Annotated in this window: 28 protein-coding genes, 10 pseudogenes and 1 riboswitch; of the genes and pseudogenes, 24 read left to right on the forward strand and 14 right to left on the reverse strand. The window is 59.6% G+C overall.

The window, feature by feature from the left end:
• Both NKI58_RS30050 and NKI58_RS35650 read right to left on the reverse strand, forming a co-directional pair.
• Window positions 1–3618: Ulp1 family isopeptidase (locus tag NKI58_RS30050; RefSeq protein WP_352854154.1), on the reverse strand; the 3618-nt coding region annotated here is incomplete at its 3' end.
• Window positions 3619–3901: 283 nt separating this feature from the next.
• Window positions 3902–4437, reverse strand: a pseudogene (locus NKI58_RS35650) (aldehyde dehydrogenase family protein); the annotation flags it as partial.
• Window positions 4438–4944: 507 nt separating this feature from the next.
• Here NKI58_RS35650 and NKI58_RS30060 point away from each other — a divergent pair.
• The 3 genes and pseudogenes from NKI58_RS30060 to NKI58_RS30070 all read left to right on the forward strand — a co-directional run.
• Window positions 4945–5303 (forward strand): annotated as a pseudogene (locus NKI58_RS30060) (DDE-type integrase/transposase/recombinase); the annotation flags it as partial.
• 267 nt (window positions 5304–5570) lie between these two features.
• A pseudogene (locus NKI58_RS30065) lies at window positions 5571–5945 on the forward strand (type IV secretory system conjugative DNA transfer family protein); the annotation flags it as partial.
• A gap of 641 nt (window positions 5946–6586) precedes the next feature.
• Entirely contained in the window at window positions 6587–9121 is a 2535-nt protein-coding gene (locus tag NKI58_RS30070) for a two-component system VirA-like sensor kinase (RefSeq protein WP_031212674.1), read from the forward strand.
• A 214-nt stretch (window positions 9122–9335) separates the two neighbouring features.
• Here the strand turns inward: NKI58_RS30070 and NKI58_RS30075 are convergent.
• Both NKI58_RS30075 and NKI58_RS30080 read right to left on the reverse strand, forming a co-directional pair.
• Window positions 9336–9941 (reverse strand): annotated as a pseudogene (locus NKI58_RS30075) (oxygen-independent coproporphyrinogen III oxidase); the annotation flags it as partial.
• 879 nt (window positions 9942–10820) lie between these two features.
• Window positions 10821–10979 carry a hypothetical protein gene (locus NKI58_RS30080; RefSeq protein WP_023679701.1) on the reverse strand — a complete coding sequence of 53 codons (159 nt, stop codon included), beginning with the start codon at window positions 10977–10979 and terminating at the stop codon, window positions 10821–10823.
• A 149-nt stretch (window positions 10980–11128) separates the two neighbouring features.
• On the opposite strand from NKI58_RS30080, the gene NKI58_RS30085 reads away from it, so the two are divergent.
• From NKI58_RS30085 to NKI58_RS30100, 4 genes and pseudogenes are all read left to right on the forward strand, one after another.
• Window positions 11129–12316, forward strand: coding sequence for a Fic family protein (locus NKI58_RS30085; protein ID WP_023679700.1), 1188 nt, complete (start codon window positions 11129–11131; stop codon window positions 12314–12316).
• A 512-nt stretch (window positions 12317–12828) separates the two neighbouring features.
• Window positions 12829–13020, forward strand: coding sequence for a hypothetical protein (locus NKI58_RS30090; RefSeq protein ID WP_023679698.1), 192 nt, complete (start codon window positions 12829–12831; stop codon window positions 13018–13020).
• Window positions 13021–13209: 189 nt separating this feature from the next.
• A pseudogene (locus NKI58_RS30095) lies at window positions 13210–13592 on the forward strand (PfkB family carbohydrate kinase); the annotation flags it as partial.
• A 234-nt stretch (window positions 13593–13826) separates the two neighbouring features.
• Window positions 13827–14368, forward strand: a pseudogene (locus NKI58_RS30100) (transposase); the annotation flags it as partial.
• 6 nt (window positions 14369–14374) lie between these two features.
• Here NKI58_RS30100 and NKI58_RS30105 read toward each other — a convergent pair.
• Together NKI58_RS30105 and hemN are read right to left on the reverse strand one after the other, a co-directional pair.
• Window positions 14375–14758 carry an isopentenyl transferase family protein gene (locus tag NKI58_RS30105; RefSeq protein WP_084641664.1) on the reverse strand — a complete coding sequence of 128 codons (384 nt, stop codon included), beginning with the start codon at window positions 14756–14758 and terminating at the stop codon, window positions 14375–14377.
• A 152-nt stretch (window positions 14759–14910) separates the two neighbouring features.
• Window positions 14911–16353, reverse strand: coding sequence for an oxygen-independent coproporphyrinogen III oxidase (hemN, locus tag NKI58_RS30110; RefSeq protein WP_352644016.1), 1443 nt, complete (start codon window positions 16351–16353; stop codon window positions 14911–14913).
• 1017 nt (window positions 16354–17370) lie between these two features.
• Between hemN and NKI58_RS30115 the strand changes: the two genes are divergently transcribed.
• From NKI58_RS30115 to NKI58_RS30155, 8 genes and pseudogenes are all read left to right on the forward strand, one after another.
• Window positions 17371–18516, forward strand: coding sequence for a porin (locus NKI58_RS30115; protein ID WP_023679692.1), 1146 nt, complete (start codon window positions 17371–17373; stop codon window positions 18514–18516).
• A gap of 14 nt (window positions 18517–18530) precedes the next feature.
• A pseudogene (locus tag NKI58_RS30120) lies at window positions 18531–18740 on the forward strand (bifunctional hydroxymethylpyrimidine kinase/phosphomethylpyrimidine kinase); the annotation flags it as partial.
• Between the two features lie 402 nt (window positions 18741–19142).
• Entirely contained in the window at window positions 19143–20675 is a 1533-nt protein-coding gene (locus NKI58_RS30125; RefSeq protein ID WP_352854155.1) for a Fic family protein, read from the forward strand.
• Window positions 20676–20690: 15 nt separating this feature from the next.
• On the forward strand, window positions 20691–21590 hold the full coding sequence (locus NKI58_RS30130) for a hypothetical protein (RefSeq protein WP_352854158.1): 900 nt from the start codon (window positions 20691–20693) through the stop codon (window positions 21588–21590).
• Window positions 21591–21821: 231 nt separating this feature from the next.
• On the forward strand, window positions 21822–22646 hold the full coding sequence (locus NKI58_RS30135) for a hypothetical protein (protein WP_352572134.1): 825 nt from the start codon (window positions 21822–21824) through the stop codon (window positions 22644–22646).
• Window positions 22647–23562: 916 nt separating this feature from the next.
• Window positions 23563–24859 (forward strand): annotated as a pseudogene (gene glyA / locus NKI58_RS30145) (serine hydroxymethyltransferase).
• A 54-nt stretch (window positions 24860–24913) separates the two neighbouring features.
• Window positions 24914–26087 (forward strand): annotated as a pseudogene (metK, locus tag NKI58_RS30150) (methionine adenosyltransferase).
• 100 nt (window positions 26088–26187) lie between these two features.
• The gene (locus NKI58_RS30155) at window positions 26188–27180 is read left to right on the forward strand and encodes an adenosine kinase (protein WP_352572131.1); all 993 of its coding nucleotides are present in this window, start codon (window positions 26188–26190) and stop codon (window positions 27178–27180) included.
• A gap of 32 nt (window positions 27181–27212) precedes the next feature.
• Here the strand turns inward: NKI58_RS30155 and NKI58_RS30160 are convergent, their stop codons facing one another.
• Window positions 27213–27890, reverse strand: coding sequence for a transposase (locus NKI58_RS30160; protein ID WP_352572130.1), 678 nt, complete (start codon window positions 27888–27890; stop codon window positions 27213–27215).
• A gap of 290 nt (window positions 27891–28180) precedes the next feature.
• Between NKI58_RS30160 and NKI58_RS30165 the strand changes: the two are divergent.
• Window positions 28181–29808: pseudogene (locus NKI58_RS30165) on the forward strand (MFS transporter).
• 492 nt (window positions 29809–30300) lie between these two features.
• A riboswitch (cobalamin riboswitch) is annotated at window positions 30301–30500 on the forward strand.
• Between the two features lie 95 nt (window positions 30501–30595).
• On the forward strand, window positions 30596–32941 hold the full coding sequence (gene metE, locus NKI58_RS30170) for a 5-methyltetrahydropteroyltriglutamate--homocysteine S-methyltransferase (protein ID WP_352854159.1): 2346 nt from the start codon (window positions 30596–30598) through the stop codon (window positions 32939–32941).
• A gap of 98 nt (window positions 32942–33039) precedes the next feature.
• Here metE and NKI58_RS30175 read toward each other — a convergent pair whose 3' ends face one another.
• From NKI58_RS30175 to NKI58_RS30185, 3 genes are read right to left on the reverse strand one after another with little or no spacing between them, the layout of a single operon-like run.
• Window positions 33040–33258, reverse strand: a complete 219-nt coding sequence (locus NKI58_RS30175) for an FMN-binding negative transcriptional regulator (RefSeq protein WP_352642371.1) — start codon at window positions 33256–33258, stop codon at window positions 33040–33042.
• A 34-nt stretch (window positions 33259–33292) separates the two neighbouring features.
• Window positions 33293–34195, reverse strand: coding sequence for a dihydrodipicolinate synthase family protein (locus NKI58_RS30180; protein ID WP_352854162.1), 903 nt, complete (start codon window positions 34193–34195; stop codon window positions 33293–33295).
• 52 nt (window positions 34196–34247) lie between these two features.
• Window positions 34248–35480, reverse strand: a complete 1233-nt coding sequence (locus NKI58_RS30185; RefSeq protein WP_352642375.1) for a trans-sulfuration enzyme family protein — start codon at window positions 35478–35480, stop codon at window positions 34248–34250.
• An 82-nt stretch (window positions 35481–35562) separates the two neighbouring features.
• Between NKI58_RS30185 and pdxR the strand changes: the two genes are divergently transcribed.
• Window positions 35563–37059 (forward strand): MocR-like pyridoxine biosynthesis transcription factor PdxR, encoded by a 1497-nt coding sequence (gene pdxR, locus NKI58_RS30190; protein WP_502898848.1) that lies wholly within the window; start codon window positions 35563–35565, stop codon window positions 37057–37059.
• A 67-nt stretch (window positions 37060–37126) separates the two neighbouring features.
• Here the strand turns inward: pdxR and NKI58_RS30195 are convergent, their stop codons facing one another.
• Window positions 37127–37447 (reverse strand): hypothetical protein, encoded by a 321-nt coding sequence (locus NKI58_RS30195; protein WP_352854165.1) that lies wholly within the window; start codon window positions 37445–37447, stop codon window positions 37127–37129.
• A 68-nt stretch (window positions 37448–37515) separates the two neighbouring features.
• Here NKI58_RS30195 and NKI58_RS30200 point away from each other — a divergent pair, with 68 nt between their 5' ends.
• Both NKI58_RS30200 and NKI58_RS30205 read left to right on the forward strand, forming a co-directional pair.
• Complete coding sequence (locus tag NKI58_RS30200; protein ID WP_352854168.1) at window positions 37516–38223, forward strand: B3/B4 domain-containing protein; 708 nt, start codon at window positions 37516–37518, stop codon at window positions 38221–38223.
• Window positions 38224–38662: 439 nt separating this feature from the next.
• Entirely contained in the window at window positions 38663–38992 is a 330-nt protein-coding gene (locus NKI58_RS30205; protein ID WP_023679674.1) for a helix-turn-helix domain-containing protein, read from the forward strand.
• A 277-nt stretch (window positions 38993–39269) separates the two neighbouring features.
• Here NKI58_RS30205 and NKI58_RS30210 read toward each other — a convergent pair whose 3' ends face one another.
• Window positions 39270–40325, reverse strand: a complete 1056-nt coding sequence (locus NKI58_RS30210) for a cytochrome-c peroxidase (protein ID WP_023679673.1) — start codon at window positions 40323–40325, stop codon at window positions 39270–39272.
• Window positions 40326–41099: 774 nt separating this feature from the next.
• A complete protein-coding gene (locus NKI58_RS30215) occupies window positions 41100–41402 on the reverse strand; it encodes a DUF982 domain-containing protein (protein WP_352452612.1) in 303 nt (100 codons plus the stop codon).
• A 560-nt stretch (window positions 41403–41962) separates the two neighbouring features.
• Between NKI58_RS30215 and NKI58_RS30220 the strand changes: the two genes are divergently transcribed.
• The gene (locus tag NKI58_RS30220) at window positions 41963–42433 is read left to right on the forward strand and encodes a Ros/MucR family transcriptional regulator (RefSeq protein ID WP_352452644.1); all 471 of its coding nucleotides are present in this window, start codon (window positions 41963–41965) and stop codon (window positions 42431–42433) included.
• Between the two features lie 227 nt (window positions 42434–42660).
• Here NKI58_RS30220 and NKI58_RS30225 read toward each other — a convergent pair whose 3' ends face one another.
• A complete protein-coding gene (locus tag NKI58_RS30225) occupies window positions 42661–42873 on the reverse strand; it encodes a cold-shock protein (protein WP_023679670.1) in 213 nt (70 codons plus the stop codon).
• Window positions 42874–43246: 373 nt separating this feature from the next.
• Here NKI58_RS30225 and NKI58_RS30230 point away from each other — a divergent pair, with 373 nt between their 5' ends.
• The 3 genes from NKI58_RS30230 (at window position 43247) to NKI58_RS30240 (ending at window position 47821) form a co-directional block, all read left to right on the forward strand.
• On the forward strand, window positions 43247–43474 hold the full coding sequence (locus tag NKI58_RS30230) for a hypothetical protein (protein ID WP_352473851.1): 228 nt from the start codon (window positions 43247–43249) through the stop codon (window positions 43472–43474).
• Window positions 43475–44432: 958 nt separating this feature from the next.
• Complete coding sequence (locus NKI58_RS30235; RefSeq protein ID WP_352854169.1) at window positions 44433–45854, forward strand: M16 family metallopeptidase; 1422 nt, start codon at window positions 44433–44435, stop codon at window positions 45852–45854.
• A gap of 509 nt (window positions 45855–46363) precedes the next feature.
• Window positions 46364–47821, forward strand: a complete 1458-nt coding sequence (locus NKI58_RS30240; RefSeq protein WP_502898849.1) for an NAD-dependent succinate-semialdehyde dehydrogenase — start codon at window positions 46364–46366, stop codon at window positions 47819–47821.
• Window positions 47822–48382 lie beyond the last annotated feature (561 nt).

Here is a 48382-nt window from a genome sequence, read left to right on the forward strand (position 1 = left end):
CGCCTCCCATGGCGATCGTAGAAGGTCCGCGTGCGGAATCGAGTCGAAATATCCCGACAAATCAGCGTCGACCGTCTGCTTTTGCAACCGAGCCAGCCTTTCGGCCACCGCGGCCTCGCCAACCGCGGAGGGCGTCTCGTCAGCCCTGGCGAACGCTGGCCCGGCAGGCGCCGCCGGCACAGAACGAGCAGGGTCACGCAACTCGGACGGTGAGGGGGGATTCAGATCAACCACTGACGAATCCGGCGCATGATGATGGCGCGCCGTTGAGTGATCCGGCTGCAGCACCGAGGCACCCAGCATCGACCCACTGCCTCCGGCGTACGGCGCCGCGGCGTGTTCTTGTCCGCTCCTGAGTTGCGCCTCCCATGGCGATGTATCCACATGATGGGTGGGGGCCTGCATCAGCACGCGAGCGCCTGAATTGCCGATCTCGCTCAGCTGCTTAGCTTTCCCAGGGAGATACTCTGGCCGACCCAATGCCTTCTGCGGCCCGCTGTGCTGCGCAGCGGCGTCCCCAATGGCACGAGCCTCCATGCCGACTGCGTCTTCCGGACGAGCAGCAAGGGCAATTTCGCGCCCGAGTGCGGCGTACGGCGGGAACTTCCGGAGATGAGCTAGTGCACTGATCCACCGGTTGCCACTGGAGTCCAAATAACGCCTGGCATCTTCATCCAGCGACCCCTCGTAAAGCCGAGCCGCAATCCCCGGCCTGTTGTTTTCATGCAGGTATTGACTGAAACGTCTAAGAGTAGCCGCATAGTCCTGAGTGGTTTTGGGATTCGGCCCGGTCGCAGGCTCTGCCTCGTACTTTTTGATGAGAGCCGCTTTGTAATCTCTGATGAGCTCGGCGTCGACAGGGTCGGGATTCAGGGCAGCGCGGCCCACCATTGGCGCTCCGCCCGCCGACTCTTTGAGACGACCCAGTGCTCTAGCCACGTTCGAGGAGCCACTCTCGCGCTGGTACTCCTTGAGATCCTGATCCAGCAACGGATCGTCAAGCCGAGCAGCAAATCCCGGCTTGTTATTATCAAAGAGCCAACGACCAAAGCCGAGAAGAGAATTTACATGGTCCGTGACCGTGCGCTCCCCGACCTTACCGGCATAGAGTGCTGACCGCAGCCCTTCGACAACGGTCGCATCGTTGGAATAAAGAGGACGCTTGTCGCGACCGGAGACCACTACTGGAGGATCTGGCTGCACCGCCGCCGGCATAGAACGAGCATGGTCACGCAACTCGAACGGTGCGGGGGGATTCAGATCAACCACTGACGAATCCGGCGCATGATGATGGCGTGTTTCCCCGGGAATAACGTCCCGTACGAACACCGAGTCTGGGTTGCCTTGGTCCGGCGCGACTGGAGCCAGGGCTCTGTCGTGCAACGCTCGCGCTGACTGGCCGAGCCGCTTGATCCGCTGGTGAAACGTCCCAACGGGGCTTTCCTTAACCGCGTCTCGCGCCTGTCGGTCCATGAGTTCAAAGTTCGTGAGATAATTTGCCGTTCCAGATGTATCGTCACCCATGAGTCGGGTTTGTAGTGCCTGCCGATTGACGACGAGGTTGTTGAGGTTCAGGTCTGGCAGGTCTGGCAGGTCTGGCTGCCATCTTTGCAATCGCCCAACCAGCGCCCGCGTGCCGTCCACCACGTAGACTCCGCAATCCCACTCGTTGCTCTGCTGGGCGATGCGGGGTAAGTCCACGCGGGTCTCCAGGCTGGCGCCCAGCCTTTCTGCGAGGTGTTTTGCAAGCTTGTCATGCCATCCGCTGACGGAGTCATAATGATAGGCAACCGGCCGTTCCCGGTCGCTGCGATCAACGAACAGCAGCGACCAATGTTTGCCGCGCTCCGCAAGAGTCTTACCGCCATCGCTCACTGGCACGAACAGGAAGTCGGCTGTGTCGTTACCGTTCTGATTATGGACGATGCGCTGGAATGCGCTTAGCTTGTCGCTCTCGGAGCCCAAGCGCAGATGATAATTGGCTACGAGGGGATCCACGAACCGCGTCCGGGCGGCGAGATCTGGATTGTTCCCCTGCAACTCCTGCTCCAGGAGCTGGTAATCCCTGTGGATATGTTCGTCGCCTAGCAATTGCAATGCGCCGAGCACCCGCCCGCTGGGGTCGCCGAAAACACCAAAAAACCCTTCGACCGCGGGGGACATCCCCTCAGGAAAGAGCTCTGGCGAGGCGGAATTCCCCGCCCGCAAGCTGGGCGGAGCGAATTCCGGTGGCCTCAGTGGCACCTCCTCGCTTGGTAGCAGGTTGCTCCTGTCCTGTGCAGCGATCCGCTCGTCCGGCGCGCGCTGGTCGCCGTCGCGCCAGATCAGGGGACGAAAGGACTCTGCGGGATCCGAGGCTTGGTGATGGTGCCCAGTTGGTACGAAAGACGATGGCAGAACAGCGGCGTCTTCATTAGCTTCCCCAGGGAGCTTCTCTGGCCGACCCAATGCCTTCTGCGGCCCGCTGTGCTGCGCAGCGGCGTCCCCAATGGCACGAGCCTCCATGCCGACTGCGTCTTCCGGACGAGCAGCAAGGGCAATTTCGCGCCCGAGTGCGGCGGACGGCAGGAACTTCCGGAGTTGAGCTAGTGCAATGATCCTCCGGTCACCACTGGAGTCCTTATAGCGCTTGGCATCTTCATCCAGCGACTCCTCGTGAAGCCGAGCCGCAATCCCCGGCTTTTTGTTTTTATGCAGGTATTCACTGAAACGTCTAAGAGTAGCTCCATAGTCGTGAATGGTTTGGCGATTCGGCCCGGTCGCAGGCGCTCCCTTGTACTCTTTGATGAGAGCCGCTTTGTAATCTCTGATGAGCGCGGCGTCGGCAGGGTCGGGATTCAGGACAGCGCGGCCCACCATTGGCACTCCGCCCGCCGACTCTCTGAGACGACGCAGTGCCACAGCCACAGTCGAGGAGCCACCACTGCTCTCGTACTCCTTGAGATCTTCATCCAGCGACTTCTCGTGAAGCCGAGCAGCAAATCCCGGCTTGTTATTTTTAAAGAGCCAACGACCAAAGCCGTAAAGAGAATTTACATGGCGCTTGACCGTTTCCTCCTTGGCCTTACCCGCGTAGAGTGACCTCAGCCCTTCGACAACGGTCGCATCGTTGGAATAAAGAGGACGCTTGCAGCCGCGACCGTCGGAGACCACTACTGGAGGATCTGGCTGCACCGCCGCCGGCACGGGGGAACGAGCATGGTCACGCAACTCGAACGGTGCGGAAGGATTCAGATCACCCACTGACGAATCCGGCGCATGATGATGGCGCGCCGTTGAGTGACCCGGCTGCAGCACCGAGGCACCTAGCATCGACCCACTGCCTCCGGCGTACGGCGCCGCGGCGTGTTCTTGTCCGCTCCCTTGCATCATGGGCTGCGCTTCCCATGGGGCCGCGCCTTCGATGAGGCTCAGGTCTCCCTGAGACGGATGAGGATGGAACGGGTCTGGCAGAGCCGGAACGGCGGGGGCGGGAATTTGGGCAGCGGCTTGGCGCGCCTCGCCCGAGCGCTGCTCAAAGCCCTCTTGCCCGGCCTGTGCCGCTTGCTCTTGAGATGCCGGGGGCTGCACCTGCCGCCAACCTGTTACATTGGATAGGTCAAATTTGTGCCGGTTCACGCTAGCCTCACGTCCACAGATCAGCTGAGCAACCTACTCGGGCATACTTACGAGAAGCTGACGAGGTCCGCGGTCCCGGAGCGGGTAGGCCTAATTTTCTGCGCGCCGATTGCGCTGGCGCGACGTAGCCCAGCCTTTTGCCAGCTCGGCAGCTACGGCTCGCAAAGAGCGTCGTAAGGCTTGCGGAGCCGCCCCTCAGCTCCCGTCGAGGAGCAATCCACAATTCACATATTTGGAGATGGCTCGCTGGTTTACCGGTCTGCGAGCCCTGCAAGCCCATGCTTCAGATGCCGCCCGTGCAGAGGTATTTCATTTCGAGGTAGTCCTCGAGGCAATGGCGGGAACCCTCCCGCCCGATGCCGGACTGCTTCACTCGGCCGAAAGGCGCGGCTTCCGACGACATGCGTCCCGTGTTCATACCACTATGCCATATTCCAAGGCCTCGGCGACACGCCAAACACGCTTCCGTTTGAGGCACAAATGTGGGGGAAGGCCGTAGATCGTGTCGTTGGCCTCATGCACGACCTATCCGCATCGTCGAAGCAATCACAGGCGCCAGCCGCCCGAATGTCTCTTTCTTGCGCGATGGTCATCTCGCTGGAGACAGGACCGATAGTTCGACGTGCCATTCGCGCGATGCGTTTGCCCCCGCATCGAATTCTGCGGCCTTTCGCGACGGCATGGGATTCGATTTTGGCCAGAGCCTGCCTGTCGATCAGCGCACCGATCGCCACTCCGGAGCAAAGCCCTCGCCAACGATAAGTGGCGGACTTTCTCCACGAACTCTCGACAAACACCTTCGTGAACGCCTGACTGGACGGGGGTAGCCATGCCGAACAGGTCGCATAACCACGCCATCGTTCGGCGACTGCAGCCGCGAAGCGTCTCGAACACATCGGCTCGATGCGGTTGCGTCCAGAATGCATCAGCGAGCGGCGGGAGTCTTCGCTATATTCGCCCCCGACATCCCGAAGTCCACCAGCTTGCCTGCCAAAAAGGGGTGTTGCATGAATAAACCCGCTTTCGTCGCCGTCAGCCGCGTGCCCAGGAAGGACGACAGTCTCCATAGCAAGAATGCGAGATGATCATCGTATTCAGCGGCAGCGTGCCGGCGAAATTGGGTTTTCGGCAAGCCAAATAGCGCGATGCAGAAGGATGGTGAGGATTTCGCGTCCGCCACTGCGATGCATAGAGCCACCCTTCGCAACCGACCAGCGCAACAAAGCTCGTTATGCGGCGCGTAGGTTCGTAGACGCTTATCCAGTATCGAGATAACAAGGCCGCTGCGCAGGAACGAACTCTGAGAGCGCACCCTGCGAGAGGTTGCGCTTGCTGACGCGGCTGTGGAAGAAGCAGGGGCTCGCGCCGAAGCGCATGATCACCGACTAGCTTCGCTCGTATGGAGCGGCAAAGCGACAGATGATGCCGGACGTCGAGCACCGGTCGCACAAGGGGTTGAACAACAGAGCGGAGAATTCCCATGTGCCGCCGCGAAAACGGGAGCGGATGATGCAGGGGTCCGATCGCCGGGAGGCCTGCAACGCTTCGTCTCGACCTTGTCAGCCCTCCGCAACCTCTTCGTCCCCCGCCCCAAACGTTCTGCTCTCGCCATACATGTTCATCGCTTGCAAGCCATCGCCGAATGGAAGGCCGTGACTGGAACGCCCGCAACGATGGATTGCTAACGGCGAACTCATGCTGGTCGGCAAGGCGATACTGGCTGGAGCATCAACTCGGCCGACGAGAGTGGCCACACCATCCTAGACAGGATCGGCCGATATGCCCGGCATCGCCGCTCTGCAAAAAGCACAGCGGGCATCCAGACGTTGCCGGGTTGACTATGGGTGTCCGAACCGCGAAAAGAGGCCGCTCTTTATGAGTGGCGTGCGCTGGCAGTCTAACCCCAAGCCCCCCGCCCGGGCTGCCGGCGCGCTTCTAGGAACATCGAGGTAGATGACGAGACTCCGAACTACATTTCCAAAGCTATCGGTGGATTCACATTTCAAGCCCAATCGATTTCCTACAGCCAGGCGCGAACGTTCGATTGGAACGTTCAGAATTCACATCAAGGTGCACCGCTGTTGCGTCCCGAACAGGTGCGGCTGCTCAATGACGAGTACGAAATCGTTCTCATCAAGGTCTGCCACCATTAAAATTGAGGAAGGTGCGATATTTTTCGGATCGCATTCTGAAACGCATCTTTGAAAGCCAGACAGGCGCCCTCCCGGAGCCGACGCCCTTGACGAAAGCAGACGGGGGGCTCTCCACAGAATCAACTCGATGAGCCGCTGCGTGGATTGGCGCAGGACTTTGACGATACAGTTTGATGTGAGGCTAGTATGAACCCGCGAAATAGTAATCCATCCCGTGTAACAGCTTTGTCGCAGGTGCAGGACGCCGGCTTGGAAGACGGGCAAGCGGTCCAGGCCCGGCGAGTGGGCTTTGAGCAACACGTGTCCGAGGCGCTCCGGCCGCTGTTCGATGGTCGAGCTGACGAGCCGCCTACCGGTCCAGAGGAGCTTCTGCGACTGGAACAGGGGTTTCGCGAGGTGCTTCAGCGAGGGCAGGATCATCAAGCCGCCTCGTCTTTTTTCAGCGATCCAAGGATGCCCGCTGGACGGGATGACCCCAAGGGAAGCGTGTCGGACGCTTTCGCAGCAGCCGGCTCTAGGCACGCCGGAGTTGAGGCCGCCGCCTCGCCAGTGTTAGCTGCCAGCCAACAGCAGATCCGGCCCTCGCCAGTTGCGTTTGACCGACCGGTATCATCCTCGGCTGCTGCAGGCGTGCGCTTGTATGCCCCTTCGATGATCTCTCGGAAGACCAGTTCCGAAAACTGCGATCAGTTGCCCGCCTTGTGCTGCCGCCTCGCCGTCGAGGTCGAAACGCCCGCGAATCAATGGAAGGTCAGCGGGCCATGGGGGCAGAGTGCAACGGTGTCTACACCGCCTATTTGAGGGGAGAGGTACACTTGGCTTTCCTGTTCCAGCAGCATCCGGCCGCACACCGACGCGATGGGGAGCTAGAATTCAAATCGGACCTTCGCAAGGCACGCACCGCGGATCAAACGCCGTTCGTTTGGGAAAAATGGCTCAGTACCGACAAAGCTTCTGTAATGGCCCTAGTGGCCTCGGTTGCGCTCTTGGTCGCGATACAGTGGCAAGACCCCCAGATCAACGAGGCGGTCCTAAGCGAACTGCGGACGATTCAGATCAACTACGCATTGCTCCAGCGAGACGTCGCCCGCGCCGACATGGTATTGGACTTCCGTTCCGTTGCTTCTACCGGGCAAGCATTAAAAAGGAACCTTCAAAACTACCAACGCCTTGTTGAGATTTCGCCCAATGAGAGCTCCGGGGTGCACTCCAGGTTGCTTGCACAGCTCAAAAAGTCCCTCGAAAACACAGAAGCTGCCATCTCGGCCTCGGCCGCGCAAAATGAGCTTCTGCAAAGCTCTCTCGTACGCTTTGCTCGCTCGGCTAATCGCCTTCGGGGGGGAGTGTCGAACAGGCCTGAATTTTCCAATCTGATCCTTCAATTTTCGGCCAGACCGGGATTCAGCCTCGCATTACAAATCGATCAGTCTCTCGGCCGACTTCCTCCTAGCCAGGACCAAGTCACGGAGGATGTGGCCCGCGAGGGCCGCGCTATCCTGTCCTCAATGTTGAGGTTGGACCGCGCTGTCAATCGGATCCCATCCTTCGACACGTTCGCCAAGGCTGCCGAATTGGAGCGAGAACATCTGAAAGCCTACAGCTTCGCCAGCGCGCAAGCGCAGCGTACACGACTTTTCTTTGGCTTGGTGTCCATATGCCTCTGCTTGTTTGCGACCATTCGAGCCTCCACGCTGCATGTGCGGACGAACCGGTTGGAAAGGCGGTTAGAGCTTGAAGCGGCAATGAGTGAGATCGAAGCTTGCTTCATCGACAGTCAAGCAACGAAGGCTTCGCGGCGCTTCTCCACCGAAGCAGCGCTTAGACTCATTCAATGCGTTTTCGATGCGGATCAATGCGCGCTTGCTCTGGTGGATCCGAGTATCAGCAGGAATACCGAGTACTTTGTCGCGAACAAGCGCATGCGCGTCTGGAACGCCACGCTAATCCATGAAGTCGTCTCACTTGTACACCCGGAACAGCCAGTGTTTCGCGTCGTTCCGGCGTCGGAAGTGGTTCGGACTGCCGTAGGCACTACCGGTGTTTGTCAAATTGTTGGGTGCAGGGCCTCCGATCAGCAGGCTGCGGTTTGTATCCTTGTTTTTGAAGGAGATCGCTCACCACCCTCCACAGACGACCTCCTGGTTCTGGCGAGCGCTACTGTGCGTTTAGGCAACCATCTTGAAATGCAACGTGTACACACGGAACGTAACCTTTTTGAGAGTCGATGGGAGCATGCGGAAAGGCTGACGGCTGTCGGCACAATCGCAAGCGGCGTTACACATGAATTCAATAATGTTCTAGGAGCAATAGTCGGCTACGCAGAGATGGCTAAAGGTCTTGTGCGCCGCCCCTCGAGAATTCGGGGCCACATCGGCCAAATTATCTTGGCCAGCAACCGAGCCAAGCTGATTATTGATCAAATTTTGTCACTAAGCCGAAATCGGAAGCGCGTGACGATGCCTTTCGACGTCTCGGAGAGTGTAATGGATCTCGCGCCATTGCTGCGGGTTACACTTCGTGCGGATGTTCAGTTGAACTTCAAGATCAACGAGTGGCAAACGGTGATCGAGGGCAGCCCGACCGAGATACAGCAGATCCTTATGAATCTATGCAAGAACGCGTCGGAGGCTCTCTTGAATGAGGGCCGTGTCGAGATTAGCGTTTCTCGCGCTCACGTCTGTCAAACGAAGCCCGTGGCTAAGGGCACCTTGAAACCGGGAGATTACGTTCTCCTCTCCATCAGCGACGATGGCCAAGGAATCGCAAGTTCGGTGCTTCCGCACATCTTTGAGCCCTTTTTTACCACGCGCTCTCGCGTCGGCGGGACCGGACTGGGTCTTGCTGCAGTGGACCGCCATGTGAGCGCGCTCGCAGGATGCCTTGACGTCACCTCGGCTGTTGGCCGAGGTACACGCTTCGATCTCTACTTACCGGCCTGCGCTGAGGAGCAGGTCAGAGCTGATAGCGCTTCCGGTCCATACGATGGATCACTTGGCAATGGAGAAATCATTGCAGTCGTGGAGCCCGATCCAGCAGCGTTGGAGATCTACAACGATAAGATCGCCGCGCTTGGTTATAAGCCTGTCGGCTTCGCGACCTTCGAAAGTCTTTGCGACTGGATCGAGAGCGGGAAGGCAGCCGACCTCCTAATTTTCGATCAAGCGACTTTCCTCGGGCCAGGACAGCCCGAAGCCGTACGTACCACCCTGATGACGGTGCCCATCATCGTCGTTGGTGGAAGCGACCCCATGCCGATCACATCTGGTAATCAGACCTTCGTCCTTTGGCTAGCCAAACCGGTCTCGTCCAGGACGATGGAGCATGCAATTCGTAGGATGATAATGGCATGATGCCGCCGACGCGCTCAGGCTACCGAGCTACCGAGGCAATCGGAGGCGGAGCCGGCTGGGAACCAGCAAATACAAGAGCGTCGGACGATCTCTGGGCACCCGGCTCATGGCGAGTTCCCCTCGAACACTGTCGTCGGCTTCCGCCCAAGGAAGGGCTCCCCGACCACGGCAAACCTGCCGCCGTGCCGCCAGCTACACCACGCCGCGGGACACGATCCACTATTCCGTCCTTGGCCAGCATCGCCAAACGCTCATCTGAACCGCGAAGACGGATCGGATCAGATCCGTGGGCGACACAGATTGCCGGCACGTCAGCCTCGAAATCGCACATTAATCGCTCGATGATTGCGGCTCGCACGCGGTCGTCGTCTGTGAGGCGATGGCCCTTCGATGTCGCCAGTCGGCCAGCTGCGATGTGCCGGATGTAGAAATCCCGTGTAACTTCGTTTTGAACGTACCCCTGGCCGATGCGGCCGATAGCCGACGCGCCGAAACCGATCAGGGTTCTGCAGGTATCGGCAGAGCCCAACGAGTTACGTCGCAGGCGACCTGTTTCCTGTGCCAGCGCGAGCTCGTCGTGCGGCAAGGCGAAATGGTCGAGCCCGATCTCTCGGTAGCCGGCGGCAACCAGCGTCACGGCGGCAGCCGCATGCTGTTCAGCGCGGGCAGCGATGTGGGGAAGAAATTTCGCCTCGATGAGGCGCTGGTTCTTTATTTGGGATGGGATATGCGAGTAGCCGAACAAGGCAAGCCGGTCGGGGCGCATGGCGACCGCTGCCCTCGCCGTCTCGACCCACTACTCCACCGTTTGACGCGGCAGGCGTCCCATGGTGATAACAAACCACCTTGCCGCTGAGCTCGCCTGTGTCTTTGCGTTATGCCAGTCCGTTCCGCTTAGATGTCTTGGCTGTTCCCGCCGAGACCTCACGCGCACCGTTTTATTCCCACCATCCCTCCCCGTCAGCTCCGCCTGGGAAATTCTGCCAGCTTGCCGGATCCGACGAGATAATGCAGCACTGGGACGGACTTTGCTCGCCAGCTAGCGACCGTGGTGATCTCTGCCAAAAGGACGAGGCCATGAACGCGATCGGCGCTAACGGTGGCGGTTTGTATAAGCCTTGGGGTGGGAACTGGGCCTTCTATGCTGGCGCCACATACAAGCTCAACGAGACAACTTCGTTCTACCTTCGGCTCTCCCGGTGACCAGCTCTCAGTAGCGTCGCGGCAAACGTTGCCCATGGGCTTCTTTTCGATTTCACAGCTACGGCGACTCCAAACTCAGCAGTCGGCAAGATGGAAGCTTCCAACGGGAACTGCCCAATGCGAACAAGAAGAGCAGTGTCGGCAGTAATCCTGCGCCTCGAACGCTCATCCTAACGCCGTGAAGCGTTGAGCTCCGAGGTTGAGCAGACCAAGCCCGCAACACGCTCCAAGAGAACGGCGCATAGAAGCCATACGAGATTGCAGCCTAGCCTCGGGGCCGGGACGTTGTGTCATATCAGACCGGTGGGGATGAAGCCTGCCATCCAGCACCCAGTCAGTTTCAGGTCAAACTTGAACTCCCAGTCGGGTCAGAACGCGATCAACTGGCAGTCCGACGCACTTAAAAATGACAAATGGACCGGGCGCGAGAGAACAAGCTCACACAGCATAAGCGAAGCTCCAGGCGAATCTTGCGCTGGCCGAGGCAGAACCATGTTTAAAGCTGCCTGTTTTCCACCTCGAACCTGTCTGAGTCCGGCCGATCGTCATAGATCGGCCAAAGCATCGGCCAGATGGCTCCCCCAATTACGGTTTGTGCATAGTTGTCAGTGCGATAGGCCTGCCGAACATCGGCCATGATCATCATCGGCAGCATCGATTTGTGTCCAAGCTTGGCAGCGGTGGCAGTGCCGAGGCCCGCAAGTCCGCATGCCGACGATCGGCCAGAAGATCGGCCAAACAATCTGGTCAACTGAAAATTTATGTTTATAATCACGCATTTGGCGGAACCCAAGATCGGCCGATATGGAAGAGAGCGTACAGCGCATCGAACCGGCACGCCTACCCGATGTATCCGAAACTATCTCGGATGCGCTGGTAGAGCTGTCGGCGACGTCGGCTGTTTTGGGCAAAAGCCTGCACTCGCGTACCGCAGCCAACCTAGCCGATCTCGTGCGCATCATGAACACCTACTACAGCAACCTGATCGAAGGCCACGATACGCGCCCGCGCGACATCGAACGGGCGCTGGTCGGAAACTTCGATCGAGACGAGAACCGCCGCAATCTGCAGCTCGAGGCGGCCGCGCACGTTCGCCTGCAAGCCGAGATCGACCGCCTGGCTGCCGATGGGCAGTTGCCGGAACCAGCATCGGTAGGTTTTCTTCGATGGCTGCACGCGGAATTCTATCGCGATGCCGAAGCGCCCATGCTGACCATCAAGGGTGCCGGCCGTGAGTTCGTCATGGCGCCAGGTGAGTGGCGATCGAAGCCAGAGCATGACGTCGCCATCGGCCGGCATGAACCGCCTTCGAGCGATCGCGTCAACGATTTCATGCAATACTTTGCCATGCGTTATCGCTTCGATAAGCTGGGCAAGGCCGGACGCATCCTGACCATTCCTGCCGCGCATCACCGCTTCAACTACATTCACCCGTTTCCGGACGGCAACGGACGCGTCAGCCGATTGATGAGCCACGCCATGGCCCATCAGGCCGGGATCGCCGCGCACGGGCTGTGGTCGATCTCACGAGGCTTGGCACGTGGCGTGAAAAGCCGAATGGATTACAAGAGCATGATGGATCATGCCGATATGCCCCGCCAGGGTGATCTCGACGGACGTGGCAACCTCTCCGAACGCGCGCTCGGCGATTTTACCTTATGGTTCCTGCAGGCGTGTATCGATCAGGTGAGCTTCATGACCGGACTGTTCGATCTCGACACGTTGGCCAAGCGGCTGTATCGCCATGTGGAGCGCAGTGGTCTGAAGCCCGAAGCCGGCCGCCTCGTGGAGGAAGCGCTCACGCGCGGTGAGTTTGACCGCGGCGAGGCATCCCGTATTAGCGGACTACCCGAACGTACGGCGCGTCGACTGTTCAATGACGTAATCGCGCTCGGACTATTGGCGTCGGAAACGCCAAAGGGCCCAGTGTCCCTACGCTTTCCGGCGGACGCTCTGGACGCGCTGTTTCCGAAGCTTTTTCCGGAAACCTAAAAGCATAGGGCGCTCACGATCTTAAGCCACTTCTCCTCGGAACCGGAAAGATTGTCGCCGGATCGCCCGAAGCCGCAGACCACCTCGTCGACAGCATGAGGATGTCGTGTTTGCGCAGCACCGCCTGAACCTTTGGAAAATAATCCTCCTGTGGCACCAGCATGCCGCCGGCGCCCATGATCGGCTCGGCGAGCGGATCAGGGCGTCGAGTTCCTGGGCCAGGCGCGTTGTCCGCCGGCCGGCAGACCATCCAGATAGTGAAATGGCCGCGCCGCGAATATGACGGGAAGCGGCGGCAGGTTGAAGGACTTGTGCATGTGCGGCAGGCCACTCAGCGCCGCGCCCGTGAGCGCCAGCGAGTGGTCGTCGGCGGGCTCGATGGCGCTATCAGGTCGGGGACTCGACCTCTATGATCATCACCGATTTAATTCAAATTTGTCTGTATATATTGACGATTGCACTACCTTCACCTCGTAAACGGCAATGCGGGCGGATAGAGAGGGTCCTATGATATGACAAGCGATTTTTCCGCCGCCCGAGGGCATTTAGATCGAGCGTATGACTACCTTTGTGGGGATGACCCGATGAGTCAAAGGGGCCGCGAAGCCTTGGATCTGCTAATTGAGGCGGTTGCCGTCGAAGAGTTCAAGCAGCCACGCCAAAGCGCGGAGGTGCTAAGGTTTCCGATCGGGCGCCGCTGCTGAGGTCATCTCCACGGCTGCCATGTAGCCTCAGGTGGCAGGGACTCGCCGCCCCGTGAGGGCCGGGAGAACGCATTGGCAAAAGGAAAGCCCACTTGCCAGACCCGCGCCGGCCGGCGTGGTAAGAAGGCCGGCGGATTCCCAAGCGGAGACATTGACGCCGGACTATGACGTTCTTTGCATCGGCAATGCAGCGCCGGCAACACCGCCGCCGGCGTAGGCAGCTTCGGCGGGCGCGCCGCCTTCTTCGGCAGGTGTGGAACGACCTCTCGGCGAGATCTACGCCCACGACATCCACGCCCAGGGCGTCGCCTTCGACACCGAACCGCTAGTGGGACAACCACCGACGGCATGCTCGATGATCTTCGTCACGCCCGATGGCGAGCGCTTATCTCGGCGCCTGCTTCGAACTCGGCCCCGACGATGTCGAACGGGACAAGGCTTCGGGCACCAAGGTCACTTATTTCGAGGGCTATCTGGGGGACCCGCCGCGCGCCAAGCAAGCGATCCGGCAGACCGCGCGGCTGGCGCATGCCGCTGGGCGCGAAGTGTCGATGACGCTGTCGTATTCGTTTTGAGTCGACCCCTACCGCGACGAGTTCGTCGAGCTGATCCGCTCAGGCACGGCAGCAGCAGGTCGTCTGGATCGCCGGGACTATCCGGGTGAGTACGTCGGGGTAGTGTGCTGAGAGTTCTGCAAATTCGCTGAGAGGGGGCGGTCATGGCAGGCTGGTGATTGTTCACGTCACCTGATTCCCGCGAAGGAACGCCACCATGACCAAGACTGAAGTTAAGACCGCCAGCGCTGCCGTCAAAGCAAGGGCATCGGGTTGGACGTGTCCGACGATCATGCCGGCCTGGTGGCAGCGATCGGCGAGGTGATCCCCGAAGCCGCCTGGCAACGCTGCTACGTGCACTTCCTCAGGAACGCGCTCGATCATCTGCCGAGGAAGCACGGCGACGACTGCCTGCAGGAATTGCGCTGGCTCTACGACCGGCGCGATCTCGCAGAGGCCAGGGCTGATCTTGCCGCATGGCTTGCCAAATGGTCGGCCCGCTATCCGGTCTGACAGGCTGGGCCGAGGATGCCATCGAACAAACCCTGACCTTCTTCAGGCTGCCGAGACAGCACCACAAGCATCTCAAATCCACCAACACGCTGGAGCGGCTCAACGAGGAAATCCGCCGGCGCACCTATGTCGTGCGCATCTTCCCCAATACCGAAAGCTGCCTGCGCCTGGTCAGGGCCTTGGCCGTCGAGACCAATGAAAACTGGATGGAGGCCAACCGATACATCAACATGGACGACCTGCGCGAGCACAAGAAGCTCGCTCTGCGCCAAGCCGCATGACCAGCATCATGGCCGCCCCATTTTGCAGAACTTGACGCACACAACCCGCTTTGCTCTCTCTACAAAGGCATCGGAGTTGCCGAGCCGCCACCGCCTTACATGCCACTGAAAGCGCCAGCCCGATGCTGACTCGCGCCATGTGAATTGAGAAGGGAGATCGAGCCGGCTGCGAGTGAGCCCAGGCTGAGATCTAAGCTCATCCACGTGCATGATCAGCTTACGACGGGTAGTCACGGCGTGGATGTGCCCGCGGTTAGGGGGCGTATCCAAGTAAACCCGCTGGGTAGATTGCAGTTCGGAATCCGAGGCACGCTCGCTGCCCGTAGCGATTTGAGGACAGCATTGTACACGATCCAACGCAATGACCGGCCGTCCGGTCTCTCGTGCAATTTAAATTGAAACGTCTGTCTTGCCGCTGCAGGTCGGCCCGTAAATCAAATGGATTAGCATGTGTTTACCGCTTAGAAGCCCTTGTTTTTCGAACTAACTGCCGACAAGAAACTGGATAGGCTGTTCTCGTCGTTCGGTCCAGTTCACCTCGCCTATGTCGACATTTTACGGCGCTTCACTAACCGGGCACCGCACGATGGCAACTCGTTCTCTCCGGCAAAAGATACTCCCTGTGTTAGCTTCCGTGTTGTGTGCTTGCCCTCACCTGCGGGATACGTAAGGCCATCCCTAAAAGCATCGAATGCGGCAGCGACAGCGCGAACCCCAAAGCGATGCTCCCGCCGTACGCGGACAAAACCGTTTTCGAAGTCCACTATTCCGTCCTTGGCCAGCATCGCCAAACGCTCATCTGAACCGCGAAGACGGATCGGATCAGATCCGTGGGCGACACAGATTGCCGGCACGTCAGCCTCGAAATCGCACATTAATCGCTCGATGATTGCGGCTCGCAGGCGGTCGTCGTCTGTGAGGCGATGGCCCTTCGATGTCGCCAGTCGGCCAGCTGCGATGTGCCGGATGTAGAAATCCCGTGTAACTTCGTTTTGAACGTACCCCTGGCCGATGCGGCCGATAGCCGACGCGCCGAAACCGATCAGGGTTCTGCAGGTATCGGCAGAGTAGCCCAACGAGTTACGTCGCAAGCGACCTGTTTCCTGTGCCAGCGCGAGCTCGTCGTGCGGCAAGGCGAAATGGTCGAGCCCGATCTCTCGGTAGCCGGCGGCAACCAGCGTCACGGCGACAGCCGCATGCTGTTCAGCGCGGGCAGCGCTGTGGGGAAGAAATTCCGCCTCGATGAGGCGCTGGTTCTTTATTTGGGATGGGATATGCGAGTAGCCGAACAAGGCAAGCCGGTCGGGGCGCATGGCGACCGCTGCCCTCGCCGTCTCGACGCACGACTCCACCGTTTGACGCGGCAGGCCGTAGATGAGGTCGAAGTTGATCCGGTTTACTCCATGCCGGCGCAGCATTTCCACGGCAGCCGACGTCTGGGCCTCGCTCTGGATTCGGTTGATCGCTTTTTGAACAATGGGATCGAAGCTCTGTACGCCCAGGCTCGCGCGGTTCACGCCGGCCGCTCCCAAGCCTTCCGCCATCTCGGGCGTGAGCGTGCGTGGATCGATCTCGATGGCGACCGTAGCTGTTTTCGAGATGGCGAAGCGGCATCGCAGGAACTCCATCAGAGCGAGGAACTCGGCTGGTCCGATGAGAGACGGCGTTCCGCCGCCGAAATGTATGTCGCTCACGGGCAGCGTCTTCGGCACTCGCTCGCAAACCAGACGGATCTCGTCACGCAGCGCCGCCAGATAGTTGAGGATGGGCGCATCATGGCGGGTGATGGTGGTTGGGAAGCCGCAATACCAGCAGGCTGATCGGCAGAACGGAACGTGCAGATAGAGTGACACCGGATCCTCAGCCGGCAGGTTCCTGAGCCATGCCTCATAAGCCTCGGCGCCGACCGCCCCGGAGAACTCCGACACAGCCGGATAGATAGTGTACCAAGGCAGCCGGGCCTCTCGAAATTTCGTGGTCTGCAAAGGCACAATCCCATACTGATAACAACCAACCCTACCCACCGCGCCCCCCTGGGTCCTTGCGCTATGTCAGTCCGTTCCGTTTGGGCTCGAATCTAGATCTTTTTAGCAATGGGCGCCGTTCAGTCTTAGGCTGGACAGCGATGGTCTGAGCACCTGGTCACCGACTGATGATGGTGATCCGTCAGAACCCTCACGCGCCCCTTTTGTTCGACTATCCCATCCCTTCCCTTCACCTGCGCCTCGGAGATTCTACTGAGCGCAGCTGCCGCAATGGGCGAGACATACGGGCTTGGGACCAGATTTTGCTCGCCAGATAGTGCCGGCCCCCTTAGTGAACTCTGCCATGTCGATGAGCTCGTTGTTTGAATTGCTGGCAAGATGCATTAGCTGTGGCGCGCCGCTTTCAGGACGAGAACCTGCTCGGCGCGACAGTCCTGTCCGCCGCAATGCCAAGGCAGGCGCCCTACTGGCTTTGATGCAAGGCTGCAGCGCGTAGTTGTCGACCATCAGCTCGCCAAAATGACGGCGTCGTGCCGAGCGGTCCCGCCGCATGATGCCTCAACGTCGGGCTCACCACAAACAATGCTCTCCCCATGAACGAAACTGTCGCGAAGCGAACAGTCGAACCGTAGCCGAAACGTTTTCCGTTCGTGCTTGGGTGGATCCGCAAGGCAAAAACAAGGAAGTGCGAACCAAGGTCCGCCCGCACAATTGAGCTTCAAGCCGCAGCTGGTCGTCAGGCTGGCACGTCATTTGCGGTCGAATGCAGGACCGTTTGTGACGCCTACCTCTACCAGCTGAGTTGACTGTGATGATTGTACAAAACTTTGCACACCTCCATTTCGGCGATAATTACGTTATCGGCAGCTAAAACCAAATATTTTACAACAATGACCAGAGTACATTCTGGTCCTTCCTTCAGGGCTTAGCTGACGGCCCAGCACAACTGCGCGCGTTTCAAAGTTGTTCTCAGAATCACTCGTGTCCATCACTTTATTATTAAAGCGGAGATCGACAATGACCATTAGGAGCCTCCTCCTCGGCTCAACTGCGGCACTGATTGCCGTTTCCAACGCTCGCGCCGTCACCACCGCCGCCGAGCCTGACCCGACTGAGTACGTCAAGATCTGCAACGTCTACGGCTCGGGCTACGTCTACATTTCAGGCACCGAGACCTGCCTGCGAATCGGCGGCTCTGTCCGTTACAACGTCGGATTGTTTGATCACGCAAGAACCTCGGATGTGAGGACTGGTGAGCATCAGGGCACATGGCAAAACAACACGCGCTTCACATTGAAAACTTGGACCGGCCAGGAGACCGAACTCGGCACGTTGAAGACCTACACCGAAACCCGCATGAACTTCGGCAACCGCCACACTTCGGTTTCGGACAGTTCTCGGTCCTATGCCTTCAACGGAGACAGCACCTTGACTTTCGCCTGGATTCAGCTTGGTGGCCTCCGAGTTGGTAAGGACTGGTCGGCCTTCGACATGTTTATTGGCGGCGCGGGTGACGTACTCAACCAGACGCCGGTTCCGTACGGCTCTTTCGATACCAATGTGGTTCAGTACTACTTCGACGCCGGGAACGGCTTTTCGGCCGTGGTTTCGCTCGAAGAAGGCTCGGGCGTGGTCGGCACAATCGACAGCTACGCACCGCACGTAGTCGGCGGCTTGAAATACACACATGGCTGGGGCGCGATCACCGGCGTTGCCGCTTATGATAGCAACTACGAATCGGTGGCCGCCAAGGTCCGTGTCGACATCAATGTCACCAACGAACTGTTGCTGTTCGGAATGCTCGGCTACGGTTCCAACGGCAAGCTCAACGACGACTCCACGAACGCCATCGACGCTCATGGTCGCGGCTTCTATAAGAGTTGGGGCGGGAACTGGGCTTTCTGGGCTGGCGCCACTTACAAACTCAACGAGACAACTTCGTTCAACCTTCAGCTCTCCGGTAATCAGCTCAAGAACCATGGTGTCGCTGCAAACGTCGCGTATGCGTTTCTTCCAGATTTCACAGTTACGGCGGAACTCGACTATGGCCGATACGGTAACTTCGCCGTCGGCAAGGTGGACGGCGCTTCCAACATGAATTGGACCAACGCCAACAAGAAGAGCAGTGTCGGCGGAATGCTGCGTTTCGAACGCTCATTCTAACGGATGAAAGGGCGCTGAGGCAGGCATCGCATGTACTTGTCGTCGGCGGATCGGACTCCAGTGGGGGTGCCGGAATCGCGCGCGATATCGAGACGCTCTCCTCCATGGGCGTGCGCAGCTGCCTTGCCGTCACTGCGGTGACGGTGCAAACACACGACAGCGTCACGGACATCCTTCATCTGCAACCCGGTCTGGTGGCCGATCAGATGCGTGCAGCGATCTCGCGGGCGTCGCGGCGTAGTGAGCGCGGGCGCGGCCGTGATGATCGTGGCGGGAGGGAGAGGTAAGGAGCGTCTTTCCTTTGAGAATTCGCGTTTACGGGTACCCACGATGCACAACGGGCGAGTTTTTCAAAGAGGCGCGTCCTCCTTCGAAGCGCTTCGGAGGGCCAGGCTCTAGGCTCGCCCCGAGCCCCTGCGTAGCCTGCGGGGGAGCTGGGTCTCGGCCCATCCGGGTAACGATCCTTCGCGCGGCTATGGAAACGATCGCATTTGCCGATTGTCGCATAAAAAACTTGTTATCGCCCGACTAAAAAAACTTGCAACTCCACAGCATCATTGACTTGTCGCCTATCAGCACTATATACTTGGAGTCGCACAGCTCTAAAAACTTGCAAAGGCACGGCCATGGCCAAGCCCCATGAAAAACTCGCTGTATCACTGGCCGTCCTCAAAGAGCTGCAGGAGGGTGGGCGGCGCATATTCAAATCAGATGAGCTGACCCGCGTCCACCGGGAGCGGCTGCTGCAGAACGGGTTCCTGCGCGATGTTATCAAAGGCTGGCTCATGTCGACCGGCCCGCAGGCACGGCAGCAAGACACCACCCCTTGGTACGCGAGCTTCTGGGAGTTCTGCTCCCTTTACTGCAATGACCGGTTCGGCAAGGACTGGTTCCTCTCACCGGAGCAGTCGCTGCTTCTGCACGCGGAAGCGCCCACTATTCCGCCTCAGGTGGTGGTGAACACCCCCAAAGGCACGAATAACAAAATCGACCTGCTGTTCGGCACTTCGCTCTATGACCTCAAGGTCAAGGAGATGCCGGCCGAACTGACAGAGAAAAACGGCCAGCGCGTGTTCACTGTCGAGGCCGCCCTTACCCGGGTGCCGGAAGCGTTCTTCCAGCGCGCCCCTATCGAGATGCAGATCGCCATGGCGTCGGTGCGCGACGTATCAACCGTTCTGGCCCTGCTGCTTGATGGCGGCCATTCCGCCGTGGCGGGACGGCTTGCGGGGGCCTTCCGTCGCGTAGGACGCGACTCCTTTGCCGATGAAATCGTGCCCGCCTTCAAAGCCGCCGGCTATGACGTGCGCGAATCCGATCCGTTCGCGGGACAAATTGGAGTGACAACCATTGCGGCGGGCGTACCGCCGTTGGTCGCCCGCCTGCGCGCGATCTGGCAATCGCAGCGCGAAGCCATCATCGAGATATTCCCGAAGGCACCCGGACTGCCGTCCGACAAAGACGCCTATATGAAGTTCGTCGAGGATATCTACGAAAGCGACGCCTACCATTCGCTGTCGATAGAAGGGTACAGCGTCACCCCGGAACTCATCGACCGGGTGCGCGAGGGGAGCTGGAATCCGGAGATTGATGAAGAGGACCGCAAGAACCGGGATGCGCTTGCCGCGCGTGGCTACTACCTCGCATTCCAGAAGGTCAAAGACTCTGTTGCCGCGATCATCAACGGCAAGCCAGCCGGCGCGTTGACGCGGGACACTCACCGGGAGTGGTACCGGGAGCTGTTCGCGCCGTCAGTGACCGCCGGCATCCTCAAAGCCAGCGCGCTTGCGGGATATCGCAATCACCCTGTGTACCTGCGCGGCTCGCAGCACGTGCCGCCGCGTACCGAAGCGGTGGCCGATGGTATGAATGAGCTGTTCGACCTGCTGGAGTCGGAGAAGGAGGCCTCCGTGCGTGCCGTGCTGGGGCATTGGCTTGTGGGCTATGTGCACCCCTATCCGGACGGCAACGGACGAATGGCGCGGTTCCTCATGAACGCGATGCTGGCTTCAGGCGGTTACCCCTGGACAGTCGTCAGAGTCGATGACCGGAAGGCCTACCTCGCAGGGCTGGAGGAGGCGAGCGGCAATATGAATGTGAAAACGTTCGCCGCCTTTCTCGCCGAACGGGTGAAGTGGTCTATGGAGAAGGCGGCGTGAGGTCGGTGCTGTGCCATGTTTAACTTGCTTGTCTCGGGCCACGGCGAGTGGTGGGAAACACCGCCGTTCACGTCAACTATTGACCGGTTCAAGGAATATAGCGGCGCCGAGGCCGAGGCTATCGACCTCGCGCGCCCTGAAACATTGCGCCGGCTGGAGGAAATCCCGGCGCTGTTGATGTACGAAGTCGGGGCGGGAGGCCCGCACGCGCGCGTGGTCCGGCACAGCCGCATACGCAATATCGTTCGGCGCGGACACGAACTGGCCTTCACCTTCGAGCCCGATCCGAAACATGCCTTTCTCGACCGGTCAGCGGTGTTGAGAATTGCGGACCGGCTGGGCATTCAACAGTTCGAACAGCACCGTACGCACTGGGCGATCAAGGATGGTGACATTCCGGCCGAGCTGATTGCCACCAGCACCGCTGAACGGGCGCAGCGCACCGTTGCCGTGGTTGCGGCAGAATATGCAGAAGCGCGCCGCGAGGGACGAAGGAGAGAAGCTGCCGAACTGGCCGAAGAACTGGAGGATTTTCCTCCCTCGCTGGAGAAAGCACTGTCGCTCGTGCCGGCGCGTATCCTTCAGCAGCCGACACCCAAATTATACCCGATCCTTGGGATAGAGCCCCGCACGCCCGAAGGCCGCAACGCCGTCGTGGCCGTCGTCGCAAGGGATCACAATGGGCAGGACTTGCCTGCCGACTGGTCTTATTCGCTGGCGTGGTTCCTGGACCTTTACGGCAGCGCGACGGAAGCGGGGCGCCTTGACGGCGCGCTGGCCGAATGCGCAACGCATGTGATCGCGCTCGGCACTGGCGAGGGAGAAGCCGCCGCCCCGGTTGAAGATATCGGCTACGCACTCTGGCGCTGTTCGCGAAGCCCGAAACTTATCGGCGATCTGGCCGGGAATCGCTGAGATAGCGCAGGAGGTTTTTTCGCTTACCAAAATCAACTGGAACTCGACCCAGATCAACCAGAAGCTTCCCATTCCCATTCTAGCAGCCAGAAGAGTGGGTGAGCTCTTTAGATATCTATCCGAGGAATCGACAACTCAGACTATCGCAAGTATACATAGTTTTTTTGTTATAGAGTCTGCTCGGCTGCAGGCAAAGAGCCCGGATAAACTTCAGCACGAAAGCAGAATTGAATGAAGGTGGGCTACATGGAGTTCTCATTTGGGTATGCCTTCACCGAAAACCTTATCCGGTCATCGTCAGCCGCACCTGTAGGCGCGCCGGTCTTTCCAAACCTCATACAGGAGGGGCATTCTGGCTTTGACATCCGCATCAATTTCCCAGGGGTTCCGCTGTTTTTCCAGTACAAGCTTCCGGAGCTGATGAAGCGAGGAACTGCCTTTGAGATTGCGAGCGGACATTGTCCCGGTTTGTCGATACCATTTTTTCGGATTGCCATGATGCGCAGGGATGTGTCGCGTCAGCATGAACTGCTTCTTCGGCTTGAGGCGCGCTATCCGTCAAACGTCTTCTATGCGGCTCCTTGTATTGCAAACATCAGCGATTTCGACCGCTCTTATAATGGAGCAACCGTAGCACGGCAGTCCATTTTCGTCTCACCAGGGGATATTGGGCCCTTGCCAGACGACAAAGCGCACAGCCTTGCCTATAAACCTGGACTGGCAACTGGATATTTTTGCTCGAAACCCAAGCCCACCAAAGTTCAAACATTTGATGATCTCGCTGCGCTCTTTAAGGAGCAGTTCGCCGAGAAGCGTTTTGCGGAAGTCGGCGAGGCGGCGCGTGAGATGCGCGAAAACGTACTTGAGCTTGCTTCGCCGTCAATGCGGCAAGCCGAACAGCTCATTGCTGAACGGGTCGGCGCGAGACGCATTCAGATTCTAGACGGCGCAGCCAGACCGCCCGAGGGAGAGCGCGCAGTCACTGACATTCTCGTAGGGCGGGAAATTGCGCGTGTCGATCTTGGCGTCGACCTGCTGGTGGCCCAACCACGCTAACGACATCATACCTCGGTGATTAGCCTAGCTTTTGTCTAGGCCACAGTTATGAGACTACGAACTACTTGGCCAGGAAGAAGATCGGATTGAAAGCGAACCTTCCTTGTCATCTTTGCATCACGGTCAGTCTGCACGAGATTGACCGGTGCAAGCCGGGAGCAAGACCGGGCTGCGCAAACGTTGCAACAGATCCTTCAAGGAAATTCATAGACTCTTACCAACTCCGGTTCGCTGTGAATGGTAGGCTTATTGCAACGTTTGAGTCAGTGGGGTCCGAACCGTGGCTTATTTTCCGACCCGCCGAACTGCGTGCAATTTCGGCTAAAGGCAATGGCAAGAAGAGCGCCCATCTTGTTTGTTCGACACAGCCATATCGGCTCAAAACAGTATCTTCACGGCCACCGAGATTGTCCGGACGGTGGACAAGCAACCATATTATTTGGTTCGAAAGCTGCAACATCTGTGGAGAACGCGAAATGACAAATTCAGTAGGACGAGTGCCCAGGCTTTCCAAGTGGCTTGGTCGTGACCAATGCTGACACTGGTCAGTCGCCTACGGACGGCAGCGCATTTAGATCGCCTTCGAATTCTAGGCCTTTGCGCGCACGCGGACCTAACTGTCTGCCAGCTAGCGGAGATTCTGGGTCTGCGTCGTGAGCACGTTGTACGACACATTCGGCTGCTGGCCAGAGCCGACTTTCTTTACTGCAACGAACAACGTCCGTGGTGCTCGTACAATCTCAAAACAGGAGGTAAGGACGGCGGGCTGGTTCAATTGTTGGTTGATCTCCTGCCCCACGGCGATGGCTATCACAAACGAGACCTTCAACGGCTCGAAGCGATACGAGACACGCGGCCGAAGGGGACCGCATGCTTGACCGTGAAATAGGTCATCCAATTGGAGCGCGAAGCTACCATGGACAACTCCGCCGACGGCGCGATCGCACAGCCCGACACCTACGGGCAGTCTTCCTTGGCCGCGGTTGATTGCCGCGTTCACGAACTGCTTCTAAGACAGGAGCGGCAGGAGCGGACGACCCTTAAGCTCATCGCCTCAGAGAACTTTGCGTCCTCGGCCGTGCTGGAAGCGAACGGCTCGATTTTCACGAACAAGTACGCCGAGGGGTACCCCGGTGCGCGCTACTACGCTGGAAATGAGATCGTTGATGAGCTTGAGAATCTAGCCATTGAGCGCTTGAAAACACTATTTGGCAGCGAGCATGCCAACGTCCAGCCTTATTCCGGCTCGCCGGCCAACCAGGCTGTCTATCGTGCGCTTTTGAGCCCCGGTGACAAAGTCATGGGCTTGCCCCTTCCGGAAGGGGGCCATCTGACTCATGGTTGGGCCATCAACTTTTCCGGAACTGACTATCAACGCGTCCCCTATGAACTAGATGAAAAGACACAGCAGATTGACTATGACCGCTTGCACGAGACAGCCAAGCGGGATGTCTTTGACTACGCGGCAATGGCAGAAATCGCCCTGGATGCGAACTCCTATCTCGTAGCCGACATTGCGCACATCAGCGGCCTGATTGCCGCGGGAGCGCACCCGAATCCCGTGCGCCATTGCGACGTGGTCAGCAGCACCTCCCACAAATCGATCCGCGGTCCCCGCGGTGGTTTCATTTTGTCCAGGAACGAAGATCGCTATCAGGCCCTGTATCATACAAAGAGCAAATACAATCTCGCCAGACGAATAGACCGGGCGGTCTTTCCTCACCTGCAAGGCGGGCCCCACATGAATGCCATCGCTGCGCTAGCAGTTGCCTTGCACGAAGCCGCGAACCCGTCCTTCCGAAGCTACGGCCAACAGACCGTCAAGAATGCCAAGGCTCTTGCACAGGCACTGATCGAGCGAGGTTATGACCTGGTTACCGGGGGGACGGACAATCACATGCTGATCCTTGATCTGCGCGATCGACCACTATCCGGCAAGGCCTATGCCGAGCGGCTAGCAAAGGCAGGCATCATCACAAACTTTAACATGGTGCCTGGCGACCCGCGGGATCCGGCGGTCACAAGCGGAATTCGCCTGGGGGCGCCAGCAGTGACGTCAATGGGCATGCGCGATGTGGAAACCGTGCAAATTGCTCGCTTCATTGACTCCGTCCTCTGGCGAGCCAGACGACGAAGATCTCCATGCCTCCCTGCGAAGAGACGTTGCCGACTCGTGCGCTGCGTTCGAGGTCCCGGGCATCCCCGACAGGTAAGGTGGGCTAAGCAAAATGCCCCATACAACTCCAACACCCGAAGTGAGGCATTTCATGGCTAGGCAGTTCGTGTTCTCTTCCGAATCGGTTGGCGCGGGACACCCGGATAAGTTGGCCGACAACATCTCGGATGCCATCCTCGATGCCATCCTCCGCACCGATCCCAAGGCGCGCGTCGCCTGTGAAGCGTTGGTAAAATCAGGGATAGTCGTTCTGGCTGGCGAGATTACCAGCGATGCGCGGGTGGATTATAGCCAAGTTGCGCGCGATACAATTCTCGATATTGGATACGACGATGAGGCCGTCGGCTTTGACGGCCGGCGTTGCTCCGTCGTTCATGCACTCACCGAGCAATCGCCCGACATTAGCCAGGGCGTTGACGAGGGACGAGGGCAGGACCTCCAGCAGGGAGCGGGAGATCAGGGCCTCATGTTCGGCTACGCATGCCGCGAAACCGATACCTTGATGCCTTTGCCGATCCAGCTCGCGCATCGCTTGACGAAACGACAGGCAGATGTCCGGAAAGCACGACAGCTTGGCTGGTTGCGTCCTGATATGAAATCCCAAGTCTCAGTGCGCTATGAGGGGTTGCGCCCGGTCGCCCTTGATACCATCGTCGTATCGACCCAACATGACGAGCAAGTCTCGCAAGAGACGGTCCGCGAGGGCGTCATTGAGGAAATCATAAAGCCTGTCCTGCCGACCCACCTGGAGACGGAAGGCGTCAGAATTCTGGTCAACCCGACGGGGAGGTTCGTAGTCGGCGGGCCGCGCGGCGACTGTGGTCTCACTGGACGCAAGATCATCGTTGATTCCTATGGTGGGATGGGTCGTCACGGCGGCGGCGCCTTTTCGGGCAAGGACCCGTCCAAGGTTGACCGCTCAGCTGCCTATGCGGCCCGGTATGTTGCAAAGAATATCGTCGCTAGCGGACTTGCGGACGTCTGCGAGGCAGCTTGCTTACGCAATCGGCGTGGCCAGTCCGGTTTCTGCCATGGTCAACACGTTCGGGACAGCGAGGGTTGAGGAAAGAAGGATCGAGCGCCTCATTCTTGAGTTGTTCGATCTCAGACCGAAAGGCATTATCAAGATGCTTGATCTCCTACGCCCTATATACCGCAAGACCGCGACCTATGGCCATTTCGGCCGTGAAGAGCCTGATTTCACCTGGGAGAAGACAGACAGGGCCGACGAATTGCGTCGCGAGGCAGGACTCGCCGCCCCGTGAGGGCCGACGCCGAATGGATTGGCATCCGGAAAGCCAACTCGCCAGACCCGCCGGCCGGCCGGCGTGGCAAGAAGCCGTCGGGATTTTCGCGGAGACATTGATGCCGGACTATGACGTGCTTTGTATAGGAAATGCCATCGTCGACATCATCGCCCAGTGCGACGAGGCGTTCCTGGAGACCAACGGCATCATCAAGGGCGCAATGAATTTGATCGACACGAGGCGCGCCGAACTGCTCTACAGCCGCATGGGCCCGGCCATTGAAGCCTCGGGCGGCAGCGCCGGCAACACGGCGGCGGGCGTCGCCTCCTTCGGCGGTCGCGCCGCTTTCTTCGGCAAGGTATCCAACGACGCGCTCGGCAAAATCTACGCGCATGACATGCATGCCCAGGGCGTCGCCTTCGACACCAGGCCGCTTAACGGCGAACCGCCGACGGCGCGCTCGATGATCTTCGTCACGCCGGACGGCGAGCGCTCGATGAACACCTATCTCGGCGCCTGCGTCGAGCTCGGCCCGGAGGATGTTGAGGCCGACAAGGCGTCGGGCGCCGCCGTCACCTATTTCGAGGGCTATCTGTGGGACCCGCCGCGCGCCAAGGAGGCGATCAGGCAGACGGCTAAGCTCGCCCACGCCGCCGGGCGCGAAGTGTCGATGACATTGTCGGACTCGTTCTGCGTCGATCGCTACCGCGACGAATTCCTCGGTCTGATGCGCTCCGGCACCGTCGATATCGTCTTTGCCAACAGCCACGAGATCAAGTCGCTCTACCAGACCGCGTCATTCGACGAGGCGCTGGCCCAGATCCGCAGGGACTGCAAGATCGCCGCCGTCACCCGCTCGGAAAAGGGCTCGGTCATCGTGCGCGGCGACGAGACCGTGACCATCAATGCGACCAGGATCCGCGAGCTGGTCGACACCACCGGCGCCGGCGACCTCTACGCCGCCGGCTTCCTCTACGGCTACACGCAAGGCCGCAGCCTCAAGGATTGCGGCGATCTCGGCTCGCTGGCAGCCGGGCTGGTCATCCAGCAAATCGGCCCAAGGCCACGCCAGAATTTGCGCAGAGAGGCGGAGCAGGCGGGATTGCTGTAGGTGGCGAGCCAAGAACCAGCTGCCCACCCTCCTTAATCCAGCCCGAGCCTTTTCTTCAGTTCCGCATTCTCCTTGCGGAGACGATCGGCAAGCAGGCTCTTTAGCCGCTTGTTTTCTTCCTCGAGCGCGACGAGATCCTTCAGCCCGTCACTGTCCGCCGCCGGCGCCGCCGCCTTCTTCCAAAGATAATATGTCTGTTCCGAGATGCCGGCTTGCTTCACCGCGCTCTTGAGAGTAGCGCCGCCGCCGATCGAGGTCTCGATCTGCGCCAGCTTCTGGGCACGATCCTTCGCGGAGTAGCTCTTTCGGCCTGTTCGCGCTGACGGCGGTGCTTCAGTGGTCGCGGATATCGGCTTGGCGCCCTCCTTGCGGGCAGGCGCGCTCGCCTCAGCTTCTGGCTTCCTCGACCGCCGCGCTCTCGTCTTCGGTTTTGGCGTTTCCGCTTTGTCTGCCGGTTCGCTATGAACTACTGCTGACTCGGTTTCCAGGGGATTGGCCATGAAATGCTCCACTCGAGGTTTGTGCAAAAGTTCAGCATCAAGGGCCACGACAGTAGAGTCAACAAGCTGACGATTTAACGGCTCGACTTCGTTTGTTGTTTCGGCCATCGCCGCGGCGATGTCGAAATTGCCCCAGATGGAACGTGCGGATTTTTCATAATTGCGCTTTTGTTTGACTTCCACGGTGAATGGTCGCGTCTGCCGCCTCATAGTTCCTTCCTGAATAGGAGAATGAAGTCGCCGCTCGAATTTTTGGCGCTTCCTGGTTAGCGCGGAGCATTATCGTATAGCCGCTCAACGGGCAAGTGATGCCGGTCTTCGATGGCTGACCCATCTGGGGAGATTTGAGCGGCTTCGCGCGTCCTGCGCATGCCTGTAAGGCCGCCAAGTTTTCTGGGTTAGCAGGCGCGCCACTGTGGCAGCTTGGCTTGTACGGCGAGGCCATGGTTGAGTGAGGCGAACCAAATCCAGCCCCGCGGTCGATCCCGAAGCTTCCCACAATGGCGAAGAGAACATCTTCACTCGTTCCTTTTCAGCACAAGACCTTCCGTTCGCTATGGTCGGCTGCACTCGTTTCGAACCTTGGCACCCTGGTGGAAGGTGTGGCGGCGGCTTGGCTGATGACCAGCATCGCCACCTCCCATGGAATGGTGGCGCTCGTCCAGTCATCGACCACCCTCCCCTACATGATCTTCTCCCTCGCGGCGGGAGCGCTCGCGGACAACTTTGACCGTCGCCGGATCATGTTGACTGCGCAACTGCTGATGGTCTGCGTATCCGCCTTCCTGGCGTTCCTGACCTATGCGGGGGAAATGACACCCTGGATCCTTCTGGGTCTCACCTTCCTGATCGGCTGTGGTTGGGCATTGCACGATCCCTCTTGGCAAGCCTCGATGGGGGATATCCTGCCTCGCGAACACCTGCCTAGCGCGGTTGCGCTCAACGGCATGAGCTACAATCTCATGCGCAGCATCGGGCCGGCGATTGGCGGCCTAATCGTGGCCACAGCCGGTGCGGCCTTCGCGTTCCTCTTTAACGTCTTTTGCTACTTCGCTCTGATCGCTGCGCTGTTGCGGTGGAAAGCGGTACGGGCACGACAAGCGCTGCCGCGGGAGGCTTTCGGCAGTGCGATGGCGGCGGGCTTCCGTTACGTGCTCTTGTCGCCGAACCTTCTCAAGGTGATGTGCCGGAGTTTCATTTTCGGCCTCACCGCCGTTGTGATTTTGGCTCTCCTGCGTTGGTCGCTCGCGAACAGATCAAAGGGACCGCAGTCACCTACGGCGTGATGCTCGGCTTCTTCGGCCTGGGAGCGATTTGCGGCGCGCTCCTCATTGGGCGGGTCCGAGAAGTTCTCTCCAACGAATGGGTCATTCGCGGTGCGTTCTTTATACTGGCGATCAGCTGCTTCTTTCTGGCATGGAGTGAGGACGTTTGGCTGAGCTGTCTCCTCCTCATGCCGGCCGGTGCGGCCTGGATTCAATCATTCTCGCTGTTTAACGTCACAGTGCAGCTTTCGGCGCCGCGGTGGGTGGTTGGACGCGCCCTGTCTCTCTATCAGACGGCCACATACGGCGGCATGGCGGCGGGAAGCTGGCTTTGGGGCGAACTGGCGGATGTCCAAGGTGTTTCGGGAGCCTTCCTCGTCGCCAGCGTGGTTCTTGTGATTGGTGGACTGATGGGCATCGTTCTGCGTCAGCCGGATTTCGAAACGCTCAATCTGGATCCGACCAACAAGTTCAGCGAACCGACGCTGCAACTTGATCTGCGGCCACGAAGCGGTCCGATCATGGTGATGGTCGATTATCGTATCGATCAGAGAGATGTCCCAGAATTTCTCAGTGTGATGACATCGTGGCGAAAAGCCCGGCTGCGAGATGGCGCCAGACAATGGGCGTTGCTGCGTGACCTGGAAAAGCCCGAACTATGGACCGAGTGCTATCATGTGCCAACCTGGGTCGAGTATGTTCGCCACAACAACAGGCAGACCCAGGATGACGCCGAAATCGTTGCGCGCCTGGAAGCGCTGCACCGTGGCGATTGCCCGCCCAAGACGCATCACAAGATCGAACGCCAAACCGTGCGCGTGCACGACGATTTGCCGCTCAGGCCTCATTTGGACAGGACTTGAGCTGGCCCGTTGGTTTGAGCCGGTTACCTTGAGCCGGTGGGCTGCGAACAAGCAGGTCGAGACATTGGCCTCGATCACTTCGCAACACGCGCTGCGCCGGCCTCGGGTGCTCCCCTCGAAATCATTGTGTCGTATCACCGAGGGCATCACGGCCAACAGCTTCCTAGGCAACAGCCTCGCCATTGAGCCGAATATGGTCGCGAGCAGATCACCGACGAAGCGGTCGGAACCTCGGAGCCGAAGTTCGATGCCGAGGTGGCGTTCGCATGATGCGCGAAGCAGCACCACGGCGCTTGCCGGTATGTTTGCGCCCGGCAGCCGACGAACTCCTATCCTCCCGGACCGCTGTGCGTCATCGCTTTGATTTACCGGCCGCTCAAGGCTTCCACAGTTTTCGCTTTCGAGGCGACCTTTGGCAACATGCCAACCGAAATTTAACATAACGACATAAACATTTCTTTATGCGGCATTGACAAAGAAGCGAGCTGCTGTAATTGTCTCCCGTGTCGTGGTTCTCCGTACGGCGGTGCCGCAGCGGAGCTAAGAGGGAAGCCGGTGCGATGCCGGCGCTGCCCCCGCAACTGTTAGCGGCAAGCTAACCCCACTCATGTCACTGAGGCGAATAGCCTTGGGAAGACGGGTAGAGGCTATGACCCGCGAGCCAGGAGACCTGCCACGGCGAATTACGTCCATGGGCGGGGTGTCTCGGTGGCCGCTGCAGCCTGGCGTTCGTGCCGGCCTGCTAGCGCCTTCCTTGTCACCGACGCCCCAACCATCGGGGTATGGCATGACTGTCTCTCAGCAAATTCCTGTAGCAACGCTCGGCGTGCCGCGCTTCGGTCGTCGGCGAGAACTGAAGTTCGCGCTTGAAAGTTACTGGTCCGGAAAATCTTCCGCCGCCGACCTTCTCACGACGGCGAAGGCGCTCCGTGCCGCTAGTTGGGAAGAGCAGCACGATCGCGGCGTGTCGAAAATCCCGTCGAACGACTTCTCGCTTTACGACCATGTGCTCGACACCGCAGCCATGGTCGGCGCCCTTCCGTCTCGTTACGCCTGGAATGGCGGCGAGGTCCCACTCGACATCTACTTCGCTATGGCGCGCGGCAACCAAGGTCAGACGGAGGATTGTGGGCACGGTGGTCACCAGCATGCGGCTCATCGGCCTGGTGTAACCGCGATGGAAATGACCAAGTGGTTTGACACCAACTATCACTACATTGTGCCGGAACTAAACGATGATCAAACGTTCGCTCTTTCGTCGACGAAGCCGGTTGATTACTTCCTCGAGGCTAAAGCCCTCGGCATTCACACACGCCCAGTCATCCTTGGACCGGTCACCTTCCTCAAGCTGGCGAAATCGCCTGCCGAAGGATTCGATCCCATCGCGCTCCTGCCGCGGCTGCTGCCCGTCTACGAGCAACTCGTGCAGAGGCTGAAGCTGTCGGGAGCCGACTGGGTGCAGATCGATGAGCCAGCGCTTGTCCTCGATCTGAACCCGAACGAACGAGCTGCGTTCGAATTCGCCTATGGCCAGCTGTCGAAAGCCGCGCCCGAGCTGAAGATCATGCTGGCTACCTATTTCGGGCCGCTGGGAGACAATCTCGAAACCGCGGTTTCTCTGCCCCTGGCCGGGCTGCATATTGATCTCGTGCGCGCTCCCGAGCAGCTGGAAACGGTGGGTCGGCTCGCACCGAAGGATCTGGTGCTCTCGCTTGGCTTGATCGATGGCCGCAACGTCTGGCGTGCGAACCTGCCCGCCATTCTCGACCGCATCAAACCGATCGTCGCCGGCTGGCCCTTGGACCGCGTCGAGATCGCGCCTTCTTGCTCGATGCTGCATGTGCCGATCGACCTGCGCATGGAGACGGAACTCGACGCGGACATCAGGTCGTGGCTCGCCTTCGCGGCCCAGAAGACCGACGAGTTGGTGTTGCTTGCCCGGGCCCTGTCCCAAGGCAGGGATGCGGTGGCAGGCGCGTTGAAAGCGTCTGCCGAGGCTGCCGCCACTCGCGTGACATCCACGAAGATCCATGACCCGCTGGTTGAGGGGCGGATCGCCAGCATTGACGACAGCATGAAGCGACGAGAGAGCGCTTTTGCCGAGCGCTCCAGAGTCCAGGCCGGCACGCTCGGGCTGCCGCCGTTCCCGACGACGACCATCGGGTCCTTCCCGCAGACGCCGCAGGTACGCAGAGCGCGGGCCGCTCATGCGAAGGGCCAGCTGAGCTATGTCGACTACGAGACCTTCCTGAAGAAGGAGATCGAGGCTGCAATTCGCTGGCAGGAAGAGATCGGGCTGGACGTGCTGGTGCACGGTGAGTTCGAACGAAACGACATGGTACAGCATTTCGGCGAGCAGCTGTCCGGCTTCGCCTTCACCCAGCATGCCTGGGTGCAGAGCTATGGGTCGCGTTACGTGCGTCCCCCCATCATCTTCGGCGACGTATCGAGGCCCAATCCGATGACGCTGCGCTGGTGGCAGTTCGCCCAGTCGCTTACGGAAAACCCTGTGAAGGGAATGCTCACAGGCCCAGTGACCATTCTCAACTGGTCATTTGTTCGCGACGACGTACCCCGCTCCGAAGCATGCCGCCAGATCGCGCTCGCCATCCGCGACGAAGTGACGGATCTCGAATGGTCCGGCGCAAGGATGATCCAGATCGATGAGGCCGCGTTTCGCGAAGGATTGCCACTGCGCCAGTCTGATTGGAACGACTATCTCGACTGGGCTGTCGAATGCTTCCGGATCGCTTCAACGGGTGTAAAGGACGCGACTCAAATCCATACCCACATGTGCTATTCGGAGTTCAACGAGATCATCGACGCGATCGCTGAAATGGATGCGGATGTCATTTCGATTGAGACGTCGCGCTCGAAAATGGAACTGCTGGACGCCTTCACGAGCTCCAAATATCCGAATGAAATCGGGCCCGGAGTCTACGACATTCACTCACCACGGGTCCCGGAAGTCGGCGAGATTTCGGATCTCGTCATGCTTGCCCGCGAGCGACTGTCCGATGCCCAACTGTGGGTAAACCCGGACTGTGGCCTCAAAACCCGCAAGTGGGAGGAGGTCCGCCCTGCCCTCATGAACATGGTTGCTGCAGCACGCGCGCTCCGGGAGAAAGTGTAGGCCGGAAGGTTTCCTGGTTGCTCACCATGTGGTGAGTTAGCGGCTGCCGCATGTGGGCCGTGAATGTGCCAAAACGCGATCACATCCTTTGAAATAAGTCACTCGAGCGAGAAAGTGCACTTTCCTTCGGCACGTGTACTAATCGCGCAGGAATAAAGGGAACCGTTTTCTCCCTGTGACGTGTCGAGGTCGAAGGGGATTTGATTGGCGTCGAGACCGCTCCGGCCATGGGTTATCAGCATGCCAAGTGCGCTGTTCTCGATCAGTTCGTAAAGGACTTCTCGGCTCGGTTCATCGAAATGCGCGGGTACATACATGACAGGTTCCTTCACTGGCCGCCGGGTTCGCTGTTCACCGGCTGGCATCCGATGGCAAGCGTTCCAACGCGGCGGCGATCTGGCGCTTCGCTGCTGAGGGCAGAGGCAGGATGGGACGCGGGGGGTCGGCACGGCAAATGTCGAGCAATTCGGCAAGTGCATAGACGACGCGAAGGCTCGAGAACTCCTTGAAGAGGCTCCAGAGCGGCGCAAGCGTGGCATCGATCCGTCGCGCTTCGGCCGCATCGCCCTGTTGCGCCGCCGTGACGATCTTCACGCAGACCTCGGGCAGGATGCCGGCGAGGACGCTGTACCATGTGTCGGCGCCGGCGATTATGGCCTCTGCAGCGTTCCAGTCGCCGCTGTAGCCGATCGAGAACCCTTCCGGCACAGTGCGCCTCTGGTCGGCCAGATGGCTCTTGATCGCATCGCCCTTGTCTGTCGGATTCTTGATAGCGACAATCCCACCCACCTTTGTCAGGCGGCTGACGAGTGCTGGGGTGAAATGGAAATGCGTCGTTCCTGGATTGTCGTAGACGACGATCGGCAGGCCGCTCTCGCACGCCACCGTCGAGAAATGTTCGAACACCTCGTCCTCAGTGAGCGGGGTGTAGGAGGCGGCCGCAAGCAGCCCCGCGGCAACTCCAAGGGCCTTGGCGTCCTGCGCGAACCTCACTGCTTCATCGGTGCGCAACGCGCCCACACCCACCACGACCGGCGTTCGCCCGGCGATTTCGTCCAAGGTCTCGGCGAGCGTCCGTCGCCGTTCCTCGCGCGACAGATACATGTAGGTGCCGGTGCTGCCGAGAAGACCGATGGAGTCGACCTGAGCGGCGCCAAGCCGAGCAATCAGCCTGCGCAGAGCAACGGTATCGACGCGGCCGTCACGATCGGCGGGCGTGATGGGAAACGCGGAAAGACCACTCAGGAATGCCATGGCAAGGCTCCAGGTTTGTGCGTGAGCGCAGGACTGGCCGGACGACAGGTCATCACAAGGCGTCCAGAGCCCGCCGCAGGTCGGCGATTAGGTCATCGGCGTCTTCAAGACCCACCGAGAGACGCATGAGGTCCTCGCCGACTCCATCGGCCAGATGGGCATCCTTGCGGATCGGCTGACGAGCACGGGTCAGGCTTGCCGGATGATAGATGAGGCTGTCGGCATCGCCGAGGCTGACAGCCCGGGTGATCAAGTTGAGCCGGTCCATCATCCGGCGCGCGCCCTCGAACCCAGCGTGGAGGCCAAAGGCCAACATGCCCGAGCCTTGGGACATCTGCTTTCGCGCCGTCACCTGATCAGGGTGCGAGTCGAGGAAGGGATAACTCACCCATGCCACCGCCGGGTGCGCCTCGAGCGCCTGAGCCACCGCAAGGGCAGTGGCGCTGTGCCGTTCCATGCGCAGCGTGAGCGTCTTCAGACCGCGCAGGATCAGGAAGGCTGACATGGGCGAGAGCGCTGCGCCGGTGATGTAGCGCAGGCCCGTTTCGTGCAGCGTGCGGAGCGTTTGCGCGTCGCCGAGAATCGCCCCGCCAAGGGCGTCACCATGCCCATTGATGTATTTGGTCAGCGAGTGGAGCACGAGGTCGGCCCCATGTTCGAGCGGCCGCTGGAGCGCGGGGGAGGCGAAGGTGCTGTCGACTGCAACCTTTACACCGCGCGCGTGGGCGCGCTCGGCAATGGCAGCGATGTCTAGGATGCGGCTCAGCGGATTCACCGGCGTCTCGAAGAAAACAAGCCGGGTCCGCTCGGTAATCGCGGCATCGAGATTTTGAGGATCGGACAGGTCCACCGCGACGACCTTGATGCCGAAGCGGGGGACCGCCTGTTCGACCATGGCAAGCGTGTTCGCATAAAGTGTCCTGTGGACGATGAGTTCATCCCCTTGGGACAGGAGCGACAGGATCAGCGTCCCGAAAGCCGCCATCCCCGAGGCAACGACCAGACCTGCCTCGGCTCCTTCCAGATTGGCAAGCCGTTGTTCTAGGATCTCCGTCGTCGGATTGTATTCGCGCGCATAGAGCCTTCCGCCAAGCGCGGCGGCGGCCTCGTTCGCTGCCACGCTTTCGAATCCATAGGTCGAGGTCAAGAAGACTGGCGGCTGAACGGCATTGGAAAAGCCGGCCGGATCGTAGCCATGATGGATCGCCCGAGTGGCGAATCCGGGACCGGTGTCGTGGAGCGACCGCGTGAGAGCATCGGTTTCGGATTGATAGGAACGGGTCATTCGGCCTCTAGATCTTTCTTGGGCTTCCGAAAGATTGACGGCAAACTGGCCAATGTGAAATATCCAGTGAGCAATGAATGAAATGGTCCAGTCTTCAAGTGCCGGTTCTGCAGGTCGCTCGCACGCGATGGGTGCACGCCAGATCTACGAGGCTCTTCGCGAGCAAATCCTCGGCGGCGTCTATGAAACCGGTAGTCAGCTGCCGTCCTCCCGCGGCCTGGCAAATGACCTTGGGGTTTCGCGAACGACGGTGACGGTCGCCTATGACCAACTGACCGCGGAAGGTTTTATCGAAGTCCGTCAAGGCGCACGACCTCGCGTTGCATCCTCGCTGATCGCTCCTGAGACGAGCCGCACTGTCGCGAAACGAGTCGGCCCGGTTCATCTGTCCGCCTATGGCGAACGACTGCGCGTTACGCCGCCCTGGCCGGATTATCTGCCGACTGGACTGAAGGTCGATTTCCGCTATGGCGACCTGGCGCCGTCAGACTTCCCCGCATTGGTCTGGAAACGTGCGATGAACGAGGCGATGGGGCAGCGCCCGTTGCGTCTTGCCTATGACGATCCTCGCGGCTGGCGTGGGCTGCGCCAGACGCTCCAGGGCTATCTCTGGCGCGCCCGAACTCTGAGCTGCGACCTCGAGCAGATCATCATCGTCAACGGTTCGCAGCAGGGCCTAGATCTGTGCGCTCGCCTACTTCTCGATCCCGCCGACCGCTTCGTCATCGAGGACCCGTGCTATAGGATGGCGCGTCAGGTCTTTGCCAGTACGGGTGCCTCGCCCGTCCCGGTCACCGTCGACGAGGACGGGATGAAGACGGAGTTGCTGGCGGGGATCGGGGCACGACTGGCCTATGTCACGCCATCGCATCAGTTTCCGCTGGGCGGCGTCATGCCGATCGCGCGCCGCCATCAGCTTCTGGAATGGGCGCGGCACAACAACGCCTATGTGATCGAGGACGACTACGACAGCGAATATCGCTACGACATCAATCCGGTCCCTCCGCTGCACAGTCTTGAGGACCACGGGGCTGTCATCTACCTCGGCACGATCTCCAAAACGCTCTCGCCGATGCTGCGTATCGGCTACCTCGTCGTCCCGACGGAATTGCAGGAGGTCTTCGCTACCGCCAAACAATTCGCGGACCGACATTCGCCGGTCGCTGAACAGGAGGCTCTGGCCTCTTTGATCGAGAGTGGCGGCTACGAAAGCCATGTGCGGCGTGTGCGCAGGCTGAACGGCGAGCGTCGGGAGGCGTTGTTGGGCGCCTTGCGGCGCAGCTTCGGAGATCGCATCGCTGTCCACGGAGCAGAGGCCGGTCTGCACGTCGTCGTTTGGTTCGACGAACTGCCGCGATCGCGGGAAACGACCCTGGTCGAAGCCGCCCGAGGCGCGGGCCTGGGGCTGCACCTGATCTCGCCCCTCTACGAGCGGCAATCGGACGAAGGTCACATCGATCGCGTGGGGCTTGTCATGGGCTATGCCGCCTTGAGCATTCGGCAAATCGAGAAGGGCGTTGAGATCCTGCGAGCGGTTATCAAGCAGGTGCAAGACGCGTTGCCGGGACACGGTGGCTAAAACGGCGGGGACGTGGCGTGCTGGCGAGGAAACCGACCCTTGGGCTGAACCGCATTTCGTTGCAAAGTCAACTGGACTGGGAAAACGCTATGCAACTGGTGCTGTTGATCAGCCAGTTTGGCGGCAGATTTTCGTGCGAGACGAATTTCCGAGAGCGATGCATAACCGGCAAGGAAAGCTGCCTCACATCCATATCGCGCCCGCTGCCTTTTATGAAATGGAGGATCTGGCGGAGGCGTAGCTTGTTGCCGGCCGAGGCGGGCTCGAGCACCCGCAAGAGATAATCGACGATCTCTACCAGGCCTTGTCCACGGCCGAATGATGGAATTATCCAGCGCATGGTGCGGCATGCACCATGCCGATGCCAGAAGATCTGGACGCTCGACAAGCACCTTTCTTCAAACATTTCCCGAACGACCCGCAGCGCAAAGCCTCCCCATGAGAAAAGAGCATCCCATGTCTTTCACGCCATTGATTGCCCCCGAGATCAAGGCCCGCTACCCGGATTTTCATCTGATCAGCATTGTGGTGCGGAACGCTGAAATCGACGTGCCGGATGCACAGGCGTTGAACGACACGATTGCGGCGGCGGAACAGGCGGCGCTTCGCGATGACGCCCCAAGGGACGCGCATCTTGCGGCGTGGGCCGTTGCCTACGAGGCTTTCGGCACAAAGGCCAATCGAACGCGGTGCTCGGCCGCCGCGCTTCTCAAGCGGGTGCGGAAAGATGGCTCTCTCCCGCGGATATCTCCACTGGTTGATGCCTACAATGCCGTCAGCGTGCTGTATGGCGTTCCGATTGGCGGGGAGGATCTCGATCTCTACCAGGGGGTCCCGAGACTTTTAATTGCGAAGGGAGCGGAGCCATTCGACACGATCCAGCAAGGTGAAATGGTAACCGAGCATCCTGAACCGGGCGAAGTCATCTGGTGCGATGATGCCGGTGTCACGTGCCGCCGCTGGAACTGGCGGCAGGGGCGGCGCACCATGGTCACGGTCGATACCCGCGCCATGTGGCTCGTGCTGGAAGCCCTCGGCCCAATGTCAGCTAAACAGATGACGGCCACCGGAGAGCATCTGATGGGACTTATCCAAGCGTTGTGCCCGGGTGCGCGAATCGAAACCGCGCGGATCGACGAGTCCACTACATCTCGTGTTCCTTAGGGCATGGCCCCATCTTTCGGAGAAACACCTCACTCAGCCCTGTCCGGATCTGGCGCTCCTTGCTCGCTCCGCCGGCCTACACAGTTGATTGCGAACGACCCAGAACGGCTCTCGAAAACGAGCGTCGAACGAAATCAGATCACTGCTTGTTCTCCCTTAGCGTTGTTTGGCGTACTTTTATCGCGATGCCTCCAGTGGGGATGGTCCAAATTGCGCAAGCTCGGTCGAGTGATCGCGGAGAAGCTTAATGTCGACTACATCGAAATTCATGGAGCGGTACGGACAACGGGTGCGAACCCGGGACGTCGTCCCGGTGTCGTCAGGCTCTCCCGTCCGACTGAGCCTCAGTTTTCTTCACGGCGCGAATACTCCTGAGGCCGCCCGGATTCTCGTTAAGAGACAGCTGCCGCTCAGGACGGCCCACGCGATACTCACGGAGATGGTCGATCACGGCAAGGCGTTCGTGACGGTTCCTTGCGTCGACGACCTATTGGCACTGAAGAATGAACTGTCGTCCGCAGGCGTGATCGCGAAGGTTCATGCGCCGCGGCCGATAAGTGTTCGCGAAGTCCGGGATCGCACGAAGCTCTCTCAGGAGGCATTCTCCGTGAGGTATGGCCTCGATCTGGCAACGCTTCGAAACTGGGAGCAAGGTCGCTCGAAACCGGATGCAGCGGCGAATACTCTCCTTTGGACCATCGCCCGGAATCCGGAAGCAGTCGAAGAATCTCTGGACATGGAGGACGGAGTGGCTGCCCCTTCGCCCTAAGGGGGCCGATCACTTCGGCGCGCGGCAATTCGGCCGCCAGCGCGATGGCCGGCCGCCGCGCGGTATCGACAGCGCGCGAGCCTCATGCGTCAGACGCCTTCCTTGGCATGTCGCACGCCAGATCCCAAACATGATTCCATCGCAACGAGCTGGTGACGGAAGCAGTGTCTGCACTTTGGAAACGAGCCATTTGCGTTCTCATGGACGTCGCGACTCGTCTCGTCCAGTAAAAGTCGCAATCATTGTCAATTGCGATGTTCCGCAGTCAGCTGGCCGTTTATTTTCCTAAGATCTGCGTTATAGGCCGGGGTGTTGTCGCCGTTTCGGCGGGTAAGATGGGATAGGCGACCTCGGGTGCCTTTCCGGTCAGCGAGTTGAGGAAGGCAACAAGCAGGTCGACTTCTTCGTCCGCCAGTACCACGCCAAGCTGGGTGGTTCCCATGATGGCAACGGCCTGTTTCAGATCCCAAACCTTGCCCGAATGAAAGTATGGCGCGGTGAGTGCAACGTTGCGCAGCGGCGCCACGCGGAAAACATAGGAATCGTCGGCTGCATTGGTGACCGCAAATCGGCCCTTGTCTTTTTCCGGCAGGACCTCGGCGCTGGGCTGTTCCACGAGGCCGAATGGGTAATAGGCTTGCCCACCAACGTTGATACCGCCATGGCAGGACGAGCAGCCTTTGTCCATGAAAAGCGCCAGGCCCTGTTTCTGTTCGGAAGTCATGGCGGCGTCATCGCCATTCAGGAAACTGTCGAAGGGGGCCGGCGTGACCAGTGTCGCCTCGAAGGCTTCGATTGCCTTGGCGAGGTTGTCGAAGGTGACCCGATCGGCTTCAGCCGGAAAAGCTGCATCGAACCACTCGACATATTGCGGCATGGACTTGAGCGTGGTGATGACTTGGCCCGGTGTATTGGCCATTTCGATCCCGGCTTGGACCGGTCCCTTCGCCTGAGCCTTCAGGTCTTCGGCACGACCATCCCAGAACTGGGCGATGTTGAAGACAGCGTTCAGTACAGTCGGCGCGTTGCGCTGTCCCTTCTGCCAACCATGGCCGATCGAGGTTTCGTGATTGTCGTCGCCGCCGGTGGCCAGGTTGTGGCACGAGTTGCACGACAAGACGCCTGACGCAGAGACGCGTGGATCGAAGAACAGTGCCTTGCCGAGAGCGATCTTTTCCGGGGTGATCGGGTTGTTGGCGACTGCCGGCGTGGTGGGTGGCAAAGCCTTGAAAGTGGCCATTGCCGTTTCTCTGAGGTCTGCGGGGATCGAATCCGCAGCAAAGGCGGTGGCCGTCAGCAAGGGGACAGCCATCGTACTGAATAGGATTTTCATAAATGATCTCGCTGCGTCGTGCACGCAGCCACTCTGGGATATGCGGCTCATGAACGCCCTGCGCTAGATCAGTTGCGGGAGAGGACCGGGGGTCTGACACCTGTTTTTGCGGCAGAGCTTGGACCGTCCCGGAATTGAACGCTCTTCTCGATTGGATTTTGGGAGGCGGAGGATCGCTGCTCGGCAAGCGGCGGCGCCGGAGCCGTGCTCCGGTTCTCTCTGCGCCTTCAACTATGAAGAAATCGGGGCCACCGTGTCGGATTCGGTTTGGGGCCGGTTATCTGTTCCGCAGCAGGTCCTGCTCGACTTCCGCCTGCCTTCGCCAGATCGACCTTGGCCCAAATCGATCCGCGATAGTGTCTTGTAGCACCTTTGCGGGACGATCTTATTTCGACTGTAGAGGGCCGTTTGGGGTGAGCAGAATTACACGAATTTCAGAGGCGCCCGAGTAGCTGTTTTAATTGGCTTGTAGGCCTCCATAGAGCGAATATTGGCAGACGACGGAGCACAATTTTGGCTTCGTTTATCATCTTGCTTCGATGGGACAACTGCTTTGCAATCATTACACGGTAATTTACCATCATGAATTTGAGAACCAAGTCCCACGCAGTGATTTTCACACCGGAGGCGTTGCAATCCTATCGCGAGAGGTAACATCGCCATAGCGCCGCAAAATATTGTTTGTTCGCTACACTACGCTCCAGATGCCGGCGAAATCTCGACACAATAACCTCGTCGGCGTACCCGCTCCAGCCTCACACACGACTGCGGCGCCTATACTTGCGCTTTTCCACTGCCCGACATGCAGGCAGCGAGCCATTGCATCGCCGAGGTTGCATCTTCCAATATGGCGACCTGTTTCGCAAAGCGGAAAACAGCCTTGCGCGCTGCGCTCGCAGGTTTTCGTCCGTTGTATGCATCAAAGCACGCCCTGAGGGCGGCTTCGTAGATCCGGTCTCTGCGATCTTCTGGCCATTCGTTGAGGAAATCGATAGCATCCGCAGGACTGGCAATCTCTTGCACGATGTGCGCTGCACGCCTTACGAAAAGTGGGCTGCTGAAAGTCCCTGAGCTCATTCGTTCCTCCCGACCTGCTGAAACCGCTAGTTTTGCGTGAACAGGCGCCTCCTCTACACCCGCCCACCATTGCGGAATGTGTTGTCACAGCGATAGCGGTTCAATAGCAAAGCAGCGGCGTGATGTCCTCGGTTTGCCAGCGGGTCAATCCCTAACATCCTGCTGCAAGAGCGGCTCACCGGATGAATCTAGATCGTTTCGACCATTGCGAATCAACGCTTGATAGTTCCTCCACGCGCCACCAGGAAGCGGCCACTGCTCTGCCATCGATTTCACAGCCAAAAAGAGAATGGCGAAACAGGAATAGCCCGCTTCGTTTCGAGATTACTGGTCATTTTGGCGCAAAGCTTACGGCCGAGACGCGCCTGAAAATGCGCAAGCACCGCGGCAGGTCGCCAACAACGGAACGCATCAACGGACATGACGGCGCGATACTGCGCCATAGATCTCGCTGGACGAGCATCGCAATAATCCTGTCGAGACCTTGGTTGCTTTCAGCGGAGACCGCCACTATGAAGCGACGCTTCGCCGACTGTGTTTCACGCCGCCTGGAGAGTTTCATGACAGAAGAAGCCGAAAAAAACATCAACACCCTCATCGAGCTCACGGCCGATGTCGTCTCAGCCTATGTCTCCAACAATCCGATCCCGGTGGGGGATCTCCCTGCCCTCATCGGCCAAGTGCACGCGGCTCTGAAAGGGACGGCGGAAGGTGTCTCTGCAAAAGAGCCGGTTGCCCTTACGCCTGCAGTCCCGATCAGGAAGTCGGTGACACCGGACTACATCATCTCCCTTGAGGACGGGAAGAAATTCAAATCGCTAAAGCGCCATCTGTCGACCCACTATGGGCTGACGCCGGATGGATATCGGGCCAAATGGGGCCTGTCGGCGGATTATCCCATGGTCGCGCCGAACTACGCCGCGGCGCGCTCGTCATTGGCCAAGACAATGGGGCTCGGCCGCAAACCGAAAGCGCCGGAAGCGCCGGAGCCGGCGCCGACGAAGCGAACCCGCAAGAAGGTCGCGGCTTGATTTCGGCAATGGAGATTCGTTCTGGAGCGTTGCAGCCATCGGCTTAATCTGCGCGTCATATCGTCATATAAAAAGGCGGGGCCAACCCCGCCTTCCTTTTTTGTTTCATGAGGAATTCGCGACGCCTGCAGCAATCTGCTGCCCTCAGTTTTTGCTCGCTCCTATCGAGCGGCCGTGAGGACCTCCGGACCTACGCGCCCACTCTTGCCAGGACGCAGGAGAAAATTTCAACCAGCTTTGCTGAGGCTGCCAGCGGAGGATTTGCCGGTGCGGCGATCCTGCTCGATCTCATAGTTGATCTTCTGGCCGTCAGCGAGGGTCGAGAGGCCCGCGCGTTCGACAGCGGAAATGTGGACGAAAACATCCGGACCGCCATTGTCGGGCTGGATAAATCCAAACCCCTTGGTGCTGTTGAACCACTTTACCGTTCCAGTAGGCATATACGTGTTCCTCCTTAACAATTGCAACGTCGGGCAGGCCATTAGGCCTGCCTGACTCATAGCCGAGACTTGGGCGCAGCAAAAAGCGAAAAATTGTTAAGCCCCGATCAGCTGGCGCACTCCATTTTGGCCGTAGTCGCCAGCAAGCACTGTCCTACACTACCGCTCGAGCATGGCCGGAAGCGCCCGATCCTTCCAACGCTCCTCAGCGCCACGTCTAGGGCTGGTGCTTGGAGGCACGGGACGTAAGGCCGACCGCTGCTCGTGCCGCCAGGTCAAAGGCCGGGTAGTTCACGGAGCTACCTTCGTGCATAACGGCTTGGCAAGCGCTTGAAGGAGTTTCGAATTGGATTGTTTCAAGAGGGTCGAGGGGTTGATCGATGCCACCAGCGTGGAAGCGATCGATAACGCGCGCGTTCTGCTGGACCAGTTCAAGGGCAAGTCAGAAACAATCGCCCAAGCGATCGACGACTTCCTACTTGATTTCATGACCTTGCTGTTTGTGGTAGAAGCTACCCGCGAGCGGTTCCACAATCCGGCGAGGCGGTTGGCGCGTATCAGATTGAGCAGGATCAGGCTGTTACTCACCCGATGCTCTTGACCTAAGGGACCACGCCGCCAGCGATGCGTTTGCAGCCGCAAAGAAGGCAAAATCTGTTCGCCGGCAAACCGAGCACAGCCAGGCGGTATTTACGCAGATGAATTCGATCGCGACCGCCAAATTCTCCTGTTTGGTACCCTGCGACGACGGCAAGCGCGGACACCTTCCGTGCTGCTGTCCTCCAGCGACAAACGTGCCTGCATGCCCCCATCCACGGCGAGCTCGACGGTTGTTTCTTACGTTTGACCAAGGTCCCGCGCAAACACTCCCCTTTCCCGCAGCAACTCATCAGGCTCAACGGCCTCGCGGCAGGCGCATTACGCCAGAAGCGCGCAACCGCCTCGTTTTTTCCGGCCCGAGTCCTACGATCTTCGTTTTCCAGCGCCTCGCGGATATCGCCCAACTCGCCGTCTTTGATCAGATCCGTCTTAGCGCGCGAGCAGGCTCCGGGTTCGAGTTGGCTGGGCTGCTCACGCCTCTGCCCTTCAGCATCGACCCGGTCTGGCTGTCGAGGACAGGGTCCCGCTGGGGCGACCAACATCTCCATTCTCACCGTCAGTGCAGCGGCCATTCGAAGCGCATCCTATACCCCTCCCCGGCAGCGCGCCCAATCGTCTTCCGAACGAAGAAGATATTCTCAGCCGCGCGCGTCGCGTTCGGCCCTGTCCGATGTCCGACAATGTCGGATGCGCAACATGGCAGAGCCCTATTTGTCCACTGCCTCGAACGGTTTTCTGATCTGGCACGGTGCATGCTTGGTCATCCGCAAGGCGTCGCGGACCAAGGAGAATCCCGTCCCATGATCACCTCACCGAGAAATACTCCCGCAGGTCTCCTGGGTCCATCCAAAGATGAGGCTCGAGTAAGGCCTGGCCCCGTGAAGAGCTTATTCATCTGGCTCGCCGCTGCCCCCCGATCCTCCCACGCGGGGAGACGGGGACGCAGCGACTTCATCAAAATGAGGAACAAATCACTTTGCCTCGAACCTTGCCTTTCGACCAGCCATCACCACAACCGCAGCCATCGATCGTCCCCCTGGCTGCGCAGGGCGTTCATTGCCACCGCGCTGGCCCTGGTGACGACCGCTCCGGCTCTGGCCGCCACCGACGGCGGGAAGGTGACGGATTTCCTGCTCGACAACGGCATGGAAGTGGTCGTAATCCCCGATCACCGCGCGCCGATCGTCACTCATATGCTCTGGTACAAGATCGGCAGCGCCGACGAGCCACCCGGCAAATCAGGCCTTGCCCATATCCTCAAGCATCTGATGTTCAAGGCAACGACCAACCACGCCGCCGGCGAGTTAGACCGAGCCGTCTCAGCCATCGGCGGCTACAACAACGCCTTCACCGCCTATGACTACACCACCTTCGTCGAGACGGTGGCGCCCTCGGCGTTGGGTGAGATGATGGGCTTCGAGGCCGATCGCATGTTCAACCTCATCCTCAACGACGATGATATCAAGACCGAGCGCGACGTGATCCTGGAGGAGCGCCGTTGGCGCAGAGAGACGAACCCGCAGGCTCTGCTGGACGAGGAGGTCAACGCGACGTTGCGGCAGAACCAGCCCTACCGCATTCCGGTCATCGGCTGGATGCAGGAGATGGAGAAGCTGAAAACCGACGCATTCACCATCTACAACAAATACTACCGACCGAACAACGCCGTGCTGGTGGTGGCCGGCGACGTAGAGCCGGAGACGGTGAAGGCGCTGGCCGAGAAGACCTATGGCAAGGTTGTGCGCGGGCCGGACCTGCCCCCGCGCAACCGCCCGGTCGAACCGGAGCAGAACACCAGGCGCACAGTGACGCTGACCGATGCGCGCGTTTCGGTGCCGAGCTTTTCCACTCAATGGGTGGTGCCGTCCTATCATACGGCAGAGCCAGGCGAGGCCGAGGCGCTCGACCTGCTGGCCGAGATCCTCGGCGGCGGTAACCGCAGCCGGCTATATCAGGAGCTTGTCGTCAAGCAAGGCATAGCCTCGGCGGCCGGCGCCTCCTTCCAAGGCACCATGCTAGACGACACCAATTTCACCATCTCCGGCTCGCCGCGGGGCGATGCAAAGCTCGTCGATCTCGAAGCGGCGGCCGTTGCCGAAGTCGCCCGGATCGCCAAGGATGGCGTCACCAGCGACGAGCTGGACAAGGCCAAAGACCGCTATATCCGCTCGGTGATTTTTGCGCACGACGAGCTGGACCATATCGCCAACATTTATGGCAAGACGCTCACCACCGGTGGCAATGTGAAGGACGTGCTCGAGAGGCCGGACCGCGTCCGCAAGGTCACCACCGACGAGGTCAAGGCGGTCGCCGCGCGTTATCTGGCGCTCGACCATTCGACCACAGGCTATCTTTTGCCGCAGCAACAGGCGGGGAATTGATCATGAGCTCCATCCCCATGCAAATGCGCCGGCCGGTCTTCCCTCGGCGCGCCTTCGTCACCCTGTTCCTCTCCATCCTCTTTCTGATCTTGCGGGCGCTCGCCCGGTAAACGGGATCTGTTTAAAGCCGCGAGGATCGGTTTTCGCGGGCCTTGCCAGGCATTTGCCGGTTCAGGCGTCATTATTGGGGTGCGCTCCTCCTCAGGCCAGCCTCTCTTCGAGTCGATAGAGTCGCCGATTCGTGGTCCGCAGATTGTAGGCGCAGGCCACCAGCATCCACTCGGCGCGGCTGGCGAAGCCGACGTCCGTTGTTCAATCGTTCGACTGGTAGAACCGCGAGGCATCTTCTAGCGTATTCAGGTATTCTCCCTTTCCAGTCGGGTACCGTGGTCTACCAGCTGTCTGGCCGAGGCCCTATAAGGAACCCGGACGTCGCGGAGTACACACCGCACCTGCTATATATACCTGCTGCGTTGAGGAGGAATCCGGTATTGCCCCTGTGCCTGCCGATGATCCGTCACCTGAGATCCCCCGACCTGTTTGGACCCATTGATCGCCTGCCGGCACTTGGCACGCCGATTAGCGAGCGGACATTCGAGGTCCTCAACCCGTCGACTGGCGAAGTGCTGGCAGAACTACCCGACATGGGGGTCGAGGAGACATGCGCTGCGATCGACAAGGCCTATGTCGCGCAGCCTGGATGGGCAGGGCTGACCGCACGTGAGCGCAGCGACGTTCTATGGCGATGGCATCAGTTGATCATCGACCACGCCGACGATCTCGCCGCGATTCTCACCGCGGAGATGGGCAAGCCGCTTGCCGAAGCCAAGTCGGAGATATCGCATGCTGCGGCGTATCTGCAATGGTACGCCGAGGAGGCCAATCGCGTCTATGGCGAGACGATCTCCGCACCATCGATGGACCGCCGAATGCTGGTAATCAAGCAGCCCATCGGAGTTGTTGGCACGATAACGCCATGGAATTTCCCGGCCTCGATGGTGGCGCGCAAAATCTCGCCAGCCTTGGCGGCGGGCTGCACGATCGTCCTCAAGCCCGCTGAACAGACGCCGCTCGTTGCGGGCGCAATGTTCGCCCTCGCCCATCAGGCTGGCTTTCCCGAAGGCGTCGTCAACCTGATCTATGCGTCCGAAGGTGACGCGGTCGGCCGCGAACTTTGTACCAATCCCAGGGTCCGCAAGATCAGCTTCACCGGGTCGACTGAGATCGGGCGCCTTCTCATGCGCCAGTGCTCGGACCAGATCAAAAAAGTCAGCCTTGAGCTCGGCGGCAATGCACCTTTCATCGTCTTCGATGATGCCGATATTGATGCCGCGGTTGACGGTGGGATCCAGGCGAAGTTCCGCAATGCCGGCCAGACCTGCGTTTCGGCGAACCGCCTTTACGTCCAGTCGGGCGTTCACGACGAGTTCGTCGAGAAATTCGTGCAACGGGCTCGCCAACTTCAAGTTGGTGACGGTTTCGCTCCCGGAGTGGACATCGGACCGCTCATCGACAAGCACGCTTTGGCCAAGATCGAATCCCATATTGCCGATGCCGTCGCCAAAGGCGGCGCAATTCGATGCGGGGGCAAACGCATCGGCACGAATGGCACGTTTTTCCAACCGACAGTCCTGACCGGTGTCTCCAGCGAGATGACCGTCGCGCAAGAAGAGACATTCGGGCCGCTGGCACCGATTATTCGCTTCAAAGATGCGGATCAGGTCGTGCGTGAGGCCAACGACACGATCTACGGCCTCGCGGCCTACTTTTATGCCTCCAACCTGAAGCGTGTCTGGCGTGTGGCCGAGGCCTTGGAATATGGAATGGTCGGGGTAAATACCGGCCGGATGTCTTCAGAAGCGGCGCCGTTCGGTGGGATAAAACAGTCCGGCATCGGGCGGGAGGGATCCCGCCATGGCCTCGAGGACTACCTCGAAATGAAATATCTCTGCATGGGCGGCATCTGAATTTTCGGCTTGCAGGGTTCACAGACCGGGTAACCTAGCGAGCGATCTCCAAATATGGGAATTGTAGGATCGCTCCTCGATTGGGAACTGAGGGGCGGCTCCGTACCCGAGCAAACACGCAATCCTGAAGGAGCACCCTGGCTGGACCTATCTCTCGACGAGACAAGCGTCTGCCTTGTCGGCGAAGACGGCGTGCATGTGACGGAGGATACGCTTGCGAGGGATTTGGCGGCCCTCGCCGACTATCTTCAGGCGACGGGCTGTCTTTGCGCGGGTCTGGTTGGAAGCTTGTGCACCATCGCGATCGTGAACGCTGGTTGTGCGCAATATCCGGTTTCTGGGGCAGAATTTTGAACCTGCTACCTTCCGATTGTCAGTAGCTCAGTTGTTCTTCGGCCGACTGCCGCGCCAGTACAGGCTCGGACAGAATCGAAGATACCATCGGGGGGGGGGGGGGCCCGCCCCCCCCCCCCCCCCCGACATTTCCTACCAAGGCACGACACTGATCTCCGGCCAGTTCTCCCTGGCACGCGCGCCCTTCATCTCGTGCGTCTGCCGATT

The organism is Mesorhizobium sp. M0522, from assembly GCF_040321085.1.
Lineage (GTDB): Bacteria > Pseudomonadota > Alphaproteobacteria > Rhizobiales > Rhizobiaceae > Mesorhizobium.

Excerpts from the sequence above, each read along its gene's own strand:
- NKI58_RS30160 (WP_352572130.1), bottom strand. The coding sequence starts at position 27,890 with ATGAGGCGGCAGACGCGACCATTCACCGTGGAAGTCAAACAAAAGCGC.
- metE (WP_352854159.1), top strand. The coding sequence starts at position 30,596 with ATGACTGTCTCTCAGCAAATTCCTGTAGCAACGCTCGGCGTGCCGCGC.
- NKI58_RS30225 (WP_023679670.1), bottom strand. The coding sequence starts at position 42,873 with ATGCCTACTGGAACGGTAAAGTGGTTCAACAGCACCAAGGGGTTTGGA.
- NKI58_RS30210 (WP_023679673.1), bottom strand. The coding sequence starts at position 40,325 with ATGAAAATCCTATTCAGTACGATGGCTGTCCCCTTGCTGACGGCCACC.
- NKI58_RS30085 (WP_023679700.1), top strand. The coding sequence starts at position 11,129 with ATGGAAGAGAGCGTACAGCGCATCGAACCGGCACGCCTACCCGATGTA.
- NKI58_RS30205 (WP_023679674.1), top strand. The coding sequence starts at position 38,663 with ATGGTCGATCACGGCAAGGCGTTCGTGACGGTTCCTTGCGTCGACGAC.
- NKI58_RS30175 (WP_352642371.1), bottom strand. The coding sequence starts at position 33,258 with ATGTATGTACCCGCGCATTTCGATGAACCGAGCCGAGAAGTCCTTTAC.
- NKI58_RS30185 (WP_352642375.1), bottom strand. The coding sequence starts at position 35,480 with ATGACCCGTTCCTATCAATCCGAAACCGATGCTCTCACGCGGTCGCTC.
- NKI58_RS30125 (WP_352854155.1), top strand. The coding sequence starts at position 19,143 with ATGGCCAAGCCCCATGAAAAACTCGCTGTATCACTGGCCGTCCTCAAA.
- NKI58_RS30155 (WP_352572131.1), top strand. The coding sequence starts at position 26,188 with ATGCCGGACTATGACGTGCTTTGTATAGGAAATGCCATCGTCGACATC.
- NKI58_RS30215 (WP_352452612.1), bottom strand. The coding sequence starts at position 41,402 with ATGAGCTCAGGGACTTTCAGCAGCCCACTTTTCGTAAGGCGTGCAGCG.
- pdxR (WP_502898848.1), top strand. The coding sequence starts at position 35,563 with ATGGTCCAGTCTTCAAGTGCCGGTTCTGCAGGTCGCTCGCACGCGATG.
- NKI58_RS30130 (WP_352854158.1), top strand. The coding sequence starts at position 20,691 with ATGTTTAACTTGCTTGTCTCGGGCCACGGCGAGTGGTGGGAAACACCG.
- NKI58_RS30115 (WP_023679692.1), top strand. The coding sequence starts at position 17,371 with ATGACCATTAGGAGCCTCCTCCTCGGCTCAACTGCGGCACTGATTGCC.
- NKI58_RS30135 (WP_352572134.1), top strand. The coding sequence starts at position 21,822 with ATGAAGGTGGGCTACATGGAGTTCTCATTTGGGTATGCCTTCACCGAA.
- NKI58_RS30080 (WP_023679701.1), bottom strand. The coding sequence starts at position 10,979 with ATGCTGCCGATGATGATCATGGCCGATGTTCGGCAGGCCTATCGCACT.
- NKI58_RS30220 (WP_352452644.1), top strand. The coding sequence starts at position 41,963 with ATGACAGAAGAAGCCGAAAAAAACATCAACACCCTCATCGAGCTCACG.
- NKI58_RS30235 (WP_352854169.1), top strand. The coding sequence starts at position 44,433 with ATGAGGAACAAATCACTTTGCCTCGAACCTTGCCTTTCGACCAGCCAT.
- NKI58_RS30180 (WP_352854162.1), bottom strand. The coding sequence starts at position 34,195 with ATGGCATTCCTGAGTGGTCTTTCCGCGTTTCCCATCACGCCCGCCGAT.
- NKI58_RS30240 (WP_502898849.1), top strand. The coding sequence starts at position 46,364 with ATGATCCGTCACCTGAGATCCCCCGACCTGTTTGGACCCATTGATCGC.
- NKI58_RS30090 (WP_023679698.1), top strand. The coding sequence starts at position 12,829 with ATGACAAGCGATTTTTCCGCCGCCCGAGGGCATTTAGATCGAGCGTAT.
- NKI58_RS30200 (WP_352854168.1), top strand. The coding sequence starts at position 37,516 with ATGTCTTTCACGCCATTGATTGCCCCCGAGATCAAGGCCCGCTACCCG.